This is a genomic window from Pseudomonas sp. C 49-2 (genome assembly GCF_003970195.1).
GTDB lineage: Bacteria > Pseudomonadota > Gammaproteobacteria > Pseudomonadales > Pseudomonadaceae > Aquipseudomonas > Aquipseudomonas canadensis.
On the sequence record NZ_RXYG01000005.1, the window covers coordinates 228049 to 285719 of the forward strand.

Annotated in this window: 50 protein-coding genes and 1 pseudogene (2 of these 51 only partly in view); 23 read left to right on the plus strand and 28 right to left on the minus strand. The window is 60.0% G+C overall.

Features of this window, described 5'->3' with window-relative positions; translation table 11 throughout:
* Nucleotides 1-844, plus strand: the 3' portion of a protein-coding gene (locus tag EJ576_RS12220) for a phospholipase (RefSeq protein WP_126570434.1). 314 nt of this gene lie to the left of the window's left edge; the window shows 844 of its 1158 coding nt (coding positions 315-1158); its start codon lies off the left edge, out of view; the stop codon is at nucleotides 842-844.
* 86 nt (nucleotides 845-930) lie between these two features.
* On the opposite strand, the gene EJ576_RS12225 is transcribed toward EJ576_RS12220, so the two are convergent.
* The 8 genes from EJ576_RS12225 to rplM all read right to left on the minus strand — a co-directional run bounded on the left by EJ576_RS12225 (nucleotide 931) and on the right by rplM (nucleotide 6728).
* Nucleotides 931-1680, minus strand: a complete 750-nt coding sequence (locus EJ576_RS12225; protein WP_016976230.1) for a FadR/GntR family transcriptional regulator — start codon at nucleotides 1678-1680, stop codon at nucleotides 931-933.
* 158 nt (nucleotides 1681-1838) lie between these two features.
* The gene (locus EJ576_RS12230; RefSeq protein ID WP_122723724.1) at nucleotides 1839-2258 is read right to left on the minus strand and encodes a ClpXP protease specificity-enhancing factor; all 420 of its coding nucleotides are present in this window, start codon (nucleotides 2256-2258) and stop codon (nucleotides 1839-1841) included.
* A gap of 17 nt (nucleotides 2259-2275) precedes the next feature.
* Entirely contained in the window at nucleotides 2276-2893 is a 618-nt protein-coding gene (locus tag EJ576_RS12235; protein WP_016971566.1) for a glutathione S-transferase N-terminal domain-containing protein, read from the minus strand.
* A 149-nt stretch (nucleotides 2894-3042) separates the two neighbouring features.
* Nucleotides 3043-3822 carry a cytochrome c1 gene (locus tag EJ576_RS12240; protein ID WP_010213166.1) on the minus strand — a complete coding sequence of 260 codons (780 nt, stop codon included), beginning with the start codon at nucleotides 3820-3822 and terminating at the stop codon, nucleotides 3043-3045.
* Nucleotides 3822-5033 (minus strand): cytochrome bc complex cytochrome b subunit, encoded by a 1212-nt coding sequence (locus tag EJ576_RS12245; RefSeq protein ID WP_003188526.1) that lies wholly within the window; start codon nucleotides 5031-5033, stop codon nucleotides 3822-3824. Before EJ576_RS12245 ends, EJ576_RS12240 begins: the two co-directional genes overlap by 1 nt.
* Nucleotides 5033-5626 (minus strand): ubiquinol-cytochrome c reductase iron-sulfur subunit, encoded by a 594-nt coding sequence (petA, locus tag EJ576_RS12250; protein ID WP_038844905.1) that lies wholly within the window; start codon nucleotides 5624-5626, stop codon nucleotides 5033-5035. The genes EJ576_RS12245 and petA overlap by 1 nt, the downstream gene beginning before the upstream one ends.
* Nucleotides 5627-5892: 266 nt before the next feature.
* Nucleotides 5893-6285: a 30S ribosomal protein S9 gene (gene rpsI / locus EJ576_RS12255; protein WP_002555064.1), complete on the minus strand. Its 393-nt coding sequence runs from the start codon at nucleotides 6283-6285 to the stop codon at nucleotides 5893-5895.
* A gap of 14 nt (nucleotides 6286-6299) precedes the next feature.
* On the minus strand, nucleotides 6300-6728 hold the full coding sequence (rplM, locus tag EJ576_RS12260; protein WP_003188508.1) for a 50S ribosomal protein L13: 429 nt from the start codon (nucleotides 6726-6728) through the stop codon (nucleotides 6300-6302).
* A 248-nt stretch (nucleotides 6729-6976) separates the two neighbouring features.
* Between rplM and EJ576_RS12265 the strand changes: the two genes are divergently transcribed.
* Nucleotides 6977-8017 carry an NADP(H)-dependent aldo-keto reductase gene (locus EJ576_RS12265; RefSeq protein WP_122723722.1) on the plus strand — a complete coding sequence of 347 codons (1041 nt, stop codon included), beginning with the start codon at nucleotides 6977-6979 and terminating at the stop codon, nucleotides 8015-8017.
* Between the two features lie 113 nt (nucleotides 8018-8130).
* Here EJ576_RS12265 and EJ576_RS12270 read toward each other — a convergent pair whose 3' ends face one another.
* A complete protein-coding gene (locus tag EJ576_RS12270) occupies nucleotides 8131-9267 on the minus strand; it encodes an acyl-CoA dehydrogenase family protein (RefSeq protein WP_123478157.1) in 1137 nt (378 codons plus the stop codon).
* A gap of 220 nt (nucleotides 9268-9487) precedes the next feature.
* On the opposite strand from EJ576_RS12270, the gene EJ576_RS12275 reads away from it, so the two are divergent.
* A complete protein-coding gene (locus EJ576_RS12275) occupies nucleotides 9488-10408 on the plus strand; it encodes a GlxA family transcriptional regulator (RefSeq protein WP_174890977.1) in 921 nt (306 codons plus the stop codon).
* Nucleotides 10409-10487: 79 nt separating this feature from the next.
* Here EJ576_RS12275 and zapE read toward each other — a convergent pair whose 3' ends face one another.
* From zapE to EJ576_RS12290, 3 genes are all read right to left on the minus strand, one after another.
* The gene (gene zapE / locus EJ576_RS12280) at nucleotides 10488-11582 is read right to left on the minus strand and encodes a cell division protein ZapE (RefSeq protein ID WP_016976236.1); all 1095 of its coding nucleotides are present in this window, start codon (nucleotides 11580-11582) and stop codon (nucleotides 10488-10490) included.
* A 79-nt stretch (nucleotides 11583-11661) separates the two neighbouring features.
* Nucleotides 11662-13017: a tryptophan--tRNA ligase gene (locus EJ576_RS12285; RefSeq protein WP_028618832.1), complete on the minus strand. Its 1356-nt coding sequence runs from the start codon at nucleotides 13015-13017 to the stop codon at nucleotides 11662-11664.
* A 24-nt stretch (nucleotides 13018-13041) separates the two neighbouring features.
* Nucleotides 13042-13671, minus strand: coding sequence for an alpha/beta hydrolase (locus tag EJ576_RS12290; RefSeq protein WP_016976238.1), 630 nt, complete (start codon nucleotides 13669-13671; stop codon nucleotides 13042-13044).
* Between the two features lie 147 nt (nucleotides 13672-13818).
* On the opposite strand from EJ576_RS12290, the gene EJ576_RS12295 reads away from it, so the two are divergent.
* Nucleotides 13819-14256: a YhcB family protein gene (locus EJ576_RS12295; protein ID WP_032893585.1), complete on the plus strand. Its 438-nt coding sequence runs from the start codon at nucleotides 13819-13821 to the stop codon at nucleotides 14254-14256.
* 98 nt (nucleotides 14257-14354) lie between these two features.
* Here the strand turns inward: EJ576_RS12295 and EJ576_RS12300 are convergent, their stop codons facing one another.
* The 3 genes from EJ576_RS12300 to EJ576_RS12310 form a co-directional block, all read right to left on the minus strand.
* The gene (locus EJ576_RS12300; protein WP_126570435.1) at nucleotides 14355-16079 is read right to left on the minus strand and encodes an ABC transporter ATP-binding protein/permease; all 1725 of its coding nucleotides are present in this window, start codon (nucleotides 16077-16079) and stop codon (nucleotides 14355-14357) included.
* A 110-nt stretch (nucleotides 16080-16189) separates the two neighbouring features.
* Nucleotides 16190-16750, minus strand: a complete 561-nt coding sequence (locus EJ576_RS12305; protein WP_003171731.1) for a response regulator transcription factor — start codon at nucleotides 16748-16750, stop codon at nucleotides 16190-16192.
* On the minus strand, nucleotides 16743-18005 hold the full coding sequence (locus EJ576_RS12310; protein WP_016976240.1) for an ATP-binding protein: 1263 nt from the start codon (nucleotides 18003-18005) through the stop codon (nucleotides 16743-16745). The genes EJ576_RS12305 and EJ576_RS12310 overlap by 8 nt, the downstream gene beginning before the upstream one ends.
* Nucleotides 18006-18210: 205 nt before the next feature.
* Between EJ576_RS12310 and EJ576_RS12315 the strand changes: the two genes are divergently transcribed.
* The 10 genes from EJ576_RS12315 (at nucleotide 18211) to EJ576_RS12360 (ending at nucleotide 31614) form a co-directional block, all read left to right on the plus strand.
* The gene (locus tag EJ576_RS12315) at nucleotides 18211-18924 is read left to right on the plus strand and encodes an SIMPL domain-containing protein (RefSeq protein WP_122723718.1); all 714 of its coding nucleotides are present in this window, start codon (nucleotides 18211-18213) and stop codon (nucleotides 18922-18924) included.
* Nucleotides 18925-19014: 90 nt separating this feature from the next.
* A complete protein-coding gene (locus tag EJ576_RS12320; RefSeq protein WP_126570436.1) occupies nucleotides 19015-20616 on the plus strand; it encodes an ABC transporter substrate-binding protein in 1602 nt (533 codons plus the stop codon).
* A gap of 257 nt (nucleotides 20617-20873) precedes the next feature.
* Nucleotides 20874-22502, plus strand: coding sequence for an ABC transporter substrate-binding protein (locus tag EJ576_RS12325; RefSeq protein WP_122686084.1), 1629 nt, complete (start codon nucleotides 20874-20876; stop codon nucleotides 22500-22502).
* 331 nt (nucleotides 22503-22833) lie between these two features.
* Nucleotides 22834-24411: an ABC transporter substrate-binding protein gene (locus EJ576_RS12330; RefSeq protein ID WP_371923943.1), complete on the plus strand. Its 1578-nt coding sequence runs from the start codon at nucleotides 22834-22836 to the stop codon at nucleotides 24409-24411.
* A gap of 170 nt (nucleotides 24412-24581) precedes the next feature.
* Nucleotides 24582-25976 carry an OprD family outer membrane porin gene (locus EJ576_RS12335; protein WP_126570437.1) on the plus strand — a complete coding sequence of 465 codons (1395 nt, stop codon included), beginning with the start codon at nucleotides 24582-24584 and terminating at the stop codon, nucleotides 25974-25976.
* An 80-nt stretch (nucleotides 25977-26056) separates the two neighbouring features.
* On the plus strand, nucleotides 26057-27655 hold the full coding sequence (locus EJ576_RS12340; RefSeq protein WP_123478142.1) for an ABC transporter substrate-binding protein: 1599 nt from the start codon (nucleotides 26057-26059) through the stop codon (nucleotides 27653-27655).
* A gap of 76 nt (nucleotides 27656-27731) precedes the next feature.
* Complete coding sequence (locus EJ576_RS12345) at nucleotides 27732-28742, plus strand: ABC transporter permease subunit (RefSeq protein WP_084376347.1); 1011 nt, start codon at nucleotides 27732-27734, stop codon at nucleotides 28740-28742.
* A gap of 10 nt (nucleotides 28743-28752) precedes the next feature.
* Nucleotides 28753-29664, plus strand: coding sequence for an ABC transporter permease subunit (locus tag EJ576_RS12350; protein WP_003188486.1), 912 nt, complete (start codon nucleotides 28753-28755; stop codon nucleotides 29662-29664).
* Between the two features lie 10 nt (nucleotides 29665-29674).
* Nucleotides 29675-30643 (plus strand): ABC transporter ATP-binding protein, encoded by a 969-nt coding sequence (locus tag EJ576_RS12355; RefSeq protein ID WP_028618822.1) that lies wholly within the window; start codon nucleotides 29675-29677, stop codon nucleotides 30641-30643.
* Nucleotides 30643-31614 (plus strand): peptide ABC transporter ATP-binding protein, encoded by a 972-nt coding sequence (locus EJ576_RS12360; protein ID WP_016976250.1) that lies wholly within the window; start codon nucleotides 30643-30645, stop codon nucleotides 31612-31614. Before EJ576_RS12355 ends, EJ576_RS12360 begins: the two co-directional genes overlap by 1 nt.
* Before the next feature lie 77 nt (nucleotides 31615-31691).
* Here the strand turns inward: EJ576_RS12360 and EJ576_RS12365 are convergent, their stop codons facing one another.
* From EJ576_RS12365 to EJ576_RS12380, 4 genes are all read right to left on the minus strand, one after another.
* Complete coding sequence (locus EJ576_RS12365) at nucleotides 31692-32168, minus strand: hypothetical protein (RefSeq protein ID WP_122723713.1); 477 nt, start codon at nucleotides 32166-32168, stop codon at nucleotides 31692-31694.
* Nucleotides 32169-32365: 197 nt separating this feature from the next.
* Nucleotides 32366-32626: a hypothetical protein gene (locus EJ576_RS12370; RefSeq protein ID WP_122723712.1), complete on the minus strand. Its 261-nt coding sequence runs from the start codon at nucleotides 32624-32626 to the stop codon at nucleotides 32366-32368.
* Between the two features lie 97 nt (nucleotides 32627-32723).
* Nucleotides 32724-32969, minus strand: a complete 246-nt coding sequence (locus tag EJ576_RS12375; RefSeq protein ID WP_122723711.1) for a hypothetical protein — start codon at nucleotides 32967-32969, stop codon at nucleotides 32724-32726.
* 173 nt (nucleotides 32970-33142) lie between these two features.
* Complete coding sequence (locus EJ576_RS12380; RefSeq protein WP_010213196.1) at nucleotides 33143-34726, minus strand: peptide chain release factor 3; 1584 nt, start codon at nucleotides 34724-34726, stop codon at nucleotides 33143-33145.
* 294 nt (nucleotides 34727-35020) lie between these two features.
* Between EJ576_RS12380 and EJ576_RS12385 the strand changes: the two genes are divergently transcribed.
* From EJ576_RS12385 to EJ576_RS12405, 5 genes are all read left to right on the plus strand, one after another.
* Nucleotides 35021-35773 (plus strand): ABC transporter permease, encoded by a 753-nt coding sequence (locus EJ576_RS12385; RefSeq protein ID WP_371923940.1) that lies wholly within the window; start codon nucleotides 35021-35023, stop codon nucleotides 35771-35773.
* Between the two features lie 20 nt (nucleotides 35774-35793).
* Entirely contained in the window at nucleotides 35794-36687 is an 894-nt protein-coding gene (locus EJ576_RS12390; RefSeq protein ID WP_122723710.1) for a glycine betaine ABC transporter substrate-binding protein, read from the plus strand.
* Nucleotides 36688-36701: 14 nt separating this feature from the next.
* A complete protein-coding gene (locus EJ576_RS12395) occupies nucleotides 36702-37355 on the plus strand; it encodes an ABC transporter permease (protein WP_016971596.1) in 654 nt (217 codons plus the stop codon).
* Nucleotides 37352-38509, plus strand: coding sequence for a betaine/proline/choline family ABC transporter ATP-binding protein (locus tag EJ576_RS12400; protein ID WP_126570438.1), 1158 nt, complete (start codon nucleotides 37352-37354; stop codon nucleotides 38507-38509). Before EJ576_RS12395 ends, EJ576_RS12400 begins: the two co-directional genes overlap by 4 nt.
* A 447-nt stretch (nucleotides 38510-38956) precedes the next feature.
* Nucleotides 38957-40120, plus strand: coding sequence for a type III PLP-dependent enzyme (locus EJ576_RS12405; protein WP_014716890.1), 1164 nt, complete (start codon nucleotides 38957-38959; stop codon nucleotides 40118-40120).
* An 88-nt stretch (nucleotides 40121-40208) separates the two neighbouring features.
* On the opposite strand, the gene EJ576_RS12410 is transcribed toward EJ576_RS12405, so the two are convergent.
* Together EJ576_RS12410 and EJ576_RS12415 are read right to left on the minus strand one after the other, a co-directional pair.
* A complete protein-coding gene (locus tag EJ576_RS12410) occupies nucleotides 40209-40961 on the minus strand; it encodes a tetratricopeptide repeat protein (protein WP_126570439.1) in 753 nt (250 codons plus the stop codon).
* A 1-nt stretch (nucleotide 40962) separates the two neighbouring features.
* Nucleotides 40963-41643 (minus strand): Fe2+-dependent dioxygenase, encoded by a 681-nt coding sequence (locus EJ576_RS12415; RefSeq protein ID WP_068936030.1) that lies wholly within the window; start codon nucleotides 41641-41643, stop codon nucleotides 40963-40965.
* Nucleotides 41644-41848: 205 nt separating this feature from the next.
* Between EJ576_RS12415 and EJ576_RS12420 the strand changes: the two genes are divergently transcribed.
* Together EJ576_RS12420 and EJ576_RS12425 are read left to right on the plus strand one after the other, a co-directional pair.
* Nucleotides 41849-44134, plus strand: coding sequence for a TonB-dependent siderophore receptor (locus EJ576_RS12420; protein ID WP_126570440.1), 2286 nt, complete (start codon nucleotides 41849-41851; stop codon nucleotides 44132-44134).
* Nucleotides 44135-44270: 136 nt separating this feature from the next.
* A complete protein-coding gene (locus EJ576_RS12425) occupies nucleotides 44271-46796 on the plus strand; it encodes a sulfite reductase flavoprotein subunit alpha (RefSeq protein ID WP_126570441.1) in 2526 nt (841 codons plus the stop codon).
* Nucleotides 46797-46896: 100 nt separating this feature from the next.
* Here EJ576_RS12425 and EJ576_RS12430 read toward each other — a convergent pair whose 3' ends face one another.
* Genes EJ576_RS12430 through ptsP form a run of 4 tightly spaced genes read right to left on the minus strand, consistent with a single transcriptional unit; the run spans nucleotide 46897 to nucleotide 53983 of the window.
* Nucleotides 46897-48438 (minus strand): alkaline phosphatase, encoded by a 1542-nt coding sequence (locus EJ576_RS12430; protein WP_126570442.1) that lies wholly within the window; start codon nucleotides 48436-48438, stop codon nucleotides 46897-46899.
* A 44-nt stretch (nucleotides 48439-48482) separates the two neighbouring features.
* Entirely contained in the window at nucleotides 48483-50192 is a 1710-nt protein-coding gene (locus tag EJ576_RS12435) for a PTS fructose-like transporter subunit IIB (RefSeq protein WP_126570443.1), read from the minus strand.
* Nucleotides 50193-50203: 11 nt separating this feature from the next.
* Nucleotides 50204-51124, minus strand: coding sequence for a 1-phosphofructokinase (pfkB, locus tag EJ576_RS12440; RefSeq protein WP_126570444.1), 921 nt, complete (start codon nucleotides 51122-51124; stop codon nucleotides 50204-50206).
* The gene (ptsP, locus tag EJ576_RS12445; RefSeq protein WP_126570445.1) at nucleotides 51125-53983 is read right to left on the minus strand and encodes a phosphoenolpyruvate--protein phosphotransferase; all 2859 of its coding nucleotides are present in this window, start codon (nucleotides 53981-53983) and stop codon (nucleotides 51125-51127) included.
* Between the two features lie 293 nt (nucleotides 53984-54276).
* On the opposite strand from ptsP, the gene cra reads away from it, so the two are divergent.
* Both cra and EJ576_RS12455 read left to right on the plus strand, forming a co-directional pair.
* On the plus strand, nucleotides 54277-55272 hold the full coding sequence (cra, locus tag EJ576_RS12450; RefSeq protein WP_122723701.1) for a catabolite repressor/activator: 996 nt from the start codon (nucleotides 54277-54279) through the stop codon (nucleotides 55270-55272).
* A 2-nt stretch (nucleotides 55273-55274) separates the two neighbouring features.
* Nucleotides 55275-56051 (plus strand): TatD family hydrolase, encoded by a 777-nt coding sequence (locus EJ576_RS12455; protein ID WP_126570446.1) that lies wholly within the window; start codon nucleotides 55275-55277, stop codon nucleotides 56049-56051.
* Here the strand turns inward: EJ576_RS12455 and EJ576_RS12460 are convergent.
* The 3 genes and pseudogenes from EJ576_RS12460 to EJ576_RS30230 form a co-directional block, all read right to left on the minus strand.
* Nucleotides 55998-56429, minus strand: a complete 432-nt coding sequence (locus EJ576_RS12460) for a hypothetical protein (protein WP_122723699.1) — start codon at nucleotides 56427-56429, stop codon at nucleotides 55998-56000. The two genes, EJ576_RS12455 and EJ576_RS12460, sit on opposite strands and share 54 nt — an antisense overlap.
* A 126-nt stretch (nucleotides 56430-56555) precedes the next feature.
* The gene (locus tag EJ576_RS30225; protein ID WP_371923944.1) at nucleotides 56556-57485 is read right to left on the minus strand and encodes a methyl-accepting chemotaxis protein; all 930 of its coding nucleotides are present in this window, start codon (nucleotides 57483-57485) and stop codon (nucleotides 56556-56558) included.
* Nucleotides 57462-57671 (minus strand): annotated as a pseudogene (locus tag EJ576_RS30230) (methyl-accepting chemotaxis protein) (its annotated part continues 882 nt past the right edge of the window); the annotation flags it as partial. The gene EJ576_RS30225 and the pseudogene EJ576_RS30230, both read right to left, overlap by 24 nt.

The following is a 57671-nucleotide window of genomic DNA, read 5'->3' on the forward strand; positions in this document are numbered from 1 at the left end:
AGCGCACAAGATCCTCGCGGTGATGCAAAAGGAGATCAATGCGGTCAAGCAGGCGATCAAGGATGGCAAACAAGCTCATGAAGCCTATGACACCTTGGGTGATACGTTGTCCGAGGAATGGAACCGCATCACTGGCGGCGGCAGCGCAGTTTCGGCGCTGATTCCGTTGGGACGTTACCTGAAACTGGCGGCGGACAATGCCGACCACTTCGGCGAATGGGCGCTGTCGGCCTATCTGGCGGGGCACACGGCAGCACTGCAACAAGCCGTCGTGGCGCACCAGACCGGTACCGACCAAGCGCTGGAACTGGCGTACGCCATGAACAGTTTTGCTGATCACTTTTTGACCGATCTGTTCTCGGCCGGCCATCTGCGTGTACCGCGTAAACAACTGGCAGCTGTGGTGACGCCAGGTGAGTTGGGCTCGCTGATCAGCCGCTTCATGCACGACGAAGACAGCAAGTTCGGGCTCAAGGTGCGCAACGCCATGGGCGATCAATGGCACGCGTATGGAGACAAACGCTACTTCGACGCCATCGATGCGGACAACCGCGTGCAGGTCAAACGCGCTGTGCAAGCTTCGGCGGATGAGATTTTCGACACCTTTATCAGTGGTGTCGCGCCCTCCCCGGCCAATTTCAAGGCGCCGTTGTATGTGCCGGATTTGAATGCTGCGCAGAACCCGGCGAACAACTTCTCGCCGTTGTTCAAAATGGAGGGTGACAAGGTGCTGCGTCGCAAGGACGTGAATGACCTGAACGACAAGCACTGGACGAATGATTGGTGGGGGTGGAGCACTTACCTGCTGCTCAAGGACTACAAGCCAAACCAGCCCGCCAACTGACGCAGTAGGAGCCCGGCTTGCCGGCGATGACGATCTTTTGGACGCTATCGCCGGCAAGCCGGGCTCCTACAGGGTCGGTGCAGCCTTCAACCGCGCTGCGCTTCTGCCTCTTCATGGGCATGGCGCAGCCGCTCGCGGCTATTGGTCAAATGCAACCTCATGGCCGCCCGCGCCGCATCCGAATCCTGACGCGCAATCGCCTCGTAAATCTCTTCATGCTCACGACTCAAGCGCCCCATATAGTGCTGCTGGTCATCATGGGCCAGGCGCGCCGAATTCAGGCGGGTGCGTGGAATGATGCTGGTGCCCAGGTGGGTCATGATGTCGGTGAAGTAGCGGTTGCCGGTGGACAGGGCAATTTCCAGGTGGAATGCAAAGTCGGAGGCCACTGCGTCACCGGCGTGAGCCGCGCTTTCATTCAGGGCATCGAGCGCTGCGCGCATGGCGGCCAGTTGTTCATCGCTGCGGCGCAATGCGGCCAGACCTGCGGACTCCACTTCCAGGCTGATCCGCAACTCCAGGATCGCCAGCACATCACGCAGGGTCACCACGGTGGCCGGGTCGATACGGAAACCGCTCGGGCTTGGCGTATCCAGCACAAAGGTGCCGATACCGTGCCGGGTTTCCACCTGCCCCGCCGCCTGCAAGCGCGAGATCGCTTCTCGCACCACGGTTCGGCTCACCCCATGGGCGTCCATGATCGCCGACTCGGTGGGCAACTTGTCGCCTCGCTTGAGCTGGCCGTCGCGGATCTGCTCGGACAACACCGTGACCAATTCCTGGGCAAGGCTGCGGCGCTTGCGGGGAAGACGAGGGGCGGTGTTGGCGTTTTCCATGATGGATCATCTTTCTCGGTGAGCTTGAGCACGCATCATAGCCCATGGTGGTTGTACGATCACCGTCCAGGCGCGACTTTCATCCCTATCCTTCGCGCAAAAAAATACCCCGACACACGTCGAGGTATTTTTTCAGCTCGCCCCAGAGGGGAAGCTCATTACTTCACCACTTTAAGACTCGGCCGACCGCTAGGGCGCGGTGGCTCGGAATCCGGTGGCGGCTGATCATCGCCGTCTTCGTTTTCGATCGATTCGTCACCCTCGAAAGGCGACTCCAGATCGAACACCATGCCTTGGCCGTTCTCCCGGGCATAGATGCCGAGGATGGCGCCAATCGGCACGGACAGCGTATGCGGCACGCCGCCGAAACGCCCTTCGAACTTCACGACTTTGTTGTCCATGTGCAGGCTGCGCACGGCACTCGGCGATACGTTCAGCACAATCTGCCCATCACTGGCAAAACCCTCCGGCACCTGAACCGCAGGAAATTCGGAATTGACCAGCATGTGCGGGGTGCAATCGTTGTCCACAATCCACTCATAGAGCGCGCGGACCAAGTAGGGTCGACTGGAGTTCATCAGCGGCTCCTTAAGCCTTAGCGCATATCGCGTTCGACACCAGACAGACTTGCCTGGAAAGCCTCACGCGCAAACTGGCGCTCCATGTAATCAAGCAGCGGCTTGGCAGGCCGCGGCAGTTCAATACCGAGAATCGGCAAGCGCCAGAGTATCGGTAATAGGCAGCAATCCACCAAACTTTGTTCCTCACTGAGGAAAAAAGGCTTATCAGCGAACAATGGCGAAACGCCGGTCAGGCTCTCGCGCAATTCCTTACGCGCCTGCACCCGAACCGCTTCTTTTGTACGCGAATCCAGAATCACATCCACCAGCCCGCACCAGTCACGCTGGATCCGATGGATCAGCAGGCGGCTGTTGGCACGCGCCACCGGGTACACCGGCAGCAAAGGCGGATGCGGGTAACGCTCATCCAGGTATTCCATCACCACGGTTGACTCCCACAACGCCAAGTCACGATCGACCAGGGTGGGCAAGCTGCCGTAAGGGTTCACTTCGATCAGTTTTGGCGGCTGACGGCCCGCCTCCACACTGATGATCTCGGCGCTGACACCCTTCTCTGCGAGCACGATGCGTACTCGGTGGGAATAGTGGTCGGCGGGGTCGGAGTAACAGGCCAACCGATTGGTCACGCCCATGGCGGTCCTCCTCGCTTGTTGAAATTATCGAAAGCTCAAAAACGAGCGCGCCCAGAGAGCATCTCTGTAACAACCGGTTCAACCAGGTCGCTACGTATTCAGAGATGCCGCTGGGCGCGCAAGATTAACAGCAATTGCTTACGGTTGGATCAATGCACATCCTTCCAGTATTCGCGTTTGAGCAGATAGGCGAATACGAAGAAGAAGGCCAGGTACAGCAACACATAGGTGCCGATGCGCTGATGCTCCAGTTTGACCGGGTTGGCCGAGTAGGCCAGGAAGGTCACAAGGTTCTTGACCTTCTCGTCAAACTGCTCGTCTGTCAACGAACCTGGGGTTTCTATCTTCAGTTGATCGCACGCTTCATGAGTCAAAGGCGTGCCGGTCAACGGATCGTATTGCTTCTTGCCGTCTTCAACGACCTGGATCTGCTTGCATCCTACCACTTGCTTGCCTTGCAGGCCGACCAGAACGTTAGGCATACCGACGTTCGGGAACACACGGTTGTTCACGCCATACGGACGTGCCGGGTCTTCGTAGAAGGATTTCAGGTAGCCATAGAGCCAGTCGGTGCCGCGTACACGAGCCACCAGGGTCAAGTCAGGCGGTGCTGCGCCGAACCAGGTCTTGGCGTCCGCAGGCTTCATGCCGATGGTCATGTGGTCGCCGATCTTGGCGCCGGTGAACACCAGCTTCTCCAGCATCATTTCATGGGGGATGCCGAGGTCATCGGCAACCCGTTCGTAACGCTGGAACTTGGCGCTGTGACAGCCCATGCAGTAGTTGGCGAACGTGCGTGCGCCGTCTTGCATGGCAGCCTTGTCCGATACGTCGATATCGACTTTTTCCAGTTCCGGTCCGCCGTGCTCGGCAGCGAAGGACAGTAGCGGCAAGGCCGCAAGCATCAATGCAACGAATAACTTTTTCATCAGCCAGTCACCCTTTCCGGAACCGGTTTGGTCTTCTCGAGCCGGGTGTAGAACGGCATCAGAATGAAGTAGGCGAAGTACAGGAAGGTGCAGACCTGCGACAGCAACGTACGCTCAGGGGTCGGCGCCAATACGCCCAGCACACCCAGGATCACGAAGGAGATGCAGAACACCCACAGCCAGATCTTGCTCAGCCAGCCCTTGTAGCGCATGGACTTGACCGGGCTTCGGTCGAGCCAAGGCAGCACGAACAGCACCGCGATGGCCGCGCCCATGGCGATTACGCCCATGAGCTTGTCGGGGATCGCCCGCAAGATCGCGTAGAACGGCGTGAAGTACCAGACTGGGGCAATGTGCTCAGGTGTCTTGAAGGCGTTGGCCTGTTCGAAGTTAGGCTTCTCCAGGAAATACCCGCCCATCTCCGGGAAAAAGAACACGATCGAGCAGAACACGAACAAGAACACCACCACGCCGACAATGTCTTTCACGGTGTAGTAGGGGTGGAACGGAATGCCATCCAGCGGGATGCCGTTTTCGTCCTTGTGCTTCTTGATGTCCACGCCATCCGGGTTGTTGGAACCCACTTCGTGCAGCGCCAGGATGTGCAGTACCACCAGGCCCAAGATCACGATCGGCAAAGCCACCACGTGCAGGGCGAAGAAGCGGTTCAGGGTGATGCCCGAGATCAGGTAGTCACCACGGATCCACTGCGTCAGGTCGTTGCCGATCACCGGAATCGCACCGAACAGCGAGATGATCACCTGGGCGCCCCAGTACGACATCTGGCCCCACGGCAGCAGGTAACCCATGAAGGCTTCGGCCATCAGCGCCAGGTAGATCAGCATGCCGAACACCCACACCAGCTCACGAGGCTTCTGGTAGGAGCCGTAGAGCAGGCCGCGGAACATGTGCAGGTAGACGACGATAAAGAACGCCGAGGCGCCGGTAGAGTGCAACAGGCGCAGGATCGAGCCGTACTCGACGTCACGCATGATGTACTCGACGGAGGCAAACGCCTCTTCCGCCGACGGGGTGTAGCTCATCGTCAACCAAACGCCGGTGACGATCTGGTTGACCAGCACCAGCAGCGCCAGGGAGCCGAAGAAGTAGAAGAAGTTGAAGTTTTTCGGCGCGTAATATTTGCTGAGATGGTCTTCCCACATTTTAGTAGCGGGGAAGCGCGCATCCACCCAATCCATGAACTTGCTCATCACGCGTTCTCCTTGTCGAGGCCAATGACAATGATGTCGTCAGATTCGTAGTTGTGCGGAGGAACCGGCAAATTCAAAGGCGCTGGCTGGGATTTGTAGACGCGACCAGCAAGGTCGTAGTGCGAGCCGTGGCACGGGCAGAAATAACCGCCGACCCAATCCTTGCCCAGATCGACAGGGGCCACTTCCGGGCGGAAGGTAGGCGAGCACCCCAGGTGAGTACAGAGACCGACCAGCAGCAGGATCTCCGGCTTGATCGAACGCACTTCGTTCTTGGCGTAGGCGGGTTGGTCGGACTTCTCGGATTTGGGGTCAGACAACTGGCCTTCAATCTTTTTGAGATTCCCCAGGATTTCCTCAGTACGACGAACAATGAAGACCGGCTGGCCGCGCCATTCAGCAATCATCTGCTGCCCTGGCTCGATCTTGCTGATATTCACCTTCACCGGTGCACCTGCGGCTTTCGCCTTGGCACTGGGAAACCATGACCCCACGAACGGGACCGCAGCCCCCACCGCTCCTGCAGCACCCACCACGGATGTGGCTGCTACCAAGAAGCGACGCCGGCCTGCATTCACGCCGTCATTGCTCATTCAGTCCTCTCCCATCAGCTTTTTGGCCTGTTAAATCAGGCGTCTACTAAGTGTTGAATCTTTACTTATAAAAATTTTGCCGAATGGTAATGAAAAGCCCCACGTCTGACAAGGGAATTGCCGGGAGCTCAGCCTCCAGGCCTTGTAGTATAGGGGGTCTACGGATGTGGCAAGTTGTCACGGCGATTTTTATGCATAAATCGCAGGCAATAAAAAACGCCCAGCTCCGTGAGGAGGCTGGGCGTTTTTGTGGAACGTAAAGCGAATTAACGCTTCGAGTACTGCGGACGCTTACGCGCTTTACGCAGACCGACTTTCTTACGTTCAACTTCACGGGCATCGCGAGTCACGAAGCCAGCTTTGCGCAGAGCGCCACGCAGGGTTTCGTCGTACTGCATCAGAGCGCGAGTGATACCGTGGCGGATTGCGCCAGCTTGACCACTTACACCGCCACCGATAACGGTGACGTAGATGTCGAACTTTTCAACGGTCTCGGTCAGTTCCAGCGGCTGACGAACTACCATGCGGGCAGTTTCGCGGCCGAAGAAGTTGTCCAGGGAGCGGTTGTTGATCGAGATGTTACCAGTACCCGGACGCAGGAAAACGCGAGCGGTTGCGGTTTTGCGACGGCCAGTGCCGTAATTTTGAGTCGCCGACATAATGAACTATTCCGTTAAAACTTCAGTTCTTGGGGCTGCTGAGCAGCATGAGGGTGTACAGCGCCCGCATAGACTTTCAGCTTGCGAAACATATCGCGACCCAGTGGGCCCTTAGGCAGCATGCCTTTGACCGCGATTTCGATCGGGGCTTCAGGCTTCTTGGCAATCAGGCCTTCGAAGTTGGAAGACTTGATACCGCCTGGGAAACCGGAGTGACGGTAGTACATTTTGTCGCTTGCTTTGTTGCCGGTTACACGAACCTGCTCAGCGTTGATGATGACAATGTAGTCACCGGTATCAACGTGAGGGGTGTACTCAGGCTTGTGCTTGCCACGCAGACGGCTGGCGACTTCAGTGGCCAGACGACCCAGGGTCTGACCAGCGGCGTCGACGACAAACCAGTCGCGCTGAACTGTTTCCGGTTTTGCAGTAAAAGTTGTCATTCTTTAATAGCCTCAGGGGCCGCCCTGTAAATTAGACGGCGGATCTTACTGAATAGTGCGTACTTTGACAAGTCAAAGGCAGCCGGATACAGACGCTATCGGGGGCTCGGGTCGGCGCGTCCGTTCAACGGCAAGATTCTTCGGCAGGCGGCGCATCACTTCCACTGCAGAAAGAGGTGGGCAATTATGCAGATTGCGAAAAAAAATTCAACCTGCTTTTATGATTGTTTTCCCTGAAGGAGTACCCGATGGATTATCGACAGCTGGGCCGTACGGATCTGAACGTGAGCGCGATAGCCTTGGGCACCATGACCTGGGGCGAGCAGAACAGCGAGGCAGAGGCCTTCGCGCAGATCGAGCGGGCCAAAGGCGCGGGGATCAACTTCCTCGACACGGCCGAAATGTACCCGGTGCCGCCCAAGGCCGATACCTATGCCACCACCGAGCGCTACATCGGTAATTACTTCAAAAGCCGTGGCGACCGTGCCGACTGGATCCTGGCCAGCAAGATCGCCGGCCCCGGCAACACCATCGACTACATCCGCGATGGCCACCTGCGCCACAACCGCAAGCACATCGTCGACGCCCTGGATGCCAGCCTCAAACGTCTGCAGACCGACTGGATCGACCTCTACCAACTGCACTGGCCGGAACGCAGCACCAACTTCTTCGGCCAACTGAGCTACAAGCACAAGGACGAAGACGACCTCACCCCGCTGGAAGAAACCCTCGAAGCGCTGGACGAGCAAGTGAAGGCCGGCAAGATCCGCCACATCGGCCTGTCCAACGAAACGCCGTGGGGCACCATGAAATTCCTGGCCCTGGCTGAAGCCCGTGGCTGGACCCGCGCGGTGTCGATCCAGAACCCCTACAACCTGCTCAACCGCAGCTTTGAAGTGGGCCTGGCGGAAGTCGCGATCCGTGAACAGTGCGGTTTGCTGGCGTATTCGCCACTGGCGTTCGGCATGCTCAGCGGCAAGTATGAAAACGGTGCGCGTCCGGCCAAGGCACGGCTGACCGAATACAGCCGCTTCAGCCGTTACTTCAACCCGCAGTCGGAAGCGGCGTGCAGCCGTTATGTGGCGTTGGCACGGGAGCACGGCCTGGACCCGGCGCAGATGGCATTGGCGTTTGTGACGCAGCAGCCGTTTGTGACCAGCAATATCATTGGTGCCACGTCGCTGGAGCAACTGGATAGCAACATTGCCAGTGCGGATCTGAAACTGTCGAAAGAGGTATTGGAAGGGATTGAGGCGATTCAGAAGGATCACCCGAACCCTGCGCCTTGATTGACCATTAGATCGCTATCGCAGGCAAGCCAGCTCCCACATTTTGGCGCGTGAACACCGTGAGGTGTGGGAGCTGGCTTGCCTGCGATGGCACCCTCAAAAGCCCCACAAGCTCAAAGCGCCCGCGCAATAATCTCCTTCATGATCTCGTTGGTCCCCGCATAAATGCGCTGCACCCGCGCATCCGCCCACGCCCGTGCAATCGGGTATTCCCACATAAAGCCGTAGCCGCCGTGCAACTGCACGCACTCATCGAGCACTTTGCATTGCAGGTCCGTGGCCCAGTACTTGGCCATCGCCGCCGTGGGCACATCCAGCTTGCCTTCCAGATGCAGCGCCATGCATTTGTCGATGAATACGCGGCCGATCTGAATCTCGGTGGCCATCTCCGCCAGCTTGAACCGGGTGTTTTGGAAGTCCGCAATCGCCTTGCCGAACGCCTTGCGCTCGCGGGTGTAGGCCAGGGTCCACTCCAGCGCCGCCTCGGCTGACGATAAGGCACCAATCGCTACTGTCAGTCGTTCCTGCGGCAACTCCTGCATCAGGTAAGCGAAGCCCATGCCCGCCTGGCCGAGCAGGTTTTCCTTGGGCACCCGCACATCCTGGAAGAACAGCTCCGAGGTGTCCTGGGCCTTCATGCCCACCTTTTCCAAGCGCTTGCCCTTGTCGAAGCCCGGCGTGTCGGCTTCCACGAGGAACAGGCTGGTGCCCTTGGCGCCCGCCTTGGGATCGGTCTTGGCGACCACGATCACCAGCTCGGCCAGATAGCCGTTCGTGATGAAGGTTTTGGAGCCATTGATCACGTAGTCATCGCCGTCCAGCACTGCCGTGGTTTTCACCCCTTGCAGGTCGGAACCGGCGCCCGGCTCGGTCATTGCAATGGCCGTGACCATCTCACCGGAGATCAACTTGGGCAGGTATTTGTGTTTCAACGCCTCACTGCCGTAATGCAGGATATATGGCGCAACAATATCCGAATGCAGGGAAAAACCGATGCCGGTCAGCCCCAGCCGGCTGATCTCCTCGATCACCACCGCGCTGTACAAAAAGTCCGCGCCCAGCCCGCCATATTCTTCTGGCAGGTGGGAACACAGCATCCCCGCCTCCCCCGCCTTGCTCCATAAGCTGCGGTCGATGTAGCCCTGTTTCTCCCATTGCCCATGGAACGGCGCGGCGTCTTTTTCGAGGAAGGTGCGCACGCTCTCGCGGAAGAGTTCGTGTTCCGGGCTGAACAAGGTTCTGGGAATCATGGGTCACCTGCGTGGATTGTCGGACAAGGACGAGCCCACAGAGACTATGCCGCGAAGGCAGCACGGGACACTGGACACATGCGACAAAAAATAAGACGATCCAGCCGTCTGGTGACCACTTTCCCCTATAAGAATAAATGAAATTATGTCTAACCAAATCTCCACGCCGTTGCGGCGCGTCAGCATTTTGGCCATTGATCGGGTATTCGCTTCAACCCTCATGCAAGCCAAGGATTTCTTCCACCTCGCCAGCCTGCGTTACGGCAAGCAACAAGGACTGGGCCTGACTCCCGCGTTCGAATCGCGCCTGGTCAGCCCCGATGGGCAATCGGTACGCAGCTTCAGTGATGTGATCATGCCGGTGGACGGCGGCCTGGAAGACGCCGACATCATCGTGCTACCGGCCTTCTGGGATGATTTCGACGCCTTGTGCACTCGCTACCCACAAGTGCTGCCATGGTTGCGTGAGCAACACGCACGCGGCGCCGTATTGTGCGGCGAAGCCACCGGGGTGTTCTGGCTGGCCGAAGCCGGCCTGCTCGACGGCAAGGAAGCGACCACCTACTGGCGCTTCTTCAACGCCTTCAGCGAACGCTTTCCCAAGGTGCAGCTCAACCAGGACAAGCACCTCACCGACGCCGACAACCTGTATTGCGCCGGCGGCACCACCTCGGCGTGCGACCTCTATATCTACCTGATCGAACGTTTCTGCGGCGCCAACATCGCCCAGGCCGTCGCCCGCGATATCCTCTATGAAGTGCAGCGCAGCTATTCACCGGGACGCATCGGGTTTGGCGGGCAGAAGCTGCACCAGGATGTGATCATCCTGCAGATCCAGCACTGGCTCGAAGAACACTTCGCCGACAAATTCCGCTTCGAAGACGTGGCCCGGGAACACGGCATGAGCATCCGCAACTTCATGCGCCGCTTCCAGACCGCTACCGGTGACAAGCCGCTGCATTACCTGCAACGGCTGCGCATCGAGACGGCAAAGGGCCTGCTCTCAGGCAGCCGCAAGAGCATCAAGACCATCAGTTATGAGGTGGGTTACGACGATGCGAGTTTCTTTGCGCGGCTGTTCCGGCAACACACGGAGTTGTCGCCGAACCAGTATCGCCAGCAGTTTCAGCAGGCTGCCTGACCAGAGGCAAACACAAATCTAGTGTGGGAGCAGGCAAGCCAGCTCCCACATTTTGATCTCCATTTTTCTGAATATTTGCTTACGGCTTGTGCCCACGCGACAGGAATTCGTGGGACTGCATTTCCAGCAAGCGGCTCAAGGTGCGCTGGAACTCGAAGTTCAGGCGCCCGCCGGTGTACAGGTCCTTCAACTCGACTTCCGCCGAGATGATCAGCTTCACGTTACGGTCGTAGAACTCGTCGACCATGTTGATGAAACGGCGCGCGATGTCGTCGGTGGTGACGCTCATCTGCTCCACACCGCTCAAGATCACCGCGTGAAAGATCTTGCCCAGCTCGATGTAGTCGTTCTGGCTACGCGGGCCGTCGCACAGTTGGCGGAATTCGAACCACGCCACGTCATCGCAAGTACGCAACGCGATGATTTCGCGGTTCTCGATCATCAGCTTGTCGTTTTCCACCGCCTGGGTGCATTCCGGCGTGAGGGCGCGGAAGCTCTTTTTCAGGCTTTCGTGGGCCGCTTCGTTCAGCGGGAAGTGGAACAGCTCCGCTTGCTCCAGATGGCGCAGACGGTAGTCGACGCCACTGTCGACGTTGACGATTTCGGTGTTCTGCTTGATCAGCGCAATGGCCGGCAGGAAGCGCGCGCGTTGCAGGCCGTCCTTGTACAAGCCGTCGGGCACGATGTTCGAGGTGGCGACCAGGGTCACGCCGTTCTTGAACAGCTCTTCCATCAGGGTGCCGAGGATCATGGCGTCGGTGATGTCGGAGACGAAGAATTCATCGAAGCAGATCACCCGCGCCTCTTCGGAGAAACGCTTGGCGATGATGGTCAGCGGGTTTTTCTCGCCCGGCAGGGTCTTCATCTCTTCGTGCACGCGCTTCATGAAGCGGTGGAAGTGCGTCCGCACCTTTTCCTTGAACGGCAGCGCTTCGAAGAAGGTGTCGACCAAATAAGTCTTGCCGCGCCCCACGCCGCCCCAGAAGTACAGGCCTTTGACCGGGGTGTGGTCTTTCTTGCCAAACAGCTTGCTGAACATCCCAGGCTTGCTTTGCGAGGCCGCGAGCAAGTCGTCGTACAGGCGCTGCAAATGACGCACCGCGTTTTCCTGGGCCGCGTCATGGAAGAACTCAGGGCGTTTCAGATCAGCTTGATATCGTTCTAGGGGCGTCATAATTTCGTTAGCAAGGCAACAAAAACGGGCCGTCACTGTAACGACGGCCCTGGATAATGGCAATCAACCCTTGGTCGGGTTAATCCTCGAGGGGGGTCAACGCAACGCGCAAGGCTTCGATGGCCGCATCGCGGGAAGCGGCGTCAACGAACTCGGCGCTGTCGGCTACCACGGCACCGTCCAGCCAAACGCTGAAGCCCAAGGCTTCGGTGCGTACGTCCAGGGCGTCGCCGTTTTGCAGTTGCTTGGTTACCGCGCCCGCCGCTTTCCCGTCAGCAAAGTTGCGCGACAGCAGCAGTTGCTCGCCATCGGCCGCCAGCAGGCGGAAGCGGAAGCTGCCGTCGTCCTCGCGGAAGCTCACGAAGCGCGCAGCTTTTGCGGCTTTCTTCTTGGTCGCGACTGGCGCTGCGGCTTGATTGACGAACGAACGCAGGCCCACCGCCTCACGCAGCTCGGCCAGGAACGGCGCCGCCACGGCACGCGCTTTCTTGGCGCCGATCAGCAGCAGGTCTTCCATGTCGGATGGGCGCGACATCAATTGATGGTAGCGCTCGCGGGCTTCGCCCAGTTGGCCATCCAGCAGTTGGAACAGACGGTTCTTCGCCTCGCCCCAGCCCAGCCCTTGCAGCAGTTCGGCGCGGAATTCTTCTTCCTGGGCTTTGCTGGCAAACGCCTGGTACAGGGTAAACAGGTGCGAATTGTCCGGGTCCTTGGCTTCGCCCGGCGCACGGGAGTCGGTGACGATGCGCGAAATCGCGTCCTTCATGTCCTTGGCGCTGGTGAACAACGGGATGGTGTTGTCGTAGCTTTTCGACATCTTGCGGCCATCCAGGCCCGGCAAGGTAGCGACGCTTTCTTCGATCAACGCCTCGGGCATGGTGAAGAATTCTTTACCGTTACCGAACAGGTGGTTGAAGCGCTGGCCGATATCACGGGCCATTTCCACGTGCTGGATCTGGTCGCGACCGACCGGCACCTTGTGTGCGTTGAACATCAGGATGTCCGCCGCCATCAGCACAGGGTAGCTGTACAGGCCCATGCTGATGCCCGCATCCGGGTCTTCACCGGCTTCCACGTTCTTGTCCACCGAGGCCTTGTACGCATGGGCGCGGTTGAGCAGGCCCTTGGCGGCAACGCAGGTAAGCAGCCAGGTCAGCTCGGGGATTTCCGGGATGTCGGACTGGCGGTAGAAGGTCACCCGGTTCACATCCAGGCCACCGGCCAGCCAGGTCGCGGCGATTTCCATGCGCGAGCGCTGGATGCGCTGCGGGTCATCGCACTTGATCAGCGCGTGGTAGTCGGCCAGGAAGTAGAAGGAGTCGGCATTGGCGTCCTGGCTGGCGAGGATCGCCGGGCGGATCGCACCGGCGTAGTTGCCCAGGTGCGGCGTGCCGGTGGTGGTGATGCCGGTGAGGATACGGGTACGAGTCGTCATGGGTAATCGCTTATCAGACTGCTATCAATTCGAAAGTCGCGGCAGCACCAGATCCTTCAGATCGGTGAGCTTGCCGTGAAAAAAGTGTCCGCATTCTGCCACTTTCAGCAGCTCATGGGGGCGTTTCAGGGCTGCAGACCAGTCGTAGACGGTCTGTGGGTCGACCACTTCGTCGGTTTCCGGTTGGATCAGGGTCAGTGGGCAACCCTGTGGCAGCGCATCGGTATCGCGCAGACGCATCACCGCTGCGGCAACCATGAACAAATGTGACAGTTTTTCACCCTTGGCTTCCAGGCGACCGCCGAGACTGGCAGCGACGTAACCACCGAAGGAAAAGCCGAGCAAGGTGATCGGCAAGTCCGGGTGTTTTTCCCGCAGCCAGGTGGCGGCCGCTTCGGCGTCATCCACTTCACCGGTGCTCATGTCGTGGGTGCCGGCACTCGCGCCAACGCCACGGTAATTGAAACGCAAGGTAATCAAACCGGCATCGCGGGCGGTGCGTTGCAGGGTCGATACCACTTTATTGAGCATGGTCCCACCCTGCACCGGGTTCGGGTGGCAGATCAGCGCCAGGCCACGTGGCTCGGGGTGATCCAGGTACAGGGCTTCCAATTGGCCTACCGGGCCATCGATCAAAACGGGGGTTTCACGCATGAGCAAGAGATGAACTCCGTGACCTCACAAAGGGTCGACTCGTCTAGCTAAAAGTCTGTGCTTGGCATCATTGCGAGCTTAATCGCGGTATACAGCGCAGGTTTGAGCCGTTAACGTAAAGCAAAGCCGTTTATAGAGGAAGGACTCGTGGAACACTCGCTCTTAGTTTGGTTGTTGCCGACTCTTGCCCTGGTTGCCGGTGTCGCCATTGGTTTCCTGGTTGCTCGCTTGCTGCCGAATGCCGCGCCTAACCGCACGCAGCGTCAGTTGGATGACATTCAGGAACGTTTTGACAGTTATCAGAACGAGGTTGTTACCCACTTCAACAGCACCGCGACCCTGGTCAAGAAGCTCACCCAGAGCTACCAGGAAGTACAGGATCACCTCGCCGATGGCGCCAACCGCCTGGCCCTCGACGACATCACCCGCCAGCGCCTGCTGGCTGCGTTGCATTCCGACGCACCGCAACCCCCACGGGAGCGCTTGACCCCGCCACGGGAAAACCAGGAGCCACCACGGGACTACGCGCCAAAGACGCCGAACGCCCCCGGCATGCTGGATGAGCATTACGGTTTGAAGAAGTAACTCACTCTTCAAACACTAAAAAGCCCGACTGATCGATGATCAGCCGGGCTTTTTGTTGGGTCACGATCCCTCATACACCACCGCCTACAGGGACCGCGTCAGGCCATCGGCTGTTCTTGCAAAATCCCACCCTCGATCCGCACATGCCGCCCATGGAAACGCTTGAGGCTGCTGCGATGGCCGACGCTGACGATGCTCAGCCCCGGCAACTGATCGATCAGCGCCTGATACAGCGTCGCTTCATCCTCTTCATCCATGGCCGACGTGGCTTCGTCCATGTACAGCCATTGCGGCGCGAACAGCAACGCGCGGGCAAAGGCCAGGCGTTGCTGTTCGCCCGGCGAGAGCATGCGTTGCCAGTGATTGGCCTCCTCCAGCCGGCCCACCAGATGCGGCAGGCGGCAGGTTTCCAGGACCTGTGCATAACGTTCGGCCGGGTAAACGCTGTCGGCCTGTGGATAACTCAATACCGCCTTTAGCGTGCCAATCGGCAGGTAAGGTTTTTGCGGCAGGAACAGATAACGTTCGGCCGGCAGGCGGATATTGCCGTGGCCGTTGGGCCACAGGTTGCCCATGGCGCGTAGCAAGGTCGACTTGCCACTGCCGGAACGCCCACTGAGCATCAGGCGCTCGCCTTCCGCCACCGTCAGGTCGGCGCCCTGCAACAAATGCCGACCGTCCGCCAGGTCCAGGCTCAGGTCCTTGACCTGCAAGTCGTCGCCCTGATGCTGCAAACCAATGCCCATGGTGCGGCTTTCGTTGTCCTGCATAGCCTGGCCGAAACTCAGCAGACGATCACAGGTGGCGCGCCAACTGGCCAACAGCGTATAGGCATCGACAAACCAACTCAGGCTGCCCTGCACACTGCCAAATGCCTGAGCCACCTGCATGAGCACGCCCAATTCGATCTTGCCGGAAAAGTAACGTGGCGCCGCGACCACAAAGGGAAAGATGATCGCAATCTGGGAGTAACCGCTAGTAAAAAAATTCAGGCGTTTCTTGAGCTGCATGATGTTCCAGAAGTTGCTCCACACCCGTCCGAACCGTGCGCTCAATTGCTGATGTTCGTTGGGTTCGCCATTGAACAGCGCGATGCTTTCCGCATTCTCCCGCACGCGCACCAGGCTGAAACGCAAGTCAGCCTCAAAGCGTTGTTGGCGGTTGCTCAAGCCAATCAGTTTTCGACCGATCAAGTGGGTCAACCAACTGCCAATCACCGCGTAGATCAGCGCCGCCCAGAACATGTAGCCGGGAATGGTAATACCCCAGATTTCGATGCTGCCAGACACGCCCCACAGGATCACCGAGAACGACACCAGGCTCACCAGATTGGCGATAAAGCCCAAGCCCAGCGTGAGGGTGCTGCTGGTAAAGGCATTGAGGTCTTCGGAGATACGTTGGTCGGGGTTGTCGGTGTAGCCGCCGTATTCCAGGTGGTAGTAATTCTTGTGGCCCAGCCACTGGGCGAAATAGGTTTCCGTCAGCCAGCGGCGCCAGCGGATGGTGAGCATCTGTTGCAGGTAGGACGTAAACACGCCGGTCACTATCGACACCACCGCAATTACGCTGAAGTACATCAACAGATGGGTAAAGGCGTCGTAGTCCTTGTTTTCCAGCGCGTTGTAGAAATCGCGGTTCCAGCTGTTGAACCACACCGACACGGCGACACTGAACAGCGACAACCCCAGCACTACCAACAGCAGCAGCCAGGCCTTAGCTTTTTCTTCGCTGCGCCAGTAAGGCGTGATCAACCCCCACACCCGCCGTAAAAATTGCCCACGCACCGCATCGTTGACCGCGGAATACTCAGCGTTCTGATTCATCGTTCAGGCTCTGTAAGAAAATGTGACAGGCGTTCGAACCGATCATAGTTGATCAGTTCGAGGCTCCGTGCGGCCTGAAGCAGATTGTTCAGCTGTTGTTCAGATCAGCCTCAGCGGCGTACTGGGCGCTTCTGCAACTTGCGCTGCAAGGTACGGCGGTGCATGCCCAGGGCGCGGGCAGTGGCGGAGATGTTGCCTTCGTGCTCAGTCAGCACGCGCTGGATGTGTTCCCACTGCAGTCGGTCCACCGACATTGGGTTTTCCGGCACCAGGGTGTCCAGGTCAGCGTGCTCGGAGAGCAAGGCGGCCAGTACGTCATCGGCATCCGCCGGCTTACACAGGTAGTTACAGGCGCCGCGCTTGATCGCCTCGACGGCGGTGGCGATGCTGGAGTAACCGGTGAGGATCACCACGCGCATTTCCGGGTCGAGTTCCAGCAGCTTGGGCAGCAGCACCAGGCCGGAGTCGCCGTCCATTTTCAGGTCGAGCGCGGCGTAGTCCGGCAGGTCGGCCTGGGCGATGGTCAGGCCTTCCTCGGCCGACCCTGCGGTGCTGACGCGGAAACCGCGACGGCTCATGGCGCGCGCCATCACGCGGGTAAAGGTGGCGTCGTCATCTACCAGCAACAGGTGCGGCAGTTCTTCGCCTTCGACTTGGATCTCGTCACTCATCGATATCTCCTCGTGCGACACGGGGCAGGCGCAGCTCGGTGAGCGTGCCACCTTCCTCATGACTATAGAGCTTCACTGAGCCGCCCGCGCGGGTCACGCTGGCCTTGCTCAAAAACAGGCCAAGGCCGAAGCCTTTGCCTTTGGTGGTAAAGAAGGGTTTGCCGATCTGCTCGGCAATGGCCAACGGTACGCCCGCGCCGTGGTCACGAATACTGATGGTCACGTCTTCGGCGTCCCAATCCAACTGTACGCCCAGGCCTTCAGGGCAGGCGTCGGCGGCGTTGTTCAGCAGGTTGAGCAGGGCTTGGGTCAGGTCCGGTGGCGGCGCCATGCGCGGCACGCTGCCCTGGCCCAGCAGGTGGAAGCGGTAGCTGGCTTCGGGGCGCATCAGGTGCCAGCGATTCAGGGCTTCGTCGAGCCACTGGGTCACGTCCTGCATTTCCACCGCCAGGCGGCGATTGGCTTCGGCGGCGCGCACCAGTTGCTGCAAGGTCTGCTTGCACTGCTTGACCTGTTCACGCAGCACACCGAGGTCTTCTTGCAGTGCCGGGTCGTGGTGGTCCTGGGTCATTTCGTTGAGCAGCACGCTCATGGTGGCCAAGGGTGTGCCCAGCTCATGGGCGGCGCCGGCGGCTTGGGTGGCGACGGCCAACAGTTGCTGGTCGCGCAGGCCTTCTTCACGGCGAATGGCGCGCAGTTCTTCCTGGCGGCGCAGTTCTTCGGCCATGCGGGCGGCGAAGAAGGTGATTACCGCAGCGGACAGCGCAAAACTCAGCCACATCCCGTAGATCTGCAGGTTTTCCCGAGCGATCGGGAAGGTTTGCAGCGGGTAGAACCGCGCCAGCAGCAGGGTGTAAAGGGTCAAGGCGATACCCGACAGCACCACCGAGTAGCGCCACGGCAAGGTCACGGCAGCGATGGTCAGTGGCACCAAGTAATACGAAACAAACGGATTGGTAGAACCACCGGAGAAATACAGCAACACACTATGGATAAACAGGTCGCAGGCCAATTGCAGGGCGTATTCCAGCTCGGTCACCGGCCAGGTGGTACGCAATCGGATCGCGGTAAACACACAAAGCACGGTGGAGAAACCGAGGGTCACGCCCAGTTGCAGCCACGGCAGCGGCAGCAGGTCGAACCAATAGGCGAGCCCGACGGAGCCAGCCTGTGCGGCCAGGACCAGGGTACGGATGAACGTCAGGCGCCAGAGGTTCTGGCGAGTGGCGGAAGTCAGTTTTACGGCGGCGAGCATGTGCTCTCCCGGTGAGCGCTGCAGGCGGATCGGCAGGAGTATAAACGAAGCAGGCCGGCTGGCACGGCGTGTGTGGCTCTTTGCCGCAGGCCGGACCAATGACCGTTCGTCGGCTTCACCACAACTTGTAGCTAATGTGTAAACCCGAAGAACCCGATGCCACCGTCTACAGTCATACCCAACACGACTATCTCAAGGAGCTTCCATGTCTCGTTTCACTCGCAGTGCAGCCGCCCTCACCCTTAGCGTCGGCACCCTGGTCAGCCTGCCAGCACTGGCCGCTGACGCACTGAACTACAACCAGATTTCCCTGCGCGCCGAGGTCAGCCAGGAGGTGGCCCGCGACAAGATGATCGTGACGCTGTACACCGAATCCCAGAACAGCGACCCAGCCAAGCTCGCCGCTGAAATCACCACCACCATGAACAAGGCGCTCGGCCAGGCGCGCGAAGTCAAAGGCGTGACCCTGCGCCAAGGCAGCCGCAACAGCTACCCGATCTACGACAGCAAAAACCAGAAGATCACCGGCTGGCGTGAGCGCGCCGAACTGCGCCTGGAAAGCGCGGACTTTCCGGCACTGTCCAAGCTTACCGGCGAACTGCTGAATACCCTGAAAATGGACAGCATGGACTTCGCTATCGCCGACGCCACGCGCAAGTCCAGCGAAGATGCGCTGCTCAAGGATGCGGTCACCGCGTTTAAAGCACGCGCGCAACTGGCAACGGATGCGCTGGGTGGCAAGGGCTACAAGATCGTCAACCTGAACTTCAACACCAATGGTTATCCACAGCCCTACGCCCGTGGCGGGATGATGATGAAAGCCGCCATGGCGGATTCAGCCCCGACGCCTGAAGTGGAGGCTGGCACCAGCCAGGTCAATATGATCGCCGATGGCATGATTGAAGTGCAGATGCCGTGACCCCTACCTGATAAACCTGAACGGCGTTACCCTCGGTAGCGCCGTTTTCGTTTGGGCAGCTTATATATGTCTGCCACTTCAGGGGTCTCCATGGAAAGAATCGCCTTAAAACCGCTCCTCCTCGCTGCCGGCCTGCTGGCTTTTATGCCAATGGCCCACGCCGCCAGCACCCTGGTCTACTGCTCCGAAGCCAGCCCCGCCGGTTTCGACCCCAGCCAGTACACCAGCGGCACTGATTTCGACGCCTCGGCCGAAACCGTGTTCAACCGCCTGACCCAGTTCAAGCGCGGCGGCACCGAAGTCGAACCTGGCCTGGCGACGAGCTGGGACATCTCCCAAGACGGCCTGACCTACACCTTCCACCTGCGCGATGGCGTCAAGTTCCACACCACCGATTTCTTCACCCCTACCCGCGACCTCAACGCGGATGATGTGCTGTTTACCTTCAATCGCCTGCTGGATGCGCAAAGCCCGTTTCGCCAGGCCTACCCTTCCGAGTCGCCGTACTTCACCGACATGGGCTTGAACACCACGATCAAGCGCGTCGAAAAACTCGACGAACACACCGTGCGCTTCAACCTGAATAACGTCGATGCGTCGTTTGTGCAGAACCTGGCCATGAGCTTCGCCTCGGTGCAGTCCGCCGAATACGCCGCGCAACTGCTCAAGCAAGGCAAGGCCGAAGAGATCAACCAGAAACCGGTAGGCACCGGGCCGTTCGTGTTCAAACGCTACCAGAAGGATTCGCAGATCCGCTACGTGGCCAATAAACAGTATTGGAAACCCGAAGATGTGAAGCTCGACAACCTGGTGTTCGCCATCACGCCAGATGCGGCGTCGCGCCTGCAAAAGCTCAAGGCCGGCGAATGCCAGGTCAGCGGCTACCCGCGCCCTGCGGATATCGAGGTGATGAAACAGGACCCGAACCTGCGTGTCTTGCAACAAGCCGGTTTCAACCTGGGTTTCCTGGCCTACAACGTGACCCATCCGCCGTTGGACCAGCTCAAGGTGCGCCAGGCGCTGGACATGGCCATCGACAAGCCGGCGATCATCAAGGCCGTGTACCAGAGCGCCGGACAATTGGCGCAAAACGCATTGCCGCCTGCGCAGTGGTCTTATGACCCCAGCATCAAGGACGCGCCTCACGATCCGGTGATGGCCAAGGCGCTACTAAAAGAAGCAGGGGTTGCACCAGGTACCACCATCAACCTGTGGGCAATGACCGTGCAACGCGCCTCCAACCCCAACGCGCGCATGTCCGCACAAATGATCCAGCAGGATTGGGAAAAGGTCGGTATCAAGGCCAATATCGTCAGTTATGAATGGGGCGAGTACATCAAACGGGCCAAAAACGGTGAGCACGACGCCATGATTTATGGCTGGACCGGTGACAATGGCGACCCGGATAACTGGCTGGGCGTGCTCTACAGTTGTGCCGCAGTCAAGGGCAGCAACTACGCCAAATGGTGTAACCCGGCCTACGACAAGCTGGTGCAGCAAGCCAAGGTCAGCAATGACCGCGAGCAGCGCATCAAGTGGTATCAACAGGCTCAGAAAATCCTTAAGGATCAAGTACCTATAACGCCTATTGCGAACTCGACGGTTTTCCAGCCACTGCGTAAGGAAGTGAAAGACTTCAAGATCAGCCCGTTTGGGCTGACACCGTTCTACGGCGTGAGTCTAGATAAGTAACAGCAACGCCCCAACCGAGTGCGCTAGACGCCTCGGTTGGTCATTTTTGGTGCGCCAGTTGCACCGAAAAAACCCTCAAAATATGCGCAAATATGTACAAACTTTCATAATTGCGACATTCCTGTACGTTCGTACCACTGTTTCACCCTCACAACGGTTCAGCATCTTGCAATGGGTATGGCGCCTGCATAGTATCCGCAGGCCGACTCACGAGGTCGCCCTCACCACCAAAAATGACAACAAATCATGAGGCCAACATGCTTAAACACGCAGTCATTCCGTTAATTGTTAGCGCTGGCCTTATGGCCGCAGCTCCTTTCGCCCAAGCGGCGACTAACCTGGTGTTCTGCTCCGAAGGGAGCCCGGCCGGTTTCGACCCAGGCCAGTACACCACCGGAACAGACTTCGATGCCTCGGCCGAAACCATGTTCAACCGTCTGACCCAGTTCGAACGCGGCGGCACCGCTGTGATTCCTGGGCTGGCCACCAGCTGGGACGTGTCCCCGGATGGCTTGACCTACACCTTCCACCTGCGTGACGGCGTCAAGTTCCACACCACCTCGTACTTCAAGCCGACCCGTACCTTCAATGCCGATGACGTGCTGTTCACGTTCAATCGCATGATCAACAAGGACGATCCGTTCCGCAAAGCCTACCCCACCGAGTTCCCGTACTTCACGGACATGGGGATGGACACCAACATCAAGAACATCGAAAAAGTCGACGAACACACCGTCAAGTTCACCCTTGGTACCGTGGACGCCGCTTTCATCCAGAACCTGGCGATGAGCTTCGCGTCGATCCAGTCGGCTGAATACGCCGCCCAACTGCTCAAGGAAGGCAAGCCTGCCGACATCAACCAGAAGCCGATCGGCACTGGCCCGTTCGTGTTCAAGAGCTACCAGAAAGACTCGAACATCCGTTACACCGGCAACAAGGACTACTGGAAACCTGACGACGTGAAGATCGACAACCTGATCTTCGCCATCACCACCGACCCGTCGGTGCGTATCCAGAAGCTGAAGAAAAACGAATGCCAGATCACCCTGTTCCCACGTCCAGCCGACCTCAAGGCGCTGGGCGATGACAAGGACCTGAAACTGCCGCACCAAGCCGGTTTCAACCTGGGCTATATCGCCTACAACGTCATGGACAAGGTCAAGGGCAGCGACCAGCCAAACCCACTGGCTGACCTGCGCGTACGCCAGGCGCTGGACATGTCGGTGAACAAGCAGCAAATCATCGACTCCGTGTACCAGGGCGCCGGCCAACTGGCCGTCAACGCCATGCCACCGACCCAATGGTCGTATGACACCACCATCAAGGACGCCAAGTACGACCCTGAGAAAGCCAAGTCGCTGCTCAAGGAAGCCGGCGTCAAGGAAGGTACCGAAATCGTTCTGTGGGCCATGCCGGTTCAGCGTCCGTACAACCCGAACGCCAAGCTGATGGCTGAAATGCTGCAGAACGACTGGAAGAAGATTGGTCTCAACGTGAAGATCACCAGCTACGAGTGGGGCGAGTACATCAAGCGCTCCAAAGGTGGCGAGAACCAGGCCATGATCATTGGCTGGAGCGGTGACAATGGTGACCCGGACAACTGGCTGAACGTGCTGTTCGGCTGTGATTCGCTGTCTGGTAACAACTTCTCCAAATGGTGCGACAAGAAATTCGACGGCATCGTAAAAGAAGCCAAGGCAACGTCGGACGTCGCCAAACGCACCGAGCTGTATAAGCAGGCGCAACACATCCTCAAAGATGCTGTCCCGATGACACCTATCGCGCACTCGACGGTGTATCAACCCATGCGTTCCACCGTGCAGGACTTCAAGATCAGCCCGTTTGGCTTGAACTCCTTCTACGGCGTGAGCGTCAGCGGCAAGTAAGGATCATTGACGGCGACGTTTCCTAACGTCGCCGTTATTGCATCCGCCTGGACCGTAGGAAACAGACCACGCCCGCAATCGTTGCGTCCTACAGCAACGAACTGCGATGCGTGACGCCGTTACCTACAAGGTCAATCCGATTTGGCGCATTTACTGCGTGGTCCGCGACCCATAACGTTGTAGGACAGCAGAGGCTCCGAATGCGGAAAGGCACTTGCTGCGTGTGGGATCAGCGATGTCACCCTGGCCAAACGCCGGGGTGGTTGTTCGCTGATGACAACTACAAACAAGGATCGGGATCGTCATGCGCCATACCACCGTACTATCCGCAATGTTTGCCACCAGCCTGCTGGCTGTGGCCACGATGGGTCACGCCGCCGACAAGCAGAGCCTGGTGTTCTGCTCGGAAGGCAGCCCAGCCGGTTTTGATACTGCGCAATACACCACCGCCACCGATAACGATGCGGCCGAGCCGCTGTACAACCGCCTGGTTGAGTTTGAAAAGGGTGAGACCGGTGTCGTACCTGCATTGGCAACCAAGTGGGATATTTCGCCAGACGGCCTGACCTACACCTTTCACCTGCGTGAAGGGGTGAAATTCCACAGCAACAAGGAATTCAAGCCGACGCGGGAGTTCAACGCCGACGACGTGCTGTTCACCTTCAACCGCATGCTTGACCCCGACCATCCGTTTCGCAAGGCCTACCCCACGGAGTTTCCGTACTTCAACGGGATGAGCCTGAACAAGAACATTGCCAAGGTCGCCAAAACCGACGCGCACACCGTGGTAATGACCCTGAACACGGTCGACGCCGCGTTTATCCAGAACATCGCCATGAGCTTCGCCGCGATCCTCTCGGCCGAATACGCCGAGCAGTTGCTCAAGGATGGCAAACCGAGTGATATCAACCAGAAGCCTATCGGCACTGGCCCCTTCGTGTTCCAGCGCTATCAGAAAGATTCGCAGATCCGCTATGTGGCCAACAAACAGTACTGGGACCCGAGCAAGGTCAAGCTTGACCAACTGATCTTCGCCATCAACACCGACGCGTCGGTGCGAGTGCAAAAGCTCAAGGCCGGCGAATGCCAGGTGACCCTGCATCCGCGCCCGGCTGACGTCGATGCCCTCAAGGCCGACCCGAACCTGCAACTGCTGACCAAGCCCGGCTTCAACTTGGGCTACATCGCCTACAACGTGCGCCACAAGCCCTTCGACCAGCTCGAAGTGCGCCAGGCGCTGGATATGGCGGTGAACAAGCAGAGCATCCTGAACGCCGTGTACCAGGGCGCGGGGCAACTGGCGGTCAACGCCATGCCACCGACGCAGTGGTCCTACGACGACAGCATCAAGGACGCCGCCTACAACCCGGAAAAAGCCAAGGAATTGCTCAAGGCCGCCGGCGTGAAAGAAGGCACCGAAATCACCCTGTGGGCGATGCCGGTACAACGTCCGTACAACCCTAACGCCAAGCTGATGGCCGAGATGCTGCAAAGCGACTGGGCCAAGATCGGCCTCAAGGTCAAGATCGTCAGCTACGAATGGGGCGAGTACATCAAGCGCACCAAGAACGGTGAGCACGATGTAAGCCTGATCGGCTGGACCGGTGACAACGGTGACCCGGACAACTGGCTGGGCACCCTCTACAGCTGTGACGCCATCGGCGGGAACAACTACTCCATGTGGTGTGACCCGGCGTACGACAAGCTGATCAAGCAAGCCAAGGTCGTGACCGACCGCGAACAAAGGACTGTTCTGTACAAACAGGCGCAGCAACTGCTCAAGCAGCAGGTGCCGATCACGCCAGTCGCCCACTCGACGGTCAACCAGCCGTTAAGCGCCAAAGTCGAAGGTTTCAAAGTGAGCCCCTTCGGCCGCAACGTGTTCTCGGGCGTCAGTATCACCCCATAAGAAAATAACCGGATTGCGCAGGGCGAATACCGCCTTGCTGCAAACGCGCGGCCTTTTGTTGGGAATTTTCCTACGCCAAACGTTTGCAATGGCTTGAACGAGTTACACACCCAATAGCCGGATCACCAAAAAAGACCGGCATTAAAAAGAGAACCAAAGGAGCTTCATCCATGAAACTGAGCAGCAAAGCGCTTCTGGCCCTGGCCATTAGCAGCATCACGGCCACCGCCTACGCTGAATCCGTCAGCCAGGACTTCGTGCCTACCACACTGGCCGGCACCAGCGCTCAAAGCGAGGCCAAGGGCTTTATCGAAGACTTCAGCCTGGGCGGCACTACCCGCAACTGGTACTCCCACGAAAGCAAATACCGTGGCGGCACCTTCGCATACAAAAAGCACGGCCAGACCCTGACCGACCGTAACCGTACCAACTGGGTACAAGGCACCATCATCAACGCCAGCTCGGGTTTCACCCAGGGCACCGTAGGCGTCAAGACTGAATTGGCGGTGTACAACGCCGTGGTCCTGGACCGTAGCAAGCGTGATATCAAAGGCGGCTCCAACCGTACCCTGGCTGACTCCGATGGTGATGCAGTCGGCCAATGGAGCAAACTGGGCCTGGCCAACGTGCAGTTCCGTGTGTCGAACACCACGTTGACCGCCGGTCGTCAGAACTTCAGCAGCGGCATCGTCGATACCATCGGCAACCGTGCGTTGCCTTCGAGCTTCGAAGGTGTGAGCTTCAACAGCGAAGAGTTCAGCAACCTGTCGTTCCAGGGCGGCGTGTTTGACCGCGTTTCGCCACGTAGCGAACAGAGCCTGTCGAAATTCCGTAGCGAATACGGCAATGGCGCGGAAACCGACAAGGTGTCCACCCTGGGCCTGAACTACCAGCCGCTGAAAAGCCTGAAAGTCAGCGTCTTCGGCGCCAACGTGAAGGACTTCTGGAACCAGTACTACTTCGGCGCAACACACGAGCTGGGTGATGCACAGCAACTGGCGCTGACCACTGGTTTCAACTACTACAAGACGGTCGATGAAGGCAAAAAAGAGATGGGGGAAATCGACAACGATACCTTCTCCCTGTCCCTGGGCCTGGCCCACCAGGCTCACAGCCTGACCTTCTCCTACCAGCAAGTGAACGGTAACGAGTACTTCGACTACCTGCACGAAACCAACGGCATCTACCTGGCCAACTCCCTGACCTCTGACTTCAACGGTCCGAACGAGAAATCCTTCCAGGTTGCCTACGGCATCAACATGGCCGAATACGGCGTGCCAGGCTTGAAGTTCAATATCTACTCGGCGCGTGGCTGGGGCATCGACGGCACTCACTACACCGGCAACAACGGTCGGGCCAAGTTCGCCTACGACGGCATCCAGAGCCAAGACGGCGAAAAACACCAGGAATACGGTATCGGTGGTTCTTACGCCATCCAGAGCGGCCCACTCAAGGCTACTACCGTGCGCGCAACGTATGTTGAGCACCGTGGCAGCGAGTTCCAATCGGACGGCAGCATCAAAGAGTTCCGTCTGGTGACCACTGTTCCGTTCAACATCCTTTAATTAGCGCCAGGTAGACGGCGGGCTCAGGACGAGCTCGCCGTTTACGCTTGTCTGGTCCCATCGATTGCAGAGGGCTCCGAATGAAATTGCTCCCACTACAAGCCGCCATGGCTGCTGCGCTGTTGAGCGTGGCGATCGGCGTTTCGGCCAAACCACTGGTGGTCTGCACCGAAGCCAGCCCGGAAGGTTTTGACCCGGTCCTGTACACCACGGCCGTGACCGCTGACGCCGCCGCCGAGACCATGTTCAACCGCCTGGTGGACTTCAAGCCCGGCACCACCGAAGTGATCCCCGCGCTGGCCAAAGACCTGCCCGAGATCAGCGCCGATGGCCTGACCTACACCTTTCACCTGCGTGACGACATCAAGTTCCACACCACCGACTATTTCAAACCCACGCGCAACATGAATGCCGACGACGTGCTTTGGAGCTTCCAGCGCCAGCTGGACCCGAACCACCCGTGGCATAAAAAGTCCCTCGTGGGCTACCCGTACTTCGAAAGCATGGGCTTCAAGGAACTGCTCAAGAGCGTAGAAAAGACGGACGATCACACCGTCGTCTTTACCCTGACCCGTCCTGAAGCACCGTTTTTGGCCGATCTGGGCATGGCATTTTCTTCAATCCACTCGAAGGAATACGCCGACCAGTTGCTCAAGTCCGGTAAGACCGAAGACCTTAACGCCAAGCCCATCGGTACTGGCCCATTCGTCTTCACCCGTTATCAGAAAGACGCCCAGGCGCGGTTCAAGGCAAACCCCGACTACTTCCGTGGCAAACCGCAGGTAGACCCGCTGATTCTGGCGATCAGCACCGATAACAACGTGCGCCTGCAAAAGCTCAAGGCCAACGAATGTCAGATCGCGTTGTTCCCCAAGCCAGATGACATCCCAAGCATCAAGAAAGACCCGAACCTGAAAGTCGATGAGCTGGCGGCGATGACCACCAGTTACACCGCGTTGAACACCACCCACAAATACATGAGCGATGCGCGGGTGCGCCACGCGATCAACATCGCGTTCGACAAGGCTGGCTACACCGAAGCCCTGTTCGGCAAAGGCAATGCTGTAGTGGGCACCGGCCCTTATCCGCCGACCTTGCTGGGCTTCAGCGACAAGCTTAAAAACCCACCCCGTGACCTGGAAAAGGCCCGCGCCCTGCTCAAGGAAGCCGGCGTACCGGAAGGCACTGAGTTCACCCTGTTCACCCGTAACGGTGGCGGCCCGACCAACCCTAACCCGATGCTCGGCGCCCAGCGCATGCAGGCGGACCTGGCGCAGGTTGGCCTGAAAGTGAACATCAAAGTCATGGAATGGGGCGAAATGCTCAAGCGAGCCAAAAACGGTGAGCACGACATGGTTTCGGCGGGCTGGGTGGGTGATAACGGCGACCCGGACAACTTCCTGACGCCAAACCTGAGTTGCGATGCAGCGAAAAACGGCGAAAACTACGCCCGCTGGTGTAACAAAGAGTTTCAAGACTTGATCGACAAGGCCCGCGCTGTCGCTGAACCCGCCCAGCGCGCTGCACTCTATGAACAAGCACAGGACGTTTTCGATAAGGACCAACCATGGCTTCCCATGGCTTATCCGAAACTGTTCACCGCCATGCGCAAGAACGTAGAAGGCTTCATTCAAAGCCCTCTGGGTACAAATAACTTCGCCACCACCCAGGTGAAGTAAATAAGAGAAACGCTCGGCACCGTCGACATTGGCGGTGCCGAACCTGCCTAACCGGCTGATTGAGGTAAACAACAAGATGTTTAGTTTTATTGCCCGCCGACTGGGGTTACTGATCCCCACGTTTTTCGGCATAACGTTGCTCACGTTTGCGTTGATTCGCATGATCCCTGGCGACCCCGTCGAAGTCATGATGGGCGAGAGGCGCGTCGACCCCGAGATGCACGCACAGGCAATGGAACGCCTTGGCCTTAACAAGCCGCTGTATGCGCAATACCTGGATTACGTCGGCAAACTTGCCCAGGGCGACCTTGGCGAATCGCTGCGTACCCGCACCAGCGTGTGGACTGAATTCACCGCCCTCTTCCCGGCGACCCTGGAACTGTCCATGGCCGCCCTGTTGTTCGCCGGTATCCTGGGCCTGTTGGCCGGGGTGATCGCGGCACTCAAGCGAGGATCCCTGTTCGACCATGGGGTGATGGGCATCTCCCTGGCGGGATATTCGATGCCGATCTTCTGGTGGGGCCTGATCCTGATCATGTTCTTCTCGGTCAGCCTGGGCTGGACCCCGGTTTCCGGGCGGATCGACCTGCTCTACGACATCGAGCCGCGCACCGGCTTCATGCTGATCGACACCCTGCTGGCTGACGAGCCGGACGCGTTCTGGGATGCGTTGCACCACCTGATCCTGCCGGCCATCGTACTCGGCACTATCCCGCTGGCGGTGATTGCGCGGATGACCCGTTCGTCGATGCTCGAAGTCCTGCGCGAAGACTACATCCGCACCGCCAAGGCCAAGGGCCTGTCGCCGGCGCGCGTGGTGTTCGTGCACGGCCTGCGTAACGCGCTGATTCCGGTACTGACCGTGGTTGGCCTGCAAGTCGGCACCCTGCTGGCCGGCGCGGTTTTGACCGAGACCATCTTCTCCTGGCCCGGCATCGGCAAATGGCTGATCGAAGCCATTGGCGCGCGGGACTACCCGGTGGTGCAGAACGGCATCCTGCTGATCGCCTGCCTGGTGATCATGGTGAACTTCGTGGTGGACATCCTCTACGGCTTCGCCAACCCACGCATCCGTCACCAGCGCTGAGATCATGACCATGACCACACCTACTCAAGTGTCAGCAGTCGATCAAAGCCTGCTGTACCCGTCTCCGTACAAAGAATTCTGGCAAGCTTTTTCCAAGAACAAAGGCGCGGTTGCCGGCCTACTGTTCATGTTGCTGATCGTGTTCTGCGCGATCTTCGCACCGTGGGTTGCACCGCATAACCCGAGCGAGCAATACCGCGACTTCCTGCTGACCCCGCCGGCCTGGCTGGAAGGTGGGCAGATGCAATTCCTGCTCGGCACCGACGAACTGGGCCGTGACTTGCTCTCGCGCCTGATCCAGGGCTCGCGCCTGTCGTTGCTGATCGGTTTGTCGTCGGTGGTGATGTCGCTGATTCCGGGGATCCTGCTGGGCCTGTTCGCCGGGTTCTTCCCACGTCTGCTCGGCCCGACCATCATGCGTCTGATGGACATCATGCTGGCCTTGCCCTCGCTGCTGCTGGCCGTTGCCATCGTCGCGATCCTCGGCCCTGGCCTGATCAACACCGTGATCGCCATCGCGATCGTGTCGCTGCCGTCCTATGTCCGCCTGACCCGCGCTGCGGTGATGGGCGAACTAAACCGTGACTACGTGACCGCCGCCCGCCTCGCCGGAGCCGGCCTGCCACGCCTGATGTTCATCACCGTGCTGCCCAACTGCATGGCGCCGCTGATCGTACAGGCCACCTTGAGCTTCTCCTCGGCGATCCTCGATGCCGCGGCCCTGGGCTTCCTCGGCCTTGGCGTACAACCGCCAACCCCGGAGTGGGGCACCATGCTGGCTTCGGCCCGTGACTACATCGAACGCGCCTGGTGGGTGGTGAGCCTGCCTGGTTTGACCATTTTGCTCAGCGTGCTGGCAATCAACTTGATGGGCGACGGCCTGCGCGATGCGCTGGACCCGAAACTCAAGAACGCCGCCTGAGGAGATTCCCATGTCACTGTTAGAAATCAAGAATCTCAACGTGCGCTTCGGCGACAAGACCGCCGTCCCGGTGGTCGATGGCCTCGACATTTCGGTCGACAAAGGCGAAGTGCTGGCGATCGTTGGCGAGTCGGGTTCGGGTAAATCCGTGACCATGATGGCGCTGATGGGCCTGATCGAGCATCCCGGCATCGTCACCGCCGACGCGCTGAACTTTGACGGCAAGGACATGCTCAAGCTGAGCAACCGCCAGCGCCGCCAGATCGTCGGCAAAGACCTGGCGATGGTGTTCCAGGACCCGATGACCGCGCTGAACCCCAGCTACACCGTGGGTTTCCAGATTGAAGAAGTGCTGCGCCTGCACCTGAAAATGTCCGGCAAACAAGCGCGCAAGCGTGCCATCGAACTGTTGGAAAAAGTGGAGATCCCAGGCGCTGCCAGCCGTATGGATGCCTACCCGCACCAACTGTCCGGCGGCATGAGCCAGCGTGTGGCAATCGCCATGGCGATTGCCGGCGAGCCGAAACTGCTGATCGCGGACGAACCGACCACGGCGTTGGACGTCACCATCCAGGCGCAGATCATGGAACTGCTGCTGGCCTTGCAGAAAGAACAGAACATGGGCCTGGTGCTGATCACTCACGACCTTGCAGTCGTGGCGGAAACCGCCCAGCGTGTGTGCGTAATGTACGCAGGCCAGGCGGTTGAGGTCGGCCAGGTGCCGCAACTGTTCGACATTCCGGCGCACCCGTACAGCGAAGCGCTGCTCAAGGCGATCCCCGAGCACAGCCTCGGCGCCACGCGTTTGGCGACGCTGCCAGGTATCGTTCCAGGTCGTTATGACCGCCCGCAGGGTTGCCTGCTGTCACCGCGCTGCCCGTATGTACAGGATTCCTGCCGTGCCCAGCGTCCGGGGCTTGATCCAAAAACCAACAGCCTTGCGCGCTGCTTCTACCCCTTGAACCAGGAGGTGGCGTAATGGCCGTCGTTCTTACCGCCCGCGACCTGACCCGTCACTACGAAGTGTCCCGTGGCCTGTTCAAGGGCCACGCCCTGGTGCGTGCGCTCAATGGTGTGTCGTTCGAGCTGGAAGCCGGCAAGACCCTCGCGGTCGTGGGCGAATCCGGTTGCGGCAAATCCACACTGGCCCGCGCCCTGACGCTGATTGAAGAACCGTCTTCCGGCTCGCTGAAAATCGCAGGGCAAGAAGTCGCCGGTGCCGACAAGGCCCAGCGCAAGCAATTGCGCAAAGACGTGCAGATGGTGTTCCAGAGCCCATACGCTTCGTTGAACCCGCGCCAGAAAGTCGGTGACCAACTGGGCGAGCCGCTGCTGATCAACACCAACCTGTCCGCCGCCGAACGCCGCGAAAAGGTCCAGGCGATGATGAAGCAAGTGGGCCTGCGCCCCGAGCATTATCAGCGCTACCCGCACATGTTCTCCGGTGGCCAGCGCCAGCGGATCGCACTGGCCCGGGCGATGATGCTGCAACCGAAAGTGCTGGTGGCGGATGAACCGACCTCGGCGTTGGACGTGTCGATCCAGGCTCAGGTGCTGAACCTGTTCATGGACCTGCAGCAGGAATTCAACACCGCCTACGTGTTCATCTCCCACAACCTGGCGGTGGTGCAGCACGTCGCCGATGACGTGATGGTGATGTACCTCGGCCGCCCGGTTGAAGTCGGTCCGAAGGAAGACATCTACGCACGCCCGCTGCACCCCTACACCCAGGCGCTGCTGTCGGCCACCCCGACCATCCACCCGGACCCGAACAAGCCGAAGATCAAGATCGTCGGCGAACTGCCCAACCCGCTGAACCCGCCGCCTGGCTGCGCCTTCCATAAGCGCTGCCCGTATGCGACAGCACGGTGCAGCACCGAGGAGCCGCAGTTGCGCGCCTTGGATAACCGCCAGGTGGCTTGCCACTACGCGGAGCAGTTTGTGGCTTGAACCAGCAATAAAAATGCCCCGGTTGTTCACTCCGGGGCATTACATGCGTTCTACAGCCCTTCCCATCAGGTTGCGCATCAGCCTGGCGGGAGGGGTTTTCTTTTGGGCTTGGATGGAAAACGCTTGCGCAGGGTTTTACCCCAGGGAGCAGCCCCCTTGACTTCGCCCTTGCCCTTTATCGAAATAACACCGCCGTTCAGGGCAACCTCAATCCCAAAAATGAGCTTAACGCGCCAAATGCCCGGATCGCTGGAAGAAAAGTCCGCCGCTTCCCGAACCACGTAGCCGCCCTGCCAATTATTAGGTCGACCGCCGACAGTGTAATGAACCGAGGCTTGATACTCGTCATTGGAACCGTAGGTGTATTTTTTACGTTGCGGGTCTCGTTCTGGAATATAAAGCGTCAGCTCTACATCTACACCATCGCTTGCAGTGGAACGGGCTTGAACCACGAAATCCTCGCTTTGGTCATCAGCCACAAAACCCAGATCGGTCGATTCAAAGGCCTGAGCTCCCACTTTCCATTCAAACCGTCCCGTCGCCTTGTTTTTCATGGTGCTCTCCTGTTTCAGGCATTGATCGGCCCCTGGATAAAGACACCTGAAAAATAAGGAAGCGAGCGCCGGCCGTCTACTGTCAAACCTGACAGGTCGGTTCAGCAATCAAAGGTAATGGGGAGCGTCAAAGAATGCGTTCCCACGCAGAGCGCGGGAACGATCGCGGGCATTACAGGCAGGGGGCCCCAGGCGTATCAGGTGTCGCTGTCACCTTCAGTGTCATCGTCATCTGGCGGCGTTTGCTGGTCGTCATCATCCTTTGAGCCGCCCTGATCTTCGTCACCGGGTTCCGACTCGCTCTTGGCCAGTTGCAAACCACCGGCCTGCACCGTCTTCGCCGCCACAAAGCCCGGCGCCTGGCTCTGCACAGCCGCACTGGCCCATGCGGACGAGATGCCCAGGGATAACATCACCAACACTTTCAGCAACAGCACTACACGTTGAAAGATAGTCATGGTCGATTTCCGTCCAGTCAGTGAATCACGTGCGGCGGCGTACGACCGTCGCTGTGGATTAAGCTAGTTCCGATCCTGGGTTTGCGCCAATTACGCCTCAGGTATCGCCATCATCGTAGGTTTCGCTGTCTTCGCCCTCGTTGTAAGGGTTTTCTTCATCCTCCTTCGGCGCCGGCTGGGCCTGGGGCTGCCAGCTGCCAGAGTTGACCTCGTTCTGTTTGCGCTTGGTGACCGGTCCAGTGTCCTTCCACTGGGGGGTGCCTGCACCCGCCATCGCCCAGGAGGCAGACAACCCCAAGACGCCCAGCAGCACCAGTTGAATGGCGCATCGAGTTAAACGCATCAGGAACTCCTATTCCGTCGGTGAATCGGTGAAATATGTGAACGCTAGACCGGATACGGGGTTAGCGCCAATTCAGTAGGAGCCGGCTTGCCGGCTCCTACAGGTTGGGTTTGTGGCGAGCATGAAAAAGGGCGAAGCCATTACAGCTTCGCCCTTTATCGACCGCTTGGACCTTAGTGGTGCTCACGGGTCGCACGGAATTTCACATCCGGCCAGCGTTCTTCCATCAACGCCAGGTTCACCCGCGTCGGCGCCAGGTAAGTCAGATGACCACCACCGTCGACCGCCAGGTTTTCCACAGCCTTGTTGGAGAACTCTTCCAGCTTCTTCTTATCGCTGCAATCGATCCAGCGCGCGGAGTACACGGTGATCGGCTCGTAGGAGCATTCGACCTTGTATTCCTCTTTCAAGCGGCTGGCGACCACATCGAACTGCAGCACACCGACGGCGCCGAGGATGATGTCGTTGCTGCGCTCCGGGAAGAACACCTGGGTGGCGCCCTCTTCCGCCAATTGCTGCAGGCCCTGGCGCAGTTGCTTGGATTTCAGCGGGTCACGCAGGCGAACGCGACGGAACAGTTCCGGGGCGAAGTGCGGGATACCGGTGAAGCCCAGGGCTTCGCCTTCGGTGAAGGTGTCGCCGATCTGGATGGTGCCGTGGTTGTGCAGGCCGATGATGTCGCCGGCGTAGGCTTCTTCGAGCTGTTCACGCTCGGAGGAGAAGAACGTCAAGGCGTCGCCGATGCGTACGTCCTTGCCGGTACGCACGTGGCGCATCTTCATGCCTTTTTCGTATTTGCCGGAGCAGATGCGCATGAAGGCGATACGGTCGCGGTGTTTTGGGTCCATGTTCGCTTGGATCTTGAACACGAAGCCGGTGAATTTCTCTTCGACCGGTTCTACGGTGCGCTCGTTGGCGACACGGGCCAATGGGCGCGGAGCCCAATCCACCACGGCGTCGAGCACATGGTCGACACCGAAGTTGCCCAGGGCCGTACCAAAGAACACCGGGGTCAACTGGCCGTCGAGGAATTCCTGCTGGTTGAACTCATGGCAGGCGCCCTGCACCAGCTCCAGCTGATCGACAAAGCGGTCGTACTCGTCACCCAGGTGGGCGCGGGCTTCGTCGGAGTCGAGTTTCTCGATGATCTTGGTTTCGGTGCGCTCGTGACCGTGGCCGGCGGTGTAGACAATGATGTAGTCGTCGGCCAGGTGGTACACGCCCTTGAAGTCGCGGTAGCAACCGATGGGCCAGGTGATCGGCGCAGCCTTGATCTTCAGGACGGCTTCGATTTCGTCCAACAGTTCGATCGGGTCGCGGATGTCGCGGTCGAGTTTGTTGATGAAGCTGACGATGGGCGTGTCACGCAGACGGCACACGTCCATCAGCGCAATGGTACGTGGCTCGACGCCTTTACCGCCGTCGAGGACCATCAACGCCGAGTCGACCGCGGTCAGGGTGCGGTAGGTGTCTTCGGAGAAGTCTTCGTGGCCCGGGGTGTCGAGCAGGTTGACCATGTGGTCGCGATACGGGAACTGCATGACCGACGTGGTAATGGAAATACCCCGTTGTTTTTCCATTTCCATCCAGTCGGAGGTGGCATGGCGGTCGGATTTGCGGGATTTCACCGTGCCGGCCACCGCGATTGCCTTGCCCATCAGCAAGAGTTTCTCGGTGATGGTGGTTTTACCGGCATCGGGGTGGGAAATAATGGCGAAAGTGCGGCGTTTCGCGACTTCGGCGGCCTGGTGGGTCATGGGAAATCGCCTGGCAGGTGAGTCAAAAAAGGGCGGCGAGTATAGCGCAAACCCCAGGGGCCGGACCACCGTTCACCCGATTGGGGGTGGCTAAATGCTGCCAAGTGTGGAACCTTTTAAAAGGTAGAGACGTCCACTCCCCTGCTGCCGCACTCGGAACAGGGGCTGATAAATCAGCAAGTTAGCCTGACGAGGCTGCGCTCATGGCTTGATCGCATACCGCGTTGCCGGTATCGGCGAGCTGCATTTCGCGACCACATTCGCCGACAGCCAGGAATGGCATGCCACGAAGGAATGTGTTCGCCGACAGAAGAAAAAAGGAGTCCGCCTGTGGCTATTCGCTATGGCAAAGGGCTGATAGGAGGAGCGGTTGTCGTCGCCCTCTTGGCCCTGCTGGTCCACTGGATCGGCATCAACACGATCGAACTGTACCGCGACGATTTGTTGTTTTACCTGCAAGCTCATCTGATCCTCGTTCTTGTCTCCATGCTGGCCGCCCTGATTGTGGGCATCCCCGCCGGTATCCTGCTCAGCCGACCGCACATGGTCGGGCGCGCAGAACGCTTCATGCAGATCTTCAACATCGGCAACACCGTCCCTCCCCTGGCCGTACTGGCCATCGCCCTCGGCGTCCTCGGCATTGGCAGTGGCCCGGCGATCTTCGCGCTGTTCCTCGCCTCGTTGCTGCCCATTGTGCGCAACACCTACGAAGGCCTCAAAAACGTTCAAGGCTCGCTGAAAGAAGCCGCCACCGGCATCGGTATGACGCCGCGCCAGGTGCTGTTTCGCGTGGAATTGCCCAACGCCGTGCCGATCATCATCGGCGGTGTGCGCGTGGCCCTGGCGATCAACGTGGGGACCGCGCCGCTGGCCTTCCTGATCGGCGCCAACAGCCTGGGCAGCCTGATCTTCCCCGGCATCGCCCTGAACAATCAGCCGCAATTGCTGCTTGGCGCCGCGTGCACCGCGTTGCTGGCATTGCTGCTCGACGGTCTGGTGACCATGGCCAGCCGCCTCTGGCTGGAACGCGGGTTGCGTCCGTCTTAAGGCTTGGCAAAGGAAATCACATGAAAAGACTGACCCTGATATTGAGCTGCGTCCTGCTATTTGCAGGTATTGCGCAAGCTGCCGAAAAACCGGTGATCCGCATCGGCGCCCGGGTGTTCACCGAACAGACCCTGCTGGCCGAAATCACGTCCCAGTACCTGCGCACCAAGGGCTATGACGCCCGTGTGACCGGCGGCCTGGGCAGCAACCTGGCGCGCAGTGCCCAGGAAAGCGGGCAACTGGACCTGATCTGGGAATACACCGGCGTGTCGCTGGTGGCCTACAACCATGTCGACGAAAAGCTCGACAGCGAACAGTCCTACGCACGGGTAAAAGAACTCGACGCGAAAAAAGGTCTGGTCTGGCTCTCGCCGTCGCGTTTCAGCAACACCTACGCCCTGGCGCTGCCCGAGAATGTGGCCAAGGAGTTCCCGCAGATCAACAGCATCAGCGACCTCACCCAAGCGCTGGCAGAGAAAACCAAAGGCACGCGCCTGGTGGCCCTGGACACCGAGTTCGCCAACCGTTCCGACGGCATGGGCGGCATGGTCAAGCTGTATGACATGAACCTCACGCGCAAAAACACCCGGCAGATGGACGCCGGCCTGGTCTACACCGCCCTGCGTAACGGCCAAGTATTTGCCGGTCTGGTCTACACCACCGACGGTCGCCTGAACGCCTTCAAATTGAAGTTGCTGGAAGACGACAAGCACTATTTCCCGGACTACACCGCCGCCCCCGTGGTGCGTCAGGTGTATCTCGACGCTCACCCGGAACTGGCCGCTGACCTCAAGCCATTGGCCGATCTGTTCGACGACGAAACCATGCGCCAGTTGAACGCGCGGGTCGACGTCGACCATGAAAGCCCCTCCGCGGTTGCCGCCGACTTCCTGCGCCAACATCCGATCAATTAATAAGAGGAGAAGACATGGAATTCCTGAACGCCTTTTCCCATCTTGATTGGGCCCAAGTCCTACACCTGACCGGACAGCACATCACCCTGGTCGGTATCGCCGTGATCCTCGCGATCCTGATCGGTGTGCCCCTGGGCATCCTGATGACGCGCTTCCCGACGCTCGCCGGTCCGCTGCAAGCGAGCGCCACGGTGCTGCTGACCGTACCGTCCATCGCCCTGTTCGGCCTGCTGTTGCCGTTCTACTCCAAGTTCGGCCAGGGCCTGGGGCCAATGCCGGCGATCACCGCCGTGTTCCTCTACTCCCTGCTGCCGATCATGCGTAACACCTACCTCGCCCTCACCGGCGTGGAACCGGGTATTCGCGAAGCCGCACGCGGCATCGGCATGACCTTCGGCCAGCGCCTGCGCATGGTCGAGTTACCCATCGCCGTGCCGGTGATCCTCGCCGGTGTGCGCACCGCCGTGGTGATGAATATCGGTGTCATGACCATCGCCGCCACCATCGGTGCCGGTGGCCTGGGTGTACTTATTCTGGCTTCCATCAGCCGCAGCGACATGTCGATGCTGATCGTTGGCGCCGTGCTGGTCAGTCTCCTGGCCATCTTCGCCGACCTGCTCTTGCAATGGCTGCAACGCTCGCTGACTCCAAAAGGATTGCTCAAATGATCGAACTTCAAAACCTGTCCAAGACCTTCCAAAGCAACGGCAAGACTGTCACCGCCGTGAACGATGTAAGCCTGACCGTCAATGAAGGCGAGATTTGCGTATTCCTCGGCCCATCCGGTTGCGGCAAAAGCACCACGCTGAAGATGATCAACCGCCTGATCAAGCCCACTTCGGGCAAGATCCTGATCAATGGCGAAGACACCACCGACCTCGACGAAGTGACCCTGCGTCGCAACATCGGTTATGTGATCCAGCAGATCGGCCTGTTCCCCAACATGACCATCGAGGAAAACATCGTGGTGGTGCCCAAGCTGCTCGGCTGGGACAAGCAAAAATGCCACGACCGCGCCCGCGAGTTGATGAGCATGATCAAGCTGGAACCCAAGCAGTACTTGCATCGCTACCCGCGTGAATTGTCGGGTGGCCAGCAACAGCGGATCGGCGTGATCCGAGCTCTGGCAGCCGACGCGCCGTTGCTGCTGATGGATGAACCGTTCGGCGCAGTCGACCCGATCAACCGCGAGATGATCCAGAACGAATTCTTCGAGATGCAGCGCGCGCTGAACAAGACCGTGATCATGGTCAGCCATGACATCGACGAGGCGATCAAGCTGGGCGACAAGATCGCGATTTTCCGCGCCGGCAAGCTGTTGCAGATCGACCATCCGGACACGCTGCTGGCGCACCCGGCCGACGAGTTCGTCAGCAACTTCGTGGGCCAGGACAGCACCCTCAAGCGCCTGCTGCTGGTGAAGGCCGAAGACGCGGCGGACAACGCCCCGTCGGTGAGCCCTGAAACGCCGGTGGCCGATGCCCTGGAACTGATGGACGAAACCGACCGCCGCTACGTGGTGGTCACTTGTGCCGAGAACAAGGCGCTGGGGTATGTACGACGTCGCGACCTGCACCGTCAGACCGGCACCTGCGGCCAGTATCTGCGCCAGTTCAACGCCACGGCGGCGTACGACGAGCATTTGCGCATCCTGCTGTCGCGCATGTACGAGTTCAACCGGTCGTGGTTGCCGGTGATGGATGCGGAGCGGGTATTCCTCGGGGAAGTGACCCAGGAGTCGATTGCCGAGTACCTGAGCTCTGGTAAGTCGCGTGGGGGCAAGACCAGCATCGTCTCGCCTGCCGAGACGGCCCTGGCCTGATAAACCGCCATCGCCGGCAAGCCGGCTCCTACAGTTGCCATGTATTTTCCTGATGGAATGCATTCCCTGTGGGAGCCGGGCTTGCCCGCGATCCAGGCACCACAAATCCCATCGATTTGCCCCCTCCGGGGAACATCATTCCGTCACACCTGTCGGTTACATAAGTAGCTGCACGGGTTCGCGCGACGAACGCGTGCAAAAACGCGACATTTTTAGTTGATCTCAAGCCCCTCACGCCCTAAAGTTCGCGCCGAACGTCCATGCTGGAAACGATCCATCCGGCTCAAGTACTGACGACGAGACAGCAAGGCCAAGGGAAGCGGTAATTCCCATGGCCTTTTTGCTTTCGGCGACATGCCTTGGGAAGTAGGCGAACCAAAGTGGGGATACGGAGGACGTTCAGTTGCACCCATTGATTTCTACAGTTTGCCCTTAGGAGTTCCCAGCATGTCGATCAACGTCGAAGATTATTTCGCGCGCGCCACTTTTGACAAAATGAAGGCGTTCGCCGACAAGCAAGAAACCCCGTTCGTGGTGATCGACACCGCGATGATCAGCCAGGCCTACGATGACCTGCGCGCCGGTTTCGAATTCGCCAAGGTCTATTACGCGGTCAAGGCCAACCCGGCTGTCGAGATCATCGACCTGCTCAAGGACAAAGGCTCGAGCTTCGACATCGCCTCGATCTACGAGCTGGACAAAGTGATGGACCGTGGCGTCAGCGCCGACCGTATCAGCTACGGCAACACCATCAAGAAATCCAAGGACATCCGCTACTTCTACGAGAAGGGCGTGCGCCTGTTCTCCACCGACTCCGAAGCCGACCTGCGCAACATCGCCAAGGCCGCGCCGGGCTCGAAAGTGTATGTACGTATTCTCACCGAAGGCTCGACCACGGCTGACTGGCCTTTGTCGCGCAAATTCGGCTGCCAGACCGACATGGCCATGGACCTGCTGATCCTCGCCCGTGACCTGGGCCTGGTGCCGTACGGCATCTCGTTCCACGTGGGTTCGCAACAGCGTGACATCAGCGTGTGGGACGCAGCGATCGCCAAGGTCAAAGTGATCTTCGAGCGCCTGAAGGAAGAAGACGGCATCCACCTCAAGCTGATCAACATGGGTGGCGGCTTCCCGGCCAACTACATCACCCGCACCAACAGCCTGGAAACCTACGCTGAAGAAATCATCCGCTTCCTCAAGGAAGATTTCGGCGACGACCTGCCGGAAATCATCCTGGAGCCGGGCCGTTCGTTGATTGCCAACGCCGGTATCCTGGTCAGCGAAGTGGTGCTGGTGGCGCGTAAATCCCGTACCGCCGTCGAGCGTTGGGTGTACACGGATGTGGGCAAGTTCTCCGGCCTGATCGAAACCATGGACGAAGCCATCAAGTTCCCGATCTGGACCGAGAAGAAAGGCGAGATGGAAGAAGTGGTCATCGCCGGCCCGACCTGCGACAGCGCCGACATCATGTACGAGAACTACAAGTACGGCCTGCCGCTGAACCTGGCGATTGGTGATCGTCTGTACTGGTTGTCGACCGGTGCCTACACCACCAGTTACAGCGCGGTTGAGTTCAATGGCTTTCCGCCACTGAAATCCTTCTACGTCTGATCATCCCGCCCGGGAACGATCAACCTTTGTAGGAGCCGGCTTGCCGGCGATGGCGTCCTTAAGATCGCCATCGCCGGCAAGCCGGCTCCTACGGGTTTAGGTGCATAGCGCGACCTTTGTATATTTCGGCCATCGCGCGGATTTGCGCATTGTCAGACGCCTCCAACGCCTTCTGCGCCGTGCGCAGAAACTTCAAATTCCCGCCCGCCAACGCCTCTCGCAACCACTCCAGCGCCGCTTCGATTTGACCTCTGTCAGCCAACACCGCCGCATAGCTGAACTGCCCGCGAAAATCCCCGGCTTCGGCGGAGCGTCGATACCATTCCACGGCGGCATCCAAATCTCTTGGGCAGCATTGTCCGTCTTCCAGATAACGCCCCAACAGGTTCATCGACTTGGCATGGCCTTGTTCCGCAGCCTGGCGATATAGGCTCAGGGCTTGCGGTTGGTCCTCGGTAACACCGCGCCCGGTCGCCAGCAGATTGGCGTAGTTGTATTGCGCCCAATCCAAACCGGCCTCGGCGGCCAAACGGTATTCTCGCGCCGCTGCCGCTTCATCCGCCGCACAACCCCAACCATGCTCCAAACAGCGACCGGCCATATTGCGCGCCATCAAGTGCCCGCCCTGCGCCGCAATCTGGAACCAGCGCAGCGCCAAGGCTTCATCGCGCTCAATGCCACGCCCTTCCAGCAGGATTTGGCCGAGCAGCGCCTGGGCATCCACCACGCCTGCCTTGGCCGCGATCAGGATGGCCTGGGCTGCACGCACCGGGGAGTCGTCGAGCATGGATTGGAGTTGTTCGACGTTGAGTACTTCTTCACGACGTAACAAAAAACCCATGTCAGACCTCGACCCAGCGGCGCAACAGGTTGTGGTAGGTGCCGGTGAGCTGGATCAGCGCGGGGTGGTCGGGCACGTCTGCGCTCAGTTGCTGGATCGCGCCGTCCATTTCGAACAGCAGGGTGCGCTGGCTGTCTTCGCGCACCAGGCTTTGGGTCCAGAAGAACGAGGCGTAGCGTGCGCCGCGAGTCACGGCGTTGACTTTGTGCAAGCTGGAACCGGGGTACAGCACCATGTCGCCGGCCGGTAACTTCACGCGCTGCAGGCCGAAGGTGTCCTGGATTTCCAGTTCGCCGCCGTCGTATTCATCGGGGTCGCTGAAAAACACGGTGGATGACAAATCAGTGCGCACGCGCTCGTGGCTGCCTTTGGGCTGGCGTACGGCGTTGTCGATGTGAAAATCGAAACTGCCGCCAGCGGTGTAGCAGTTGAGCAACGGCGGAAAGACCTTGTGCGGTAACGCCGCCGACATAAACAGCGGGTTCTGCCACAAACGCTCGAGCATCGCCGCGCCGATTTCCTTGGCCAGCGGGTGGCCTTCGGGCAATTGCAGGTTGTGTTTGGCCTTGGCGGACTGGTGCCCGGCGGTGATTTTACCGTCGGCCCAATCGGCAGTTTCCAGGGCTTGGCGGATGCGCTGCACTTCCTCACGAGAGAACAGGCCGGGGATGTGCAGCAGCATGGGCAATACCTGAATTCGGAGAGATGCCAATGGTATTGATTCTTATCCGCCCTGTAAAACGCAGCGGACGTTTGAGTTCGTAAAAACCGTAAGCAAAAAGTGTAAAGAATGTAAATTCAGTGCAATTAGCAATGTATCGCAATTGATAGAAATACTTGTTAACACTATATTCCGCGGCCTCACATCCTTGGGGAAAGGACACGTCATGTCGCGCACCACTACAAAAATACCTGCCAGTTCACCACGCATCCTGGCTTCGGCCATCGGCGTTGCCCTCAGCGCCAGCTCTGTCGCCCATCTGGCGCAGGCTGCCGAAGACACTGAGCAAAAAGGCCAGCGCAACAGCATCTCCCTCGGCGCCACCAGCATTACTGGCGAAGAACAGGACAACACCTCCTACCAGGTCGAAAAAGCCTCGTCGCAGAAATACACAGCGCCGCTGGTCGACACGCCGCGCTCGGTCACCGTGGTGCCGCAACAAGTGCTCAAGGACACCGCCGCCACCTCGCTACAGGATGCCTTGCGTACCGTGCCGGGCATTACCTTTGGTGCCGGCGAAGGCGGCAACCCCCAGGGCGACCGTCCGTTCATCCGTGGTTTTGACGCCCAAGGCGACACCTACCTGGACGGCGTGCGCGACACGGGCGGCCAGAGCCGCGAGATCTTTGACATCGAGTCGATCGAAGTCAGCAAAGGCCCGAACTCTTCGTTCGGCGGTCGTGGCTCTGCCGGTGGCAGCCTCAACCTGGTGAGCAAGACCCCACAAGCGCGGGACTTCACCAACGGCGGCTTCACCTACGGTTCCGATCAGACTCGCCGCTATGTACTCGACGTGAACCGTCAGTTCCTCGACGACAGCGCCGCGTTCCGCCTGAACCTGATGAGCCACGAACAGAACGTGGCCGGTCGCGATGCAGTGAATTACGACCGCTGGGGTGTCGCCCCGTCGCTGACGTTTGGCCTGGGCACCCCGACCCGCGTCAACCTCAGCTACTACCACCTGGAAAGCAACGACCTGCCGGACTCCGGGATTCCCTACGGTTACGGCTCGTCGACCGCGACGGCCCACGTGCATGACAAACCCAACGACGGCGGCGACAGCAACAACTTCTACGGCCTCAAGGATCGCGACTTCCGCAAGACCCGCGCCGATATCAGCACGTTCTCCATCGAGCACGACCTGAACGACACCATGACGCTTAAAAACACCCTGCGTCACGGCAGCACCGGGCAGGATTACATCCTGACGCAGCCGGACGACAGCAAATTCAACGTCAACCGGTTCGGCACCGTGTGGCGTCGCGCCAACAGCCGGGTCTCGACCACAACCACTACCACCAACCAGACGGACCTGTTCGGCAGCTTCCAGGCCCTGGGCTTCAAGCACAGCTACTCCACCGGCCTGGAATTCACCGGTGAAGAAACCCGCGTCAGCAGCTACACCATCAGCCCCAACGCCAACCCGATCTGCACCGTGGCCAAAGGCAGCCTGGGCGGCCAGTGCACCTCCCTGAGCAACCCGAACCCGGATGACGCCTGGACCGGCAGCATCGCGCGCAACTATTACGGCACCACCACCAAGGCCACCAGCCGTGGCGCCTATGTGTTCGACACCATTGAGCTGGACCCGAAATGGTTGCTGAACGTCGGCCTGCGCTACGACACCTTCGACACCGTTGCCAACACCGATTCCGCGACCGGCCGCAGCAAAATCAAAGAAGACAGCCAATTCTTCAACTGGCAGGCCGGCCTGGTCTGGAAGCCGGTCGAAAACGCCAGCATCTATGCGTCCTATGCCACGTCGGCGACGCCAGCCGGCGGCCTGGTCGGTGAAGGGTCGGACGGCAACCCACTGTCAGCCGGTGCCGCCACCAGCGACCTGCAGCCGGAAGAAACCGTCAACTACGAACTGGGCACCAAGTGGGATCTGTTCCACGATCGCCTATCCCTGACCGCTGCGGTGTTCCGTACCGAGAAGAAAAACACGCGCATCCTGGTCGATGCCCTGACCTATCAGAACGCCGGTGAGTCCCAAGTCGACGGCGTGGAATTGTCGGCCAGCGGCAAGATCACCGACCAATGGCAGGTGTTCGCCGGCTACAGCTACCTCGACAGCGAGTTGGTCAAATCCGGCCTGAACGGTCGCAACGGCGTGGTCAGCTCGGGTTCGAGCAAAGGCAATCAAATGCCCAACACGCCGAAGAACACCTTCAGCCTGTGGACCACCTACGACGTCACCTCCAAGCTCACCATCGGTGGCGGCGCGTTCTACGTCGACCAGGTTTATGGCGATGCGGGCAACACCGTTTATGTACCGTCCTATACCCGTTACGACGCCATGGCCAGTTACAAGCTGACCAAGAACGTCGACTTGCAATTGAACGTGCAAAACCTGACGGACAAGCTGTATTACGACAAAGCCTTCTCGACACACTTCGCCAACCAGGCGGCCGGTCGCACGGTGCTGTTGACCACCAGCTTCCACTTCTAAGCAGCAACACCACGCAGCAAAAAGCCCCACGCATCGGATGCGTGGGGCTTTTGCGTGTCAAACAGAATGTTTCTCGACAAGCCACGGCATAATGCGCGCCGTGCCCTACATATCCGGATAGACGAGGCGGTCAGACGTGTTGAAGAAAACCCTGTTCCAGTTGCACTGGTTCTTCGGCATTACCGCCGGGCTGGTGCTGGCCTTGATGGGGATCACCGGGGCTGCGGTCTCGTTTCAGGATGAAATACTGCGGGCGCTCAACCCCAGCGTACTGACCGTGGAAAAACGCGAAGCCGGCGTCCTGCCGCCCGCCGAGCTGGTGCGCAAGCTGGAAGCCACCGAAGGCCAGACCGTGGCCATGCTGTTCGTGGAGAGCGAGAGCGGCAACGCCGCCCGCGTGTTCTTCACCCCGCCACCCGGTGAACGCCGTGGGCAGTTGCGCTATTTCGACCCCTACACCGGCGACTACATGGGCGACGTGGTCGGCCAGGAAGTTTTCGGCTTCCTGCTGCAATTTCACCGTTTCCTGGTGATGGGCGATACCGGGCGCAATATCACCGGCGCCTGCACACTGATCCTGGTGTTCTTCTGCCTGTCCGGTATGTACCTGCGCTGGCCGCGCCAAGTGGCGAGCTGGCGTGCCTGGCTGACCCTGGACTGGCGCAAAAAGGGCCGGGCCTTCAACTGGGACCTGCACTCGGTATTCGGCACCTGGTGCCTGCTGGCCTATCTGCTGTCGGCGCTGACCGGGCTGTATTGGTCCTACGACTGGTACAGCCAGGGCCTGACCAAACTGCTGTCCGACGCCCCACAGAATGAACGGGTGCGCAAACGCGGCCCGGCCCCCGAAGGCCCGGCGCCCGTAGCCAATTACGATGCGATCTGGAGCAGCATCTACAGCAACGCCGGCCCAGGCTTGAGTGCTTACAACATCCGCATGCCGGCCGTCGCCGGGCAACCGGCCACCGTCTACTACCTGCTGGACGATTCGCCCCATGACCGCGCGCTAAACCAGATCAACCTGGACCCCGCGACCGGCGAGGTGAAATCCCATGACCGCTACGCCAGCAAGACCTTCGGCTCGCAACTGCTGACCAGCGTCTACGCGCTGCACACCGGCAGTTACTTCGGCCTGGCGGGACGGATCATCCTCACGCTCAGCTCGGTGCTGATGCCGCTGTTCTTCATCACCGGCTGGCTGCTTTACCTGGACCGTCGTCGCAAGAAACGCCAGGTGCGTGATGCGCGTAAAGGCCTCTCGGCCAACGCCAGCGATGCGCCAGCCTGGTTGATCGGCTTCGCCAGCCAGAGCGGTTTTGCCGAGCAGCTTGCCTGGCAAACAGCAGGCCAATTGCAGGCGGCTGGTTTGCCGGTGAAGGTGCAGTCCCTGGGCAGCGTCAGCCAGGAGGATCTGCGCCAGTCGGAAAATGCGCTGTTCGTGGTCAGCACCTTCGGCGACGGCGAAGCCCCCGACAGTGCCCGCGGTTTCGAGCGCAGTGTGCTCGGCCAAGACCTGTCCCTAAAGGGTTTGAACTACTCGGTCCTGGCCCTGGGCGACCGTCAATACGAACACTTCTGCGGCTTTGCGCGCCGCCTGCACTTCTGGTTGACCAACCAGGGCGGCAACGCACTGTTTGCCCCGGTGGAAGTCGACAGCGGCGACACCACCGCCCTGCTGCACTGGCAACAACAACTGGGCCAGCTGACCGGCCACGCCCCGGCGGCCGCTTGGCCGACCGCCCAGTACGAAAACTGGACGCTGAGCCAACGCTCCCTGCTTAACCGCGACAGCGCGGGCTCGGATGTTTATTTGCTGGGCCTCACCTCGCCTTCACCACAAAGCTGGCAGGCCGGCGACCTGGTGGAAGTATTGCCGCGCAACTGCCCCTGGGCCATCGAGCACTTCCTCGAAGGCCTGGGCCTGGCCGGCAGTGACGGCGTGCTGATCGACGGCATGGCGCACACCCTCGATCAAGCCCTGGCCACTCGCCAATTGCCAACGCATCGCGCCCACCTGGTCGGCCTGCATGCCCAGGCGCTGGTGGACGCGCTGGTACCGCTGGGCATGCGCGAATACTCCATAGCCTCGATTGCCAGCGATGGCGTACTCGAATTGATCGTGCGCCAGGAACGCCACCCCGACGGTAGCCTGGGTCTCGGTTCAGGCTGGCTCACCGAACATGCCGCCCTCGGCTCAAGCATCAGCCTGCGCCTGCGCCGCAACAGTGGTTTCCATCTACCAAACGTACCCGTGCCACTGATCCTGCTGGGCAACGGCACCGGCCTGGCCGGCCTGCGCAGCTTGCTCAAGGCGCGCATTGCCGATGGCCAGCAGCGCAACTGGCTGCTGTTCGGTGAACGCAATATCAAGCATGACTTCCTCTGTCAGGACGAGCTGCAAGGCTGGCTGGCCAGTGGTGACCTGGCGTTGCTGGACCTGGCGTTTTCCCGCGACCAGGAGGAAAAAATCTACGTGCAGGATCGTCTGCGTGAATCGGCCGAGGTGCTGCGTAGATGGCTAAGCGACGGCGCGGCGATTTATGTGTGCGGGAGCTTGCAAGGGATGGCGGCTGGGGTGGACCAGGCGTTGGTGGACATACTTGGCAGTGAGGCGGTGGAACGTCTGATCGAGCAAGGTCGCTATCGCCGGGACGTCTACTGACTGGCAACTGTGGGAGCTGGCTTGCCTGCGATGACTGTAGTGAACTCACCACCGCTATCGCAGGCAAGCCAGCTCCCACAGTTTTTGATTGCGTTCCAAGTCAGGCTGGTTGGAGTTTTTGTTCAAAGACCGACACGCCATCCAGGTCCCGCAGAGTAACGGCCAACTCCGCCGTCTGCGCATCAATGTTCACCTCGCCAAAAAACTGAAACCCGGCAAACGGCGACGTGTTCTGCGCCGGCGGAGCCTTCTCGAACACCACCTCAGGCCCAAAGGTCTTATCCAACGGATTAGGCCCGAAACTCCCCGCATTCAACGGCCCGGCGACAAACTCCCAGAACGGCTCGAAATCCTGGAACGCCGCGCGATCCGGGTGATAGTGGTGCGCGGCGCAGTAGTGCACATCTGCCGTCAGCCACACGTGGTTGCGCACCTTCTGCGCCCTTAAAAAGCCCAGCAGTTCGGCAATTTCCAGCTCACGCCCTTGCGGTGCACCTGGGTCATTGTTGGCAATCGCTTCCCAACGCGGTACGCCAGGGCTCACTTCACCATCGGGTACACCCAGGCCAATCGGCATGTCAGCCGCGATGACTTTCCACTGCGCCTGCGAACCTTTGAGCTCACGCTTGAGCCAGTCCAATTGCTCGCGACCGAGGAAGGGTTTTTCACCGCCTAGGTTGTCATCGTTCGGTCCGCGATAGCTACGCATGTCCAGCACGAACACATCCAGCAGCGGACCATAACTGAGCTTGCGATAAATCCGCCCGCCGCTATCGGCGCTTTGCCGGCGCATGGGGGAGTACTCCAGCCAAGCCTGGCGCGCACGGCCCACCAAGGTGTTGATGTCCTTTGTCTGGTAACGCTCGTCCAGTTGCTTGCTCGGCGACCAGTTGTTCACCACTTCGTGGTCGTCCCATTGCCAGATCTGCGGCACTTCGGCGTTGAAGCGACGGACGTTTTCATCCATCAGGTTGTAGCGGTAATTGCCGCGATACTCATCCAGGGTTTCGGCAACCTTGCTCTTGGCTTCGGTGGTGATGTTGCGCCAGATGCGCCCGTTTTCGACCGTAAGCTGTGCCGGCACCGGACCGTCGGCGTAAATGGTGTCGCCGCTGTGGATAAAGAAATCCGGCAAGCGCAGGCGCATGGCTTCATAGATACGCATGCCGCCAATGTCCGGGTTGATGCCGAAGCCCTGGCCGACGGTGTCGCCGCTCCACACAAAACGGATATCGCGGCGCTGTTGCGGCACGCTGCGCAGGTGGCCGAACCAGGGTTCGCTGGCGATGCCGGTCTGAGCATCTTCGAAGTGCACGCGGTAGAAAATCGCCTGATCGGTGGGCAGCCCAGTGAGCTCGACGCGGGCGGTGAAGTCGGTGCGATTGTCGGCCAGGGGCGAGATGAACCGGCGCGGGTTGCTGAAGACGCTGCGGGTGTCCCACTCCACCACCATGCGGGCCGGGCGGTCGCTGCGGCTCCAGATCATGGCGCGATCACCGAGCAGGTCGCCGGACTGCACGCCGTCGGTGAGTTGCGGCCGGTCCTTGACCGAGGCGATCACCGCCGGGGCCAGGCCCGGCAATAACAGGCCGGCGCCGACGGCTTGCATCACGCGGCGGCGGCCAAGATCGAAGTGGCTCATGCTGGTGCCCTCTTGAGTATCAAAAGGGCCACTTAAGCATGGGGTTATGACACCGGTGCGACAGTCAACTCGACAGCTTCCGGACGTTTGATCAGCGCATACACCAGGCCGGTCAGCAAGCTACCGGCAACAATCGCCAGCAGGTACAGCAGCGCATGGTTCATCGCATTCGGAATGACCAGCACCGCCAGTCCGCCATGGGGCGCCGCGAGTTTGCAACCAAAGTACATCGACAGTGCGCCAGCCAACGCGCCACCGGCGATACTGGCAGGGATCACGCGCAGCGGGTCTTTGGCCGCGAAGGGAATGGCGCCCTCGGAGATAAACACCATGCCGAGAATGATCGCCGCCTTGCCGGCCTCACGCTCCGTCTGGGCAAACTTGCGGCGTGCCAGGAAGGTGGCGATGCCCATGCCGATGGGCGGCACCATGCCCGCCGCCATCACCGCGGCTATCGGCGCGCCACTGTGCTCGGCAAGCATGCCGACGGAAAACGCATAGGCCGCCTTGTTGATCGGCCCACCGAGGTCGACGCACATCATGCCGCCCAGCAGCACACCCAGCAGCACGGCGTTGGTCGTGCCCATATTGTTGAGGAATCCCGTCAGGCTCACCAGCATGCGCGCCACCGGCGGCCCGACCAGATAGATCATCGCCAGGCCGGTGAACAGGCTCGCCAGCAATGGAATGATCAGGATCGGTTTGAGCGCATCCAGGCTTTGCGGCAATTTGACCGCGCGGGTGATCAGCTTGACGCAGTAACCGGCCAGGAAACCGGCGAATATCCCGCCAATGAAGCCTGCACCCAGGGTCGTCGCCAGCAACCCACCGATCATACCGGGGGCCAGAGCGGGACGATCGGCAATGGAGTAGGCGATGTAGCCTGCCAGCAGCGGCACCATCAACATGAAGGCCTGGTTACCCACTGTTTTCAACGCGGCAGCAAGGGTGCCTTGCTCTTCAAACGCCGTGATGCCGAACATATAGGACAAGGCAATCAACAACCCGCCCGCCACCACCATCGGCAACATGAACGACACACCGGTCAACAGGTGTTTGTACACGCAGGTCTTTTCTTGCTTGGCCACGGCACCGCTGGCCGCGCTTTCCACCGCACCTTCTACAAGGGCCTTGTTGAGGATGGCTTCGGGTTGCTTGAGGGCAATGCCGGTGCCGCAGCGGTAAATCTTTTTGCCGGCAAAGCGCTCGGTGGCGACTTCGATATCCGCCGCCAACAACACCACGTCGGCGTCGGCGATAGCCTGCGGGCTCAAGGGCGTGCGCGCACCGACCGAGCCTTGGGTCTCGACCTGCAAGTCGTAGCCCAGCCGCTTGGCCGTCTGCTGCAAGGCTTCGGCGGCCATAAAGGTGTGTGCCACGCCGGTTGGGCAAGCGGTGATGGCAACGATACGCGGTGCATTCTTGGCCGCCTGCTGCGTAGCAATGTACACCTGGGCTTCTTCGGCACCGCGGCGCAACACCGCGTCGACATCCGCCAGCGCCTGGGCCGGCGTGCTCTGGAACACGCGCTTGCCGACAAATCGCTGCATAGCCACCGGGGTGCTGCTGACCAGCAACACCCATTCGGCGTCGTCGATCGTGGCTTGGGACAACTGGCGTTCCGGGCGCTGCACATCCACCACTTCAACGCTGGTGCTCCAGCCCTGGCGCTGTGCGGCGGCGTCCAACAAGCGGGCGCACAGCACACTGGTGACCATGCCGTTCGGGCAGGCGGTAACAATGGCTAACTTCATCACAAACCCTCTTATTGTTCTGTCAGCGCGCGCACTTGGACGCCGCTTTCGAGGCGCGCCAACTGCGCGTGATCGCTGATGCCGAAACCGATCTGCGTCACCGCCATCGCGGCAATCGCCGTGGCTCGGCGCAAGGTTTGCTCCGGCGTATCACCCGTGAGCAGACCGTGGAGCATCCCGGCCAGTAGCGAGTCGCCGGCGCCGACGGTGCTGGCGACCGCGACCTTGGGCGGTGTGGCGTGCAGCGATGCGCCTGGGCTGTACCAGCTCACGCCGGCGGCACCGTCGGAAACCACCACGTGTTCCACACCTTGTTGATGCAATTGGCTGATGGCATCCGGGGCATTACCCAGTGCATCGGCCAGTTCTTCGGTATTGGGTTTGACCAGCCACGGCCCAGCTTTCAAACCGGCGCGCAGCGCTTCGCCGCTGGTGTCCAGGGCGACTTTCAAGCCCAGGCCCTTGATTTTCTCCAGCAAACCCTGGAACCACTGAGGGCTGATACCACGCGGCAAGCTGCCAGCCACCACCACCGCATCGACTTCAGGGCCGACGATGGCGATGAGTTTGAGCAGTGCGTTCTGCGCCTCTTCACTCACCAACGGCCCAGGCGCATTGATGTCGGTGACCCGGCCATCCTGCTCGGCAATCTTGATATTGCTGCGTGTTTCACCCGGCACGCGAATGAATGCATTGCCAAATCCACGGAGGGCAATCAGCGCGTCGAACGCCTGGGGGTTTTCTTCACCGAGAAACCCGCCCACGCTCACCTGATGGCCCAGATCGGCCAGCACCTGCGCCACATTCACACCCTTGCCGGCGGCATGGGTCAGCAGGGTTTCGCTGCGATTGACTTCACCCGGTTCCAGGCGCGCCAGGCGTACCGTCAGGTCCAACGCCGGGTTCAGCGTCAGGGTCAGAATCCTTGCCATCTACACGGCCTCCACTAGGGCTCGCACTTCGGCGGGCGAGCCCACCGCCAGTGCTTGTTGCGCCAGGCCCTGGGCCTCGCTCAGACTGAATTCGCGCACGCGCGCCTTCACTTCGGGAATGCTGCGAGCCGACACGCTCAGCTCATCAACGCCCAGGCCGATCAGCACCGGCACGGCCAACGGGTCCGCTGCCAGCTCGCCGCACACGCCGACCCATTTGCCATGGGCATGGGCGGCGCGCACGGTGATGTCGATCAGTTGCAGCACCGCCGGGTGCAGGCCATCGGCCTGGGCCGACAGGGTCGGGTGGCCACGGTCGATGGCCAGGGTGTACTGGGTCAGGTCGTTGGTGCCGACGCTGAAAAAGTCGACTTCCTTGGCCAAGACCGGCGCGAGCAATGCCGCCGACGGCACTTCGATCATGATCCCCAGTTGCAAGTCCGCCACCGGGATTTCCAGGCGCAGACGCTCGGTCATGTCGCGGGCGGCACGCCATTCGTCAACACTGCCGACCATGGGGAACATGATGCGCAGCGGGCGATTGTCCGCCGAACGCAGCAGCGCCCGCAGTTGCGCTTCCATGATCTGTGGGCGCTGCAAGGTGAGACGAATGCCGCGCACACCAAGGAATGGGTTTTCCTCTTGGGCGATCGGCCAGTACGGCAGCGGTTTGTCGCCGCCCACATCGAGGGTGCGCACCACCAGCGGACGACCGGCGAGGCCATCGAGGACGCGGCGGTATTCGGCTTCCTGGGTGGCCTCGTCCGGCGCTTGCGGGTGGGCCATGAAAATCAGTTCGGTGCGCAGCAAGCCAATGCCTTCGGCGCCCTGCTCCACCGCGCTGGCAACCCCGGCGCTTTCGCCGATGTTGGCGAACACTTCCACGGCATGCCCGTCGCGGGTCAGGGCCGGTTCATGGCGCTGCGCCGAGGCGGCTTGCAAGCGTTGTTCGCGGGTGTCGCGCTCGACCGTTGCGCGCTGCAGGGTAGCGGCGTCGGCGTCCACATGCAGGCGGCCGCGCTGGCCATCCAGCAACAACGGCGTACCGGCGGCCAGCAGCAACACCGTCGGACCGGCACCGACCAATGCCGGAATACCCAGCGCACGGGCGACAATGGCGCTGTGGGCCGTCGCGCCGCCACGGGCGGTAAGGATGCCGGCGACGCGCGCCGGGTCCAGCCGGGCCACATCGGACGGACCGACTTCGTCCATCACCAAAATGTAAGGTTCGCTCGGCTCCTGGGCGGTTTCGACGCCACACAGTTGCGCCAGCACGCGGCGACCAATGTCACGCAGGTCGGCGGCACGTTCGGCGAGCAAAGCATCCTGCAACGACTCCTGCTGCTTGGCGGCCGCCTCGATCACACTCATCCACGCCGCTTCAGCGCTTTCGCCTTGCTTGAGGCGGGTGTCGACTTCGTCGGTGAGTTCCGGGTCGTCGAGCATTTCCTGGTGGGTGATGAAAATCTCGCGGATCGCCTTGGACGGGTTGCGTTCGATCAGGCCTTGGATATCACGACGCACATCACCCAAGGCGCTGTGCAGGCGCTGGCGCTCGATGGCCGAGGATTCGCCACGCAGTGGGTAATCGAAGACCTGCTGGACCTGGATGTGCGCTGGGCCGATGGCAATGCCCGGCGCGGCGGCGATGGCCTGGATCTGGCTGCCGGCCAAGGGTGCGCTGAGCACTGGCTCGACATCGACGACTTCAGGCTGGATATTCACCGTCGGCAGCGGCTCGACCTCTTCACCCAGGCCTTCTTCCACCGCCGCCAACAGCGCGGGCAACGCGTCGCCGGCAATGGTCGGCTCGGCGACAAACTCCAGCACCTGGCCGCGACGCGCACCGAGGCTCAGCAGTTTGCTCAGGCTTTTCACCGACACGGCGCCGACCGGGCCATCGACGATGCGCACACGGAGGTCGCCCTCAAAACTTTTCGCCAACTGCGCAAGGATCTTCGCCGGGCGCGCATGCAGGCCGTGGGCGTTGGCCAGGGTGATGCGCGCAGTGGGCCAATCTGGAGGCAACTCACCGCCGAGCACTTCAAGCACGGCGCGGCTGCTGGTGGCGCGGCCGAGTTCCTGGCCGCGACCTTCGATCAGCAAGGCACATAGGCGTTCGAGCAACGTCTGGTGGGCTTCGCCCAGGCTGGCCAGGCAGAACAGGCCGTTGAGCGGCTGACCGAGGTAACGCATGGGTTTGTCCGGGGTGACAAACGCCAGCCCAGGGCGCTTGACGGTCTGCTCGCTGTGCAACCACCACAGGCCATCGCCCAGGGGCAGCGCATCCACCTGCTGCAACACCGCGGCGAAACCATTGCTCACACAATCGGCCTGACGTAACAGGCGTGCGCCGCGCCATACCAGCTCTTCGAAATCGTCGGCGGACACGCCCAGGCTGATCATCTGCGCATCCAGCGCCAGTTCCTGCGGCGCACCTTGCAGCAGTTTCAACAGCGCTTCGGCGCTGCCGGCACGGCGCAGGGCCTGGCCCAGGTCGGTTTCGCCGAGGGCGCGGGTGAGCAGTTGCAACAGGCGCAGATGTTCGTCGGATTTGGCGGCGATGCCGATAGCCAGGTACACGATCTGGCCGTCGCCCCAGTCCACCCCTTCGGGGAACTGCAGCAGGCGCACACCGGTGGAGAACACCTGGTCACGGGTTTCGGGGGTGCCGTGGGGGATGGCGATACCTTGGCCAAGGAAGGTCGAGCCTTGGGCTTCACGGGCTTGCAAACCGCTGAGGTAACCCTCGGCGACCAGGCCGTCGGCCACCAGTTTTTCAGCGAGCAGGTGCAAGGCAGCAGATTTGTCCACGGCCACCTGGCCCATGGAAATCTGCTCTACAGTGAGCTCAAGCATGCCGTTCTCCTAGTTAGTGCGGTGGCGCACTAGGTATTGTTTTAAACAAACAGTGTAAAGGGTGTTCAAGAATTACTGACTGAGCAGTCAATTGGCAGTAGCCACTCCGTCGCGAACGTCGTAAAAATACGCTGGCTGAAACGTTTAATCTAGATCTTATGGAAGACTACGCGTTAATTGCGCATCCTTGAAGAACCACTCGGCGCTTGAGCCAGGACATTGGTCGTGTACAGGAATCGGTTACGATTGGAGAAAATGTCGGGGCAAGCTCCAGAAAACAAGGAAATCCCGGTTTGAAACTCAGTGATATCGCGCGTCTTGCCGGTGTGTCCGTGACCACCGCCAGCTACGTCATCAATGGCAAGGCTGAACAGCAACGCATCAGCAGTGCCACCGTCGAACGGGTGCGTGCCGTGGTCGAAGCCCATGGCTTTACCCCCAACCCCCAGGCCGCCGGGCTGCGCAGTCGGCACACGCGCACCTTGGGCTTTATCCTGCCCGACCTGGAAAACCCCAGCTATGCGCGCATCGCCAAGCTCCTGGAGCAAGGCGCACGGGCACGCGGTTATCAACTGCTGATCGCCAGCTCCGACGATGACGCCGACAGCGAACGCCAACTGCTGCAACTGTTCCGCGCCCGTCGTTGTGATGCGTTGTTTGTCGCCAGCTGCTTACCGGCGAGCGATGACAGTTACCGCGAGTTGCAGGCCAAGGGGCTGCCAGTGATCGCTATCGACCGGGTGATGGGCGCAGATCATTTCTGCTCGGTGGTCAGCGACGACCGCCAGGCGTGCCAGCAATTGACCAGCAGCCTGTTGCAACCCCTGCCCAAGCAGATCGTGCTGATCGGCGCTCGGCCCGAGCTAAGCATCAGCCAGGAACGTGCCGCCGGTTTCCGCGAGGCGCTGCACGGGTTCACCGGCGAAGTGATCGTCGAACACGGCGAAGCCTTCAGTCGCGACTGTGGCCGACAGTTGATGGAGCAACTTCTGCAGCAACTGGGGCATTTGCCTGACGCACTGGTGACTACGTCCTACGTGCTGCTGCAAGGCGTGTTCGACGCACTGCATGATTTCCCGCTCAAGTCACGGCCGCTGCGCTTGGGCACCTTTGGCGATACCCAGTTGCTGGATTTCCTGCCGCTGCCGGTCAACGCCATGGCCCAGCAACATCAACTGATCGCCGAGACCGCGCTGCGCCTGGCCCTGGCCGCGGTAGAAGACGAACAGTACCAACCCGGCGTGCATGCCATCGGCCGGACGTTCAAGCAACGCATTCGCGAGGCTTGAGCGTGGAGCTGATCGACACCCACACCCATTTGGACTTCCCGGATTTCGACAGCGATCGCCGGGAAGTCCTCGCCCACAGCCGAGCCTTGGGCGTGCAACGCATGGTGGTGTTGGGGGTGTATCAGCAGAATTGGCAGCGGTTATGGGATCTGGTGCAAGCGGATGAAGGCTTGTTCGCTGCCTTTGGCCTGCATCCGGTGTACCTCGATGACCATCGCCCCGCCGACCTGACGGAACTGGGCGACTGGCTGACTCGCCTGCACGGCCACCGGCAACTGTGCGCCGTGGGCGAAATCGGCCTGGATTACTTCCTCGAACAACTGGACCGCGAACGCCAGCAGAGCCTGTTTGAAGCGCAGCTGAAACTGGCGGTGGACTTCCAATTGCCGGCGTTGCTGCACGTGCGTCGCAGCCACGCCGCCGCCATCGCGACCCTCAAGCGCATTCGCCTGCCCCGTGGCGGCATCATCCATGCGTTCGCCGGTAGCCGCGAAGAAGCCCGTGAATACATCAAGCTCGGCTTCAAACTGGGATTGGGCGGCGCCGCCACCTGGCCTCAGGCCTTGCGCATGCACAAGGTGATCGCCCACCTGCCGTTGGATGCGGTAGTGCTGGAAACCGACTCACCGGATATGGCGCCCGCCATGTATCCCGGCCAACGCAACAGCCCCGAACACCTGCCGGCTATCTGCACAGCGCTTGCCGAACTGATGGATACCAGCCCTCTATTGCTGGCTGAGGCGAGCACACGCAATGCGTGCGAGCTGTTCAATTGGTAGCGCGGGCGTGACCAACTGCAGATTCAACGTCATGCGCTGGCGGTAACGGGTGTATCGCAACACCAGGAAATGCACGAGCAACACCACCAGCGAGATGTTGAATTGGCCGATCACACTCATCAGCCCCACCCACTCTGCCACCAGTGCCACGATCATTACCGTGCAGGTCAACACCACCATGCTCGGAGGCACCAGTGCCCAATGATCCAGAGACCTGAATTGACGCAACTGGCGAGGGCAGTTCAACTGCAAGATCCACTGACAGTAAGGACAATCGAACGGTTCTTCGATGGCGATGGCATTCAGTTGCCAAGGCTTGAGATTAAAAGTGATATCACAGTGAGCGCAGTGCCCCTTGATGCCGATTACAGCGTTCATCGCTGTGCCTCCTTAGGACATTAAATCGAATGAAACAATTTTCACTCATTCAAACCCCCTGAAAAGAGACGCAGCGATATCAGGACAAGCACCACGCCAGCAAACGACAAATCCTACATTCCGAACTCACACACGAAACGCACCGATCAACTGTTTCAGCTCAATCACCTGCAGCGACAACTGTCGACTCGCCGCTTCGGTCTGATGCGCGCCTTCGGCGGCATGTTCACCAGCTCGATTGATTGCAACGATGTTCTGGTCGATATCGTGGGCGACGGCGGTTTGTTGCTCCACCGCGGCGGCAATCTGCTGATTCTGATCGACGATCATCCCAACGGCACCGAGGATATTTTCCAGGGCTTGCTGGACTTTTTCCGACTGTTCCACGGTGCCACTGGCCATTTCATGGCTGCTGCCCATGGCCTTCACGGCCGCCGCTACGCCGCTGTGCAAGCGGCTGATCATCTGTTCGATTTCTTCGGTGGAATGCTGGGTGCGTCGCGCCAGGGTGCGCACCTCATCGGCCACCACCGCAAACCCACGCCCTTGCTCGCCGGCGCGCGCGGCTTCGATGGCTGCGTTAAGGGCCAGCAGGTTGGTTTGCTCGGCAATGCTTTTGATCACTTCCAGCACGCTGCTGATGGACTGGCTGTCGGTGGCCAGTTGGTTGATCACCCGCACCGACTGATCGATTTCCGTGGCGAGCCGCGCAATGCTGCCCTGCTGAGACTGCACCAGGCCACGGCCGCTGACGGTTTCGGCGTTCACGCTGTGGGCACTGCTGACCGCCGCTGCCGCGCTTCGCGCGACCTCCTGGGCGGTGGACGACATCTGGTTCATCGCGGTCGCGACCTGCTCGATCTGCGTACGTTGCCCGGAAACCGCCTGATTGCTCCGGGCCGAGACCGTCTCCACCTGCCCGGCCTGCAACTCGACCTGGCTGACGGTGTGTCCGACGCGCTCGATCAAATCATGGATCTTCGCCACGGTGCCGTTGAACACCTGGCCCAGGTCACCCAGCTCATCACGGCTATGCGCAACAAAGGTGACGGTCATGTCACCGGCCGCGACCTTATCCATCATCGCGCCCAGACGGCTTAACGTGGTACGCGTTGAGGCGTAGAAGCCTGCATACAAGTAGAAAATCAACAGGAACACCACGCTCAGGGCCACGACCAACACCACCATGTGCGTGCGGTTCTGTGCCAGGCGTTGTTCCAACTGCTGTCCGAGAAAGGTCAG

Coding starts and splice junctions, on each gene's coding strand:
- EJ576_RS12225 (WP_016976230.1), bottom strand. CDS start 1,680: ATGGAAAACGCCAACACCGCCCCTCGTCTTCCCCGCAAGCGCCGCAGC.
- EJ576_RS12230 (WP_122723724.1), bottom strand. CDS start 2,258: ATGAACTCCAGTCGACCCTACTTGGTCCGCGCGCTCTATGAGTGGATT.
- EJ576_RS12235 (WP_016971566.1), bottom strand. CDS start 2,893: ATGGGCGTGACCAATCGGTTGGCCTGTTACTCCGACCCCGCCGACCAC.
- EJ576_RS12240 (WP_010213166.1), bottom strand. CDS start 3,822: ATGAAAAAGTTATTCGTTGCATTGATGCTTGCGGCCTTGCCGCTACTG.
- EJ576_RS12245 (WP_003188526.1), bottom strand. CDS start 5,033: ATGAGCAAGTTCATGGATTGGGTGGATGCGCGCTTCCCCGCTACTAAA.
- petA (WP_038844905.1), bottom strand. CDS start 5,626: ATGAGCAATGACGGCGTGAATGCAGGCCGGCGTCGCTTCTTGGTAGCA.
- rpsI (WP_002555064.1), bottom strand. CDS start 6,285: ATGTCGGCGACTCAAAATTACGGCACTGGCCGTCGCAAAACCGCAACC.
- rplM (WP_003188508.1), bottom strand. CDS start 6,728: ATGACAACTTTTACTGCAAAACCGGAAACAGTTCAGCGCGACTGGTTT.
- EJ576_RS12265 (WP_122723722.1), top strand. CDS start 6,977: ATGGATTATCGACAGCTGGGCCGTACGGATCTGAACGTGAGCGCGATA.
- EJ576_RS12270 (WP_123478157.1), bottom strand. CDS start 9,267: ATGATTCCCAGAACCTTGTTCAGCCCGGAACACGAACTCTTCCGCGAG.
- EJ576_RS12275 (WP_174890977.1), top strand. CDS start 9,488: ATGCAAGCCAAGGATTTCTTCCACCTCGCCAGCCTGCGTTACGGCAAG.
- zapE (WP_016976236.1), bottom strand. CDS start 11,582: ATGACGCCCCTAGAACGATATCAAGCTGATCTGAAACGCCCTGAGTTC.
- EJ576_RS12285 (WP_028618832.1), bottom strand. CDS start 13,017: ATGACGACTCGTACCCGTATCCTCACCGGCATCACCACCACCGGCACG.
- EJ576_RS12290 (WP_016976238.1), bottom strand. CDS start 13,671: ATGCGTGAAACCCCCGTTTTGATCGATGGCCCGGTAGGCCAATTGGAA.
- EJ576_RS12300 (WP_126570435.1), bottom strand. CDS start 16,079: ATGAATCAGAACGCTGAGTATTCCGCGGTCAACGATGCGGTGCGTGGG.
- EJ576_RS12305 (WP_003171731.1), bottom strand. CDS start 16,750: ATGAGTGACGAGATCCAAGTCGAAGGCGAAGAACTGCCGCACCTGTTG.
- EJ576_RS12310 (WP_016976240.1), bottom strand. CDS start 18,005: ATGCTCGCCGCCGTAAAACTGACTTCCGCCACTCGCCAGAACCTCTGG.
- EJ576_RS12315 (WP_122723718.1), top strand. CDS start 18,211: ATGTCTCGTTTCACTCGCAGTGCAGCCGCCCTCACCCTTAGCGTCGGC.
- EJ576_RS12320 (WP_126570436.1), top strand. CDS start 19,015: ATGGAAAGAATCGCCTTAAAACCGCTCCTCCTCGCTGCCGGCCTGCTG.
- EJ576_RS12325 (WP_122686084.1), top strand. CDS start 20,874: ATGCTTAAACACGCAGTCATTCCGTTAATTGTTAGCGCTGGCCTTATG.
- EJ576_RS12330 (WP_371923943.1), top strand. CDS start 22,834: ATGTTTGCCACCAGCCTGCTGGCTGTGGCCACGATGGGTCACGCCGCC.
- EJ576_RS12335 (WP_126570437.1), top strand. CDS start 24,582: ATGAAACTGAGCAGCAAAGCGCTTCTGGCCCTGGCCATTAGCAGCATC.
- EJ576_RS12340 (WP_123478142.1), top strand. CDS start 26,057: ATGAAATTGCTCCCACTACAAGCCGCCATGGCTGCTGCGCTGTTGAGC.
- EJ576_RS12345 (WP_084376347.1), top strand. CDS start 27,732: ATGTTTAGTTTTATTGCCCGCCGACTGGGGTTACTGATCCCCACGTTT.
- EJ576_RS12350 (WP_003188486.1), top strand. CDS start 28,753: ATGACCACACCTACTCAAGTGTCAGCAGTCGATCAAAGCCTGCTGTAC.
- EJ576_RS12355 (WP_028618822.1), top strand. CDS start 29,675: ATGTCACTGTTAGAAATCAAGAATCTCAACGTGCGCTTCGGCGACAAG.
- EJ576_RS12360 (WP_016976250.1), top strand. CDS start 30,643: ATGGCCGTCGTTCTTACCGCCCGCGACCTGACCCGTCACTACGAAGTG.
- EJ576_RS12365 (WP_122723713.1), bottom strand. CDS start 32,168: ATGAAAAACAAGGCGACGGGACGGTTTGAATGGAAAGTGGGAGCTCAG.
- EJ576_RS12370 (WP_122723712.1), bottom strand. CDS start 32,626: ATGACTATCTTTCAACGTGTAGTGCTGTTGCTGAAAGTGTTGGTGATG.
- EJ576_RS12375 (WP_122723711.1), bottom strand. CDS start 32,969: ATGCGTTTAACTCGATGCGCCATTCAACTGGTGCTGCTGGGCGTCTTG.
- EJ576_RS12380 (WP_010213196.1), bottom strand. CDS start 34,726: ATGACCCACCAGGCCGCCGAAGTCGCGAAACGCCGCACTTTCGCCATT.
- EJ576_RS12385 (WP_371923940.1), top strand. CDS start 35,021: ATGTGTTCGCCGACAGAAGAAAAAAGGAGTCCGCCTGTGGCTATTCGC.
- EJ576_RS12390 (WP_122723710.1), top strand. CDS start 35,794: ATGAAAAGACTGACCCTGATATTGAGCTGCGTCCTGCTATTTGCAGGT.
- EJ576_RS12395 (WP_016971596.1), top strand. CDS start 36,702: ATGGAATTCCTGAACGCCTTTTCCCATCTTGATTGGGCCCAAGTCCTA.
- EJ576_RS12400 (WP_126570438.1), top strand. CDS start 37,352: ATGATCGAACTTCAAAACCTGTCCAAGACCTTCCAAAGCAACGGCAAG.
- EJ576_RS12405 (WP_014716890.1), top strand. CDS start 38,957: ATGTCGATCAACGTCGAAGATTATTTCGCGCGCGCCACTTTTGACAAA.
- EJ576_RS12410 (WP_126570439.1), bottom strand. CDS start 40,961: ATGGGTTTTTTGTTACGTCGTGAAGAAGTACTCAACGTCGAACAACTC.
- EJ576_RS12415 (WP_068936030.1), bottom strand. CDS start 41,643: ATGCTGCTGCACATCCCCGGCCTGTTCTCTCGTGAGGAAGTGCAGCGC.
- EJ576_RS12420 (WP_126570440.1), top strand. CDS start 41,849: ATGTCGCGCACCACTACAAAAATACCTGCCAGTTCACCACGCATCCTG.
- EJ576_RS12430 (WP_126570442.1), bottom strand. CDS start 48,438: ATGAGCCACTTCGATCTTGGCCGCCGCCGCGTGATGCAAGCCGTCGGC.
- EJ576_RS12435 (WP_126570443.1), bottom strand. CDS start 50,192: ATGAAGTTAGCCATTGTTACCGCCTGCCCGAACGGCATGGTCACCAGT.
- pfkB (WP_126570444.1), bottom strand. CDS start 51,124: ATGGCAAGGATTCTGACCCTGACGCTGAACCCGGCGTTGGACCTGACG.
- ptsP (WP_126570445.1), bottom strand. CDS start 53,983: ATGCTTGAGCTCACTGTAGAGCAGATTTCCATGGGCCAGGTGGCCGTG.
- EJ576_RS12460 (WP_122723699.1), bottom strand. CDS start 56,429: ATGAACGCTGTAATCGGCATCAAGGGGCACTGCGCTCACTGTGATATC.
- EJ576_RS30225 (WP_371923944.1), bottom strand. CDS start 57,485: ATGACCGTCACCTTTGTTGCGCATAGCCGTGATGAGCTGGGTGACCTG.